Source organism: Allobosea sp. GW823-FHT02B03 (assembly GCF_058797755.1).
This window is the reverse complement of sequence record NZ_JBXAJY010000002.1, coordinates 275,507-330,396: the sequence shown is the minus strand read 5'-3', so window position 1 is coordinate 330,396 and position 54,890 is coordinate 275,507. Positions and strand designations below refer to the sequence as shown.

52 protein-coding genes (2 of these 52 running past the window's edge) are annotated in these 54,890 nt (G+C 67.9%); 19 read left to right on the top strand and 33 right to left on the bottom strand.

Annotated elements, in window-relative coordinates; translation table 11 throughout:
* Nucleotides 1-651, bottom strand: partial view of an SDR family NAD(P)-dependent oxidoreductase gene (locus AC1REK_RS06430; protein WP_492268648.1) — the 5' portion only. The gene continues 66 nt to the left of window position 1, outside the view; 651 of the gene's 717 nt are visible here — the first part of the coding sequence; the start codon lies at nt 649-651; its stop codon lies off the left edge, out of view.
* A 164-nt stretch (nt 652-815) separates the two neighbouring features.
* Entirely contained in the window at nt 816-1,580 is a 765-nt protein-coding gene (locus AC1REK_RS06425; protein WP_492268649.1) for a hypothetical protein, read from the bottom strand.
* 314 nt (nt 1,581-1,894) lie between these two features.
* Here AC1REK_RS06425 and AC1REK_RS06420 point away from each other — a divergent pair, with 314 nt between their 5' ends.
* Both AC1REK_RS06420 and AC1REK_RS06415 read left to right on the top strand, forming a co-directional pair.
* Nucleotides 1,895-3,109, top strand: a complete 1,215-nt coding sequence (locus AC1REK_RS06420; protein ID WP_492268650.1) for an NADP-dependent isocitrate dehydrogenase — start codon at nt 1,895-1,897, stop codon at nt 3,107-3,109.
* Nucleotides 3,110-3,427: 318 nt separating this feature from the next.
* Nucleotides 3,428-3,880, top strand: a complete 453-nt coding sequence (locus AC1REK_RS06415; protein ID WP_327522790.1) for a GFA family protein — start codon at nt 3,428-3,430, stop codon at nt 3,878-3,880.
* A gap of 10 nt (nt 3,881-3,890) precedes the next feature.
* On the opposite strand, the gene AC1REK_RS06410 is transcribed toward AC1REK_RS06415, so the two are convergent.
* The 6 genes from AC1REK_RS06410 to recA form a co-directional block, all read right to left on the bottom strand.
* Nucleotides 3,891-4,103, bottom strand: coding sequence for a DUF4167 domain-containing protein (locus AC1REK_RS06410; RefSeq protein WP_492268651.1), 213 nt, complete (start codon nt 4,101-4,103; stop codon nt 3,891-3,893).
* An 11-nt stretch (nt 4,104-4,114) separates the two neighbouring features.
* Nucleotides 4,115-4,273: a hypothetical protein gene (locus tag AC1REK_RS06405; RefSeq protein ID WP_157089626.1), complete on the bottom strand. Its 159-nt coding sequence runs from the start codon at nt 4,271-4,273 to the stop codon at nt 4,115-4,117.
* 262 nt (nt 4,274-4,535) lie between these two features.
* Nucleotides 4,536-5,165 carry a hypothetical protein gene (locus tag AC1REK_RS06400; protein WP_492268652.1) on the bottom strand — a complete coding sequence of 210 codons (630 nt, stop codon included), beginning with the start codon at nt 5,163-5,165 and terminating at the stop codon, nt 4,536-4,538.
* On the bottom strand, nt 5,162-6,313 hold the full coding sequence (locus tag AC1REK_RS06395; protein ID WP_492268653.1) for a cyclic nucleotide-gated ion channel: 1,152 nt from the start codon (nt 6,311-6,313) through the stop codon (nt 5,162-5,164). The genes AC1REK_RS06400 and AC1REK_RS06395 overlap by 4 nt, the downstream gene beginning before the upstream one ends.
* Nucleotides 6,314-6,321: 8 nt before the next feature.
* Nucleotides 6,322-8,964: an alanine--tRNA ligase gene (gene alaS / locus AC1REK_RS06390; RefSeq protein ID WP_492268654.1), complete on the bottom strand. Its 2,643-nt coding sequence runs from the start codon at nt 8,962-8,964 to the stop codon at nt 6,322-6,324.
* A gap of 200 nt (nt 8,965-9,164) precedes the next feature.
* Nucleotides 9,165-10,250 (bottom strand): recombinase RecA, encoded by a 1,086-nt coding sequence (recA, locus tag AC1REK_RS06385; protein WP_316021260.1) that lies wholly within the window; start codon nt 10,248-10,250, stop codon nt 9,165-9,167.
* A gap of 428 nt (nt 10,251-10,678) precedes the next feature.
* Here recA and AC1REK_RS06380 point away from each other — a divergent pair, with 428 nt between their 5' ends.
* Both AC1REK_RS06380 and AC1REK_RS06375 read left to right on the top strand, forming a co-directional pair.
* Nucleotides 10,679-11,848 (top strand): MFS transporter, encoded by a 1,170-nt coding sequence (locus tag AC1REK_RS06380; protein WP_492268655.1) that lies wholly within the window; start codon nt 10,679-10,681, stop codon nt 11,846-11,848.
* Between the two features lie 104 nt (nt 11,849-11,952).
* Complete coding sequence (locus tag AC1REK_RS06375; protein ID WP_492268656.1) at nt 11,953-12,486, top strand: hypothetical protein; 534 nt, start codon at nt 11,953-11,955, stop codon at nt 12,484-12,486.
* A 15-nt stretch (nt 12,487-12,501) separates the two neighbouring features.
* Here AC1REK_RS06375 and AC1REK_RS06370 read toward each other — a convergent pair whose 3' ends face one another.
* A complete protein-coding gene (locus AC1REK_RS06370) occupies nt 12,502-12,999 on the bottom strand; it encodes a hypothetical protein (RefSeq protein WP_492268657.1) in 498 nt (165 codons plus the stop codon).
* A gap of 133 nt (nt 13,000-13,132) precedes the next feature.
* Entirely contained in the window at nt 13,133-13,720 is a 588-nt protein-coding gene (locus AC1REK_RS06365) for a TetR/AcrR family transcriptional regulator (RefSeq protein ID WP_492268658.1), read from the bottom strand.
* Nucleotides 13,721-13,805: 85 nt separating this feature from the next.
* Here AC1REK_RS06365 and AC1REK_RS06360 point away from each other — a divergent pair, with 85 nt between their 5' ends.
* From AC1REK_RS06360 to AC1REK_RS06350, 3 genes are all read left to right on the top strand, one after another.
* The gene (locus AC1REK_RS06360) at nt 13,806-14,627 is read left to right on the top strand and encodes a crotonase/enoyl-CoA hydratase family protein (RefSeq protein WP_492268659.1); all 822 of its coding nucleotides are present in this window, start codon (nt 13,806-13,808) and stop codon (nt 14,625-14,627) included.
* A gap of 11 nt (nt 14,628-14,638) precedes the next feature.
* A complete protein-coding gene (locus tag AC1REK_RS06355) occupies nt 14,639-15,058 on the top strand; it encodes a DUF1330 domain-containing protein (protein ID WP_492268660.1) in 420 nt (139 codons plus the stop codon).
* Nucleotides 15,059-15,150: 92 nt separating this feature from the next.
* A complete protein-coding gene (locus tag AC1REK_RS06350) occupies nt 15,151-16,293 on the top strand; it encodes a Gfo/Idh/MocA family protein (RefSeq protein WP_492268661.1) in 1,143 nt (380 codons plus the stop codon).
* Here AC1REK_RS06350 and AC1REK_RS06345 read toward each other — a convergent pair.
* A complete protein-coding gene (locus tag AC1REK_RS06345) occupies nt 16,290-17,357 on the bottom strand; it encodes a Gfo/Idh/MocA family protein (protein WP_492268662.1) in 1,068 nt (355 codons plus the stop codon). The two genes, AC1REK_RS06350 and AC1REK_RS06345, sit on opposite strands and share 4 nt — an antisense overlap.
* 177 nt (nt 17,358-17,534) lie before the next feature.
* Between AC1REK_RS06345 and AC1REK_RS06340 the strand changes: the two genes are divergently transcribed.
* On the top strand, nt 17,535-18,860 hold the full coding sequence (locus AC1REK_RS06340) for an O-antigen ligase family protein (RefSeq protein ID WP_492268663.1): 1,326 nt from the start codon (nt 17,535-17,537) through the stop codon (nt 18,858-18,860).
* A 31-nt stretch (nt 18,861-18,891) separates the two neighbouring features.
* Here the strand turns inward: AC1REK_RS06340 and AC1REK_RS06335 are convergent, their stop codons facing one another.
* The 11 genes from AC1REK_RS06335 to flgB form a co-directional block, all read right to left on the bottom strand.
* Nucleotides 18,892-20,043 (bottom strand): acyltransferase family protein, encoded by a 1,152-nt coding sequence (locus AC1REK_RS06335; protein ID WP_492268664.1) that lies wholly within the window; start codon nt 20,041-20,043, stop codon nt 18,892-18,894.
* A gap of 158 nt (nt 20,044-20,201) precedes the next feature.
* On the bottom strand, nt 20,202-20,789 hold the full coding sequence (locus AC1REK_RS06330; protein WP_492268665.1) for a hypothetical protein: 588 nt from the start codon (nt 20,787-20,789) through the stop codon (nt 20,202-20,204).
* Nucleotides 20,774-21,145, bottom strand: coding sequence for a hypothetical protein (locus AC1REK_RS06325; protein ID WP_492268666.1), 372 nt, complete (start codon nt 21,143-21,145; stop codon nt 20,774-20,776). Before AC1REK_RS06325 ends, AC1REK_RS06330 begins: the two co-directional genes overlap by 16 nt.
* 178 nt (nt 21,146-21,323) lie before the next feature.
* A complete protein-coding gene (locus AC1REK_RS06320; protein WP_492268667.1) occupies nt 21,324-23,390 on the bottom strand; it encodes a caspase family protein in 2,067 nt (688 codons plus the stop codon).
* A gap of 169 nt (nt 23,391-23,559) precedes the next feature.
* The gene (gene cckA / locus AC1REK_RS06315; protein WP_316021246.1) at nt 23,560-26,064 is read right to left on the bottom strand and encodes a cell cycle histidine kinase CckA; all 2,505 of its coding nucleotides are present in this window, start codon (nt 26,062-26,064) and stop codon (nt 23,560-23,562) included.
* An 84-nt stretch (nt 26,065-26,148) separates the two neighbouring features.
* The gene (gene flhB, locus AC1REK_RS06310) at nt 26,149-27,216 is read right to left on the bottom strand and encodes a flagellar biosynthesis protein FlhB (protein WP_316021245.1); all 1,068 of its coding nucleotides are present in this window, start codon (nt 27,214-27,216) and stop codon (nt 26,149-26,151) included.
* 12 nt (nt 27,217-27,228) lie between these two features.
* Complete coding sequence (gene fliR, locus AC1REK_RS06305) at nt 27,229-27,987, bottom strand: flagellar biosynthetic protein FliR (RefSeq protein WP_492268668.1); 759 nt, start codon at nt 27,985-27,987, stop codon at nt 27,229-27,231.
* An 80-nt stretch (nt 27,988-28,067) separates the two neighbouring features.
* On the bottom strand, nt 28,068-28,334 hold the full coding sequence (fliQ, locus tag AC1REK_RS06300; RefSeq protein ID WP_316021243.1) for a flagellar biosynthesis protein FliQ: 267 nt from the start codon (nt 28,332-28,334) through the stop codon (nt 28,068-28,070).
* Nucleotides 28,335-28,377: 43 nt separating this feature from the next.
* Nucleotides 28,378-28,710 (bottom strand): flagellar hook-basal body complex protein FliE, encoded by a 333-nt coding sequence (gene fliE / locus AC1REK_RS06295; protein ID WP_066472357.1) that lies wholly within the window; start codon nt 28,708-28,710, stop codon nt 28,378-28,380.
* A gap of 28 nt (nt 28,711-28,738) precedes the next feature.
* A complete protein-coding gene (flgC, locus tag AC1REK_RS06290) occupies nt 28,739-29,149 on the bottom strand; it encodes a flagellar basal body rod protein FlgC (protein WP_066472358.1) in 411 nt (136 codons plus the stop codon).
* A 41-nt stretch (nt 29,150-29,190) separates the two neighbouring features.
* On the bottom strand, nt 29,191-29,574 hold the full coding sequence (gene flgB / locus AC1REK_RS06285; RefSeq protein WP_492268669.1) for a flagellar basal body rod protein FlgB: 384 nt from the start codon (nt 29,572-29,574) through the stop codon (nt 29,191-29,193).
* 233 nt (nt 29,575-29,807) lie between these two features.
* Here flgB and AC1REK_RS06280 point away from each other — a divergent pair, with 233 nt between their 5' ends.
* Nucleotides 29,808-31,352, top strand: coding sequence for a flagellar biosynthetic protein FliO (locus AC1REK_RS06280; RefSeq protein ID WP_492273785.1), 1,545 nt, complete (start codon nt 29,808-29,810; stop codon nt 31,350-31,352).
* Nucleotides 31,353-31,474: 122 nt separating this feature from the next.
* Nucleotides 31,475-32,260 (top strand): flagellar type III secretion system pore protein FliP, encoded by a 786-nt coding sequence (fliP, locus tag AC1REK_RS06275; protein ID WP_492270282.1) that lies wholly within the window; start codon nt 31,475-31,477, stop codon nt 32,258-32,260.
* A 183-nt stretch (nt 32,261-32,443) separates the two neighbouring features.
* Here fliP and AC1REK_RS06270 read toward each other — a convergent pair whose 3' ends face one another.
* Together AC1REK_RS06270 and AC1REK_RS06265 are read right to left on the bottom strand one after the other, a co-directional pair.
* The gene (locus AC1REK_RS06270; RefSeq protein WP_492270283.1) at nt 32,444-35,866 is read right to left on the bottom strand and encodes a hypothetical protein; all 3,423 of its coding nucleotides are present in this window, start codon (nt 35,864-35,866) and stop codon (nt 32,444-32,446) included.
* Between the two features lie 87 nt (nt 35,867-35,953).
* Nucleotides 35,954-36,883 (bottom strand): LysR family transcriptional regulator, encoded by a 930-nt coding sequence (locus tag AC1REK_RS06265; protein ID WP_327521631.1) that lies wholly within the window; start codon nt 36,881-36,883, stop codon nt 35,954-35,956.
* A gap of 149 nt (nt 36,884-37,032) precedes the next feature.
* Between AC1REK_RS06265 and cnbZ the strand changes: the two genes are divergently transcribed.
* Both cnbZ and AC1REK_RS06255 read left to right on the top strand, forming a co-directional pair.
* Nucleotides 37,033-37,794: a 2-amino-5-chloromuconate deaminase CnbZ gene (gene cnbZ / locus AC1REK_RS06260; protein WP_327521632.1), complete on the top strand. Its 762-nt coding sequence runs from the start codon at nt 37,033-37,035 to the stop codon at nt 37,792-37,794.
* 168 nt (nt 37,795-37,962) lie between these two features.
* A complete protein-coding gene (locus tag AC1REK_RS06255; RefSeq protein WP_492270284.1) occupies nt 37,963-38,928 on the top strand; it encodes a Bug family tripartite tricarboxylate transporter substrate binding protein in 966 nt (321 codons plus the stop codon).
* A gap of 39 nt (nt 38,929-38,967) precedes the next feature.
* On the opposite strand, the gene AC1REK_RS06250 is transcribed toward AC1REK_RS06255, so the two are convergent.
* From AC1REK_RS06250 to fliL, 4 genes are read right to left on the bottom strand one after another with little or no spacing between them, the layout of a single operon-like run.
* Nucleotides 38,968-39,795: a MotE family protein gene (locus AC1REK_RS06250; protein WP_327521634.1), complete on the bottom strand. Its 828-nt coding sequence runs from the start codon at nt 39,793-39,795 to the stop codon at nt 38,968-38,970.
* Complete coding sequence (locus tag AC1REK_RS06245) at nt 39,792-40,241, bottom strand: DUF6468 domain-containing protein (RefSeq protein WP_316017109.1); 450 nt, start codon at nt 40,239-40,241, stop codon at nt 39,792-39,794. The genes AC1REK_RS06250 and AC1REK_RS06245 overlap by 4 nt, the downstream gene beginning before the upstream one ends.
* A 17-nt stretch (nt 40,242-40,258) precedes the next feature.
* Complete coding sequence (fliM, locus tag AC1REK_RS06240) at nt 40,259-41,392, bottom strand: flagellar motor switch protein FliM (protein ID WP_316017108.1); 1,134 nt, start codon at nt 41,390-41,392, stop codon at nt 40,259-40,261.
* 52 nt (nt 41,393-41,444) lie between these two features.
* Nucleotides 41,445-41,957, bottom strand: a complete 513-nt coding sequence (gene fliL, locus AC1REK_RS06235; RefSeq protein WP_492270285.1) for a flagellar basal body-associated protein FliL — start codon at nt 41,955-41,957, stop codon at nt 41,445-41,447.
* 289 nt (nt 41,958-42,246) lie between these two features.
* Here fliL and flgF point away from each other — a divergent pair, with 289 nt between their 5' ends.
* From flgF to AC1REK_RS06205, 6 genes are all read left to right on the top strand, one after another.
* Nucleotides 42,247-42,990, top strand: a complete 744-nt coding sequence (flgF, locus tag AC1REK_RS06230; RefSeq protein ID WP_492270286.1) for a flagellar basal-body rod protein FlgF — start codon at nt 42,247-42,249, stop codon at nt 42,988-42,990.
* 20 nt (nt 42,991-43,010) lie between these two features.
* A complete protein-coding gene (gene flgG / locus AC1REK_RS06225; protein ID WP_492270287.1) occupies nt 43,011-43,799 on the top strand; it encodes a flagellar basal-body rod protein FlgG in 789 nt (262 codons plus the stop codon).
* Nucleotides 43,800-43,816: 17 nt separating this feature from the next.
* Entirely contained in the window at nt 43,817-44,866 is a 1,050-nt protein-coding gene (flgA, locus tag AC1REK_RS06220; RefSeq protein ID WP_492270288.1) for a flagellar basal body P-ring formation chaperone FlgA, read from the top strand.
* Nucleotides 44,867-44,896: 30 nt separating this feature from the next.
* Nucleotides 44,897-45,649 carry a flagellar basal body L-ring protein FlgH gene (flgH, locus tag AC1REK_RS06215; protein ID WP_316017104.1) on the top strand — a complete coding sequence of 251 codons (753 nt, stop codon included), beginning with the start codon at nt 44,897-44,899 and terminating at the stop codon, nt 45,647-45,649.
* Between the two features lie 332 nt (nt 45,650-45,981).
* Entirely contained in the window at nt 45,982-46,884 is a 903-nt protein-coding gene (locus AC1REK_RS06210) for a DMT family transporter (protein ID WP_492270289.1), read from the top strand.
* 138 nt (nt 46,885-47,022) lie between these two features.
* Complete coding sequence (locus AC1REK_RS06205) at nt 47,023-47,562, top strand: hypothetical protein (protein WP_492270290.1); 540 nt, start codon at nt 47,023-47,025, stop codon at nt 47,560-47,562.
* 616 nt (nt 47,563-48,178) lie between these two features.
* On the opposite strand, the gene AC1REK_RS06200 is transcribed toward AC1REK_RS06205, so the two are convergent.
* Both AC1REK_RS06200 and AC1REK_RS06195 read right to left on the bottom strand, forming a co-directional pair.
* On the bottom strand, nt 48,179-49,108 hold the full coding sequence (locus tag AC1REK_RS06200) for a lipid kinase (RefSeq protein WP_492270291.1): 930 nt from the start codon (nt 49,106-49,108) through the stop codon (nt 48,179-48,181).
* 132 nt (nt 49,109-49,240) lie between these two features.
* On the bottom strand, nt 49,241-50,185 hold the full coding sequence (locus tag AC1REK_RS06195) for a hydrogen peroxide-inducible genes activator (protein WP_492270292.1): 945 nt from the start codon (nt 50,183-50,185) through the stop codon (nt 49,241-49,243).
* A gap of 102 nt (nt 50,186-50,287) precedes the next feature.
* Between AC1REK_RS06195 and katG the strand changes: the two genes are divergently transcribed.
* Nucleotides 50,288-52,465: a catalase/peroxidase HPI gene (gene katG, locus AC1REK_RS06190; protein ID WP_492270293.1), complete on the top strand. Its 2,178-nt coding sequence runs from the start codon at nt 50,288-50,290 to the stop codon at nt 52,463-52,465.
* Nucleotides 52,466-52,596: 131 nt separating this feature from the next.
* Here katG and dksA read toward each other — a convergent pair whose 3' ends face one another.
* The 3 genes from dksA to AC1REK_RS06175 all read right to left on the bottom strand — a co-directional run.
* Nucleotides 52,597-53,019, bottom strand: a complete 423-nt coding sequence (dksA, locus tag AC1REK_RS06185; protein ID WP_316017099.1) for an RNA polymerase-binding protein DksA — start codon at nt 53,017-53,019, stop codon at nt 52,597-52,599.
* A 303-nt stretch (nt 53,020-53,322) separates the two neighbouring features.
* Entirely contained in the window at nt 53,323-54,696 is a 1,374-nt protein-coding gene (locus AC1REK_RS06180) for an MBOAT family O-acyltransferase (RefSeq protein WP_492270294.1), read from the bottom strand.
* A gap of 154 nt (nt 54,697-54,850) precedes the next feature.
* Nucleotides 54,851-54,890, bottom strand: partial view of a hypothetical protein gene (locus AC1REK_RS06175; RefSeq protein ID WP_492270295.1) — the final stretch only. The gene runs 503 nt beyond the window's last position; only the last 40 of its 543 coding nucleotides appear in the window; its start codon lies beyond the right edge, outside the window; its stop codon occupies nt 54,851-54,853.

Sequence of the window (54,890 nt, the reverse complement as noted above, 5' to 3'; positions counted from 1 at the left end):
AAGCAGGAAGACGACAGCGCCGCCCACATCGGCGGGCTCGCCCCAGCGGTTCATTGGCGTGCGCGCCAGGATCGGGGCCGAGCGCTCGGCATCCTCGACCAGAGGCCGCGTCAGCTCGGTGGCGATCCAGCCGGGGGCGACCGCGTTGACCCGGATGCCGTCCGTGGCCCAGGCGGCAGCCAGCGATTTGGTGAGCTGGCCGACGCCCCCCTTGGACGCGGCATAGCCAGGCGCGAAGGGCGAGCCGTGGAAGGTCAGCATCGATGCGGTATTGACGATGGCGCCGCTGCTCGCCGCGAGCTTGTCCCGGGCGGCTACGCACATGCGCATGGTGCCGGTGAGGTTGACCTCGACGGTGAGGCGGAAGGCCTCGATCTCGAACTCCTTGCCGCCGCGCTGGATCATCCCGGCGCAGTTGACCAGCGCGTCGATCCGCTCGCAGCCGGCGACGATGGCGGCGACCTGATCGTCCCTGGTGACGTCGAGCCGGGCGTGGCTGATCGCGGCATGGGCCGGCGTGGCGGCGACCTCCTCATCGGTGAGGCCGGTGGCGAGGACGCGGTAGCCGGCTTCGGCGAGGGCGAATGCGGCGCCGGCGCCGATGCCGCGCGTGCCGCCGGTGACGAGGGCGAATTTCTGGGTGACGGTCATGGGCGGCTGCTCTTCATGGGCTGGCGGCCCTTGGGCATGTCGGCCATGGGCTCATCGATGATGGTTCCAATCTAGACGGCAGTGCCGCTGCGGGGGAAGCAGCCGGCTCCCCCGCCTTCGCCTGATCACCTTGCGCGGAGGGTCTGGCCCGTAGCGCCGGGCGGTCACCGCGGCCCGAGTTCGAAGCGCAGCATCGCCGAGCCGCCGCCCCTGACGTCGCCGCCGCCCAGCTGCCTTTCGCGGTTCATCTTGACGTCGAGCGTCGTCTTCCAGGGCGTGCCGGGCGCGAGGCCGAGATCGGTGACCAGCTGGAGCTGCGGCGTCAGCGTCGCCTCGGGCATGGCCTGGCTGGCGAAGGCGTAATTGCTGGCGAGAGCGATCTCGGAGATCAGCGTCACATTGTCGAACAGGGAATAGCGATAGCCCAGCATGGCGTTGACGTTGTGGCTGCCGCTGCCGGCCATGCCGAAACCGCCGCCGGTTGACAGGCGCCAGAGCAGCCCGTTGCCGGCTGCGGTGGAGCGCCTTGCCAGCGACCAGTCGAGGCGCGTGTCGGAGCCTTGCCAGGTTCCGGCACCGCTCACGATCGCGGTTTCGAACGAGAGCAGCTCCGGGCCGATCTTGAAGCCGACGGCACGCTCGGTCGCGGCATAGGGGCCGCGCGAGACTGTGCCGAGCCCGCGCCGGATCGTGGCGGTTTCAACTTCGGGCCGGGCGAGGCCGGAGCGCCGCGCCCGTTCGCGATAGGCAACGCTCTTGTCGAGCGTCGGAGCGATCAGCGTCGGGATCGCGAGAACGGGATCCTGCTCCTCTTGCTCTTCTTCCCAGAAGGGTTCGTTCGGCAGGCTGGTCATCTCGTATTGCGCAAGGATCGCAATCGCGCCCGCACCGGAGGGCTGCTCGCGGGCGGCCGCGGGGGCTGCGAGCATGGAGAGGGAGGCGCAGAGAAGGCCGGCGGAGGCTGTCGAGAATATGCTGGTCAATGCATCGGATCGCGGAGCGGATGACGAAGCAAGCCATCGTGCCGGTCGATCGTGCTCATAATGCGGCAGTGCAACATGAGGCGGTTCAAGCCGGGCTTCCTGCAGCCGGCACGGCATTTCGCGGATATTCCGCCGCTCTGCCACAAAAGGCCTGCTTCCCCCTGCGGCCTTAACCGGCTAGGAAGCGCGCGAGCCTGCTGCGGCGCCAAAGCCGCAGTTCGGGACCGTTCCAGACTGGCCAGAAGCAGGGGTCGTATCACATGAGCAAGATCAAGGTCGCCAACCCGGTCGTCGACATGGACGGCGACGAGATGACCCGCATCATCTGGCAGAAGATCAAGGACACGCTGATCTTCCCCTATCTCGATCTCGAACTCGACTATTACGACCTCTCGGTCGAGAACCGCGACAAGACCGACGATCAGGTCACGATCGACGCCGCCAACGCCACCAAGAAGCACGGCGTCGCCGTGAAGTGCGCGACGATCACGCCGGACGAGGCGCGCGTGAAGGAGTTCAACCTCAAGTCGATGTGGAAGTCGCCGAACGGCACGATCCGCAACATCCTCGGCGGCGTGATCTTCCGCGAGCCGATCATCTGCAAGAACGTGCCGCGCCTGGTGCCGGGCTGGACCCAGCCGATCGTCATCGGCCGCCATGCCTTCGGCGACCAGTACCGCGCCACCGACTTCAAGTTCCCCGGCAAGGGCACGCTCTCGATCAAGTTCGTCGGCGAGGACGGCAACGTCATCGAGAAGGAGGTCTTCAAGGCTCCGGAGGCCGGCGTCGCCATGGCGATGTACAACCTCGACGAGTCGATCAAGGACTTCGCCCGCGCCTCGCTGAACTACGGCCTGATGCGCAAGTACCCGGTCTATCTCTCGACCAAGAACACCATCCTCAAGACCTATGACGGGCGCTTCAAGGACATCTTCCAGGAGATCTACGAGGCGGAGTTCAAGGCGGTGTTCGACAAGCTCGGCATCACCTATGAGCACCGCCTGATCGACGACATGGTCGCGTCCGCGATGAAGTGGTCGGGCGGCTATGTCTGGGCCTGCAAGAACTACGACGGCGACGTGCAGTCGGACACCGTCGCGCAGGGCTTCGGCTCGCTCGGCCTGATGACCTCGGTGCTGATGACGCCGGACGGCAAGACCGTCGAGGCCGAGGCCGCGCACGGCACGGTGACCCGCCACTATCGCGAGCACCAGAAGGGCAAGGAGACCTCGACCAACTCGATCGCCTCGATCTTCGCCTGGACCCGTGGCCTCGCCCACCGCGCCAAGCTCGACAACAATGCCGAGCTCGCGAAGTTCGCGGCCCTGCTCGAGAAGGTCACGGTCGACACCGTCGAGGCCGGCGACATGACCAAGGATCTCGCCCTGCTGGTCGGCCCCGACCAGAAGTTCCTCTCGACCACCGGCTTCCTCGACAAGGTCAGCGAGAACCTGCGCAAGGCGATGGCCGCGTAAGCTACGCTGGCCTCGTAGACAAGAAAGAGAAGCCCGGCCGTATGGCCGGGCTTTTTTTGTTCTGAGCCGCGCTTCGGCCTGCTTGTCTGACCGATACCTCCCTGAGCCCTCATCCCGAGGAGCGATCGCAGATCGCGTCTCGAAGGATGCTTCAGAAGGTTCCGGCGCCAGCGGGAGCGCCCTTCGAGACGGCCCTGCGAGCCACCTCAGGACGAGGGCTGGCGATCCGAGCCTGGTTGCAGGAAAGGCGATTCATGCTCTGCTGACGCGTCCTGTCGGTCAAGAATGCGCTCCTCTCGTCAGCGAAGGAGGAGAGCCATGCCGACCATCCTGACCGGCGGCTGCCAGTGTGGCGCTGTACGCTACCGTCTGAAGACGCCGCCGCACGAGGTTTCGGTCTGCTTCTGCCGGATGTGCCAGAAAGCGGCAGGCAGCTATTTCGGCGCCTTCGCCAGCTCGCGCATCGGCGAGGTCGAGTGGACGCGCGGCCGGCCGGCGATCTTCAACTCGTCGGAGGTCGCCGAGCGCGGCTTCTGCCGCGATTGCGGCACGCCGCTCACTTTCAGCTATCCGAGCCTCGGCTCGCTCTCGGTCTCGGTTGGAAGCCTCGACGATGCCGCGGCGTTCCAACCAAGCCATGCCTACAGTATCGAGGGCAGGCCGGCCTGGTTCGACGAACTCTGCCGGCTCGAAGGCTCACGCACCGAGGACGATGTCCCGCCGGGTCTGCCGGAATATCGCTCGCGCCAGCATCCCGACCACGACACCTGAACGGAGTCGCTCAGGCGGCGCGCTCCTCGGCGAGCGAGCGCAGGTAGTGCTCTGCCTGCTGGTAATGGCGTTCCGCTTCGATGCGGTCGCCCGCCAGGGCTGCGGCCTGCGCCAGGGTGACGCAACGCTCATAAGCCTGGCGCAGCGCGACCGGGCTTAAGTTGCCGCGCTGGGGCCGCGGGGCAGGGCGGGACATCAGGGTTCTCGGGCGGCGATCGTTCATCGCTGCCTCCTTTATCCGAGGATCTCGGCGACGATCTTGCGGAGTTCCTCGCGGCTGAGACCGCAGGGCTGCGGCTTCCAGTCGGGGTGGGCCCTCCGCGGTGTCATGGCGATCGTGGCGTTGTGCTGGGTCTGGTTGTTCTTGGTGTTGATCTCAGTGTGTTTTTTCATTGGAATCCATATCGGCGCCCGGCTGGGCCGGGCGTTAGTCAGGGTGGAAAAGGTCGAACGCAGGAGGAGCGGTTCGCTGCACCGGGCAGCGATCAAACTTCTGAGTTTGCCGCGGCGAAAGGGCTCGTCTCTCGATCTCAAGGACTGGAGCCAGCCGAACTCTTCTGGTCGACGCATCGTATCTAGCAACGCAATGTGGCGAATTAAGGTTCCCGGGATCGCGCGGGAAATTCGTCGGGCGTTGCCTCACTCCACGACGATCTCACTCCACGACGATTTCCTGGCGGGCGAGAATGCGCGGCCCGCTGAGGGGCGCGTTCATGACATAGCGCAGCTCGTACAAGCCCGCCTCCGCCGGCGCCTCCAGCGTGTCCTCGACATTCTCGGCCGGGTAGAAACTCGGCCCCTCGGCCTCGGCCGGCTCGCCGGGCTTGACCAGTACGACCCGGTCGCGGTCGCCATTGGGGCCGATGCCGCGAACGGGCAGGGCTTGCGAACGCCCGACGCGGCGGGGTGCGGCCAGCGTCGCCTCCGGTGCCGTCGTGGTCAGCGTCTGGCGCAGCAGGATCACCGGCTTGCCATCGGTCTCGCCGAGCAAGCGCAATTCGAAGCTGCCGGTCTCGCCTGGGGCGGGCAGGGCGAGCACAGAGGCGGAACCGAGCGGCGAGGCGACGATGGCGGCTTCCGGCGGATCGCTCGGCCGCGCGATGGCGAGCCGGGCGCCGGCGGGGGCCCGGCTGACGAAGGCGCTCGCCATCGCACCCGCCATCAGCGAGCGCGGCGCAGACAGGGCCGGGCCCTGAACCGGGCGGGCTGGCTTCGGTGGCTGGGCGAAGGCGGGCGTGGCGAGCCCGGCCAGGGCCAGCAGCAGATAGCGGCGGCGCAGGATCATGGTGCGAGGCGCTGCAGATGCGCGGCGAGATCCGGATAGCGGCTGGTCAACGCCCGGAAATCGATGGGATCGAGCACCAGGAGCTTGCTCGGCACCTTGGCGCGCGCGGCGAGCCGGGCGTGCCCGCCGGGCGTCTCGAATGGCAGTTCGCCGAAATGGCAGCCTTCTTCCAAGGTCTCGCTCGCCTCCTCGCGCATGATCTCGACCTCGCCGCTGGCGACAAAATAGAGCGCCTGCGCCGGTTCCTCGGGCCGCAGGATGACGGCGCCGCCGCGCACGCTCTGCGCCCGCAGGACCCGCATGATCTCGGCGATCTCGGCGGCATTGAGGCCGCTGAACAGCGGCACCCTGGCGATCATGCTCCAGGTCACCACGAATTCGCGCCGGTGGATCTCCTGCGCGAAGGCGGTGGCGATGATGCCGACCGGGAGCGCGAGCATGACGAGGCCCATCACCGCCGTGAACGAGGCGACGACCTTGCCGAGCGGGCTGGTCGGAAAGACGTCGCCATAGCCGACTGTCGTCAGGGTGATGATCGCCCACCACATCGCATCGGGGATGGTGGCGAATTTCTCTGGCTGGACGTCGTGCTCGGCGAAATGCATCGCGGTCGCCGCCAGCAGCATCACGCCGATCAGGATGACGAAGCAGGCGAAGAGCGCCTTGCGCTCCGCCGCCAGCGCGGCGGCGAGCGAGGCCATGCCGGGCGAGTAGCGGCCGAGCTTGAAGAAGCGCAGCAGCCTGAACAGCAGCAGGATCTTGAGGTCGTTATAGCCGAGAAGCGCGGTGTAGAGCGGTACCGTCGCCAGGAAATCGACGATGGCCGGGCCCGAGAGCGCATAGGCGCGGCGCGCGGCGCCGTCGCTGAGCCCGCGATAGCGGGCATGCTCCGGGGCGGTCCAGAGGCGCAGGCCGTATTCGAGGGTGAAGATCACGACCGAGACGAGCTCGATCCAGAAGAACAGCCGGCCATGGGAGGCCGCCAGGCTCGGTACCGACTCCAGCACCAGCGCCGCGACATTGACGATGATCAGCAGGACGAGCCCGCCATGGACGAGGCGCACCGAGAGATCGTCGCCGGCGCCCTTGTCGATGATCAGATGCGCCCACCGCCGCCAGCTCATGCCGGGCTGCGGGGCGGGCGCCATCTTGTGCCTCAGCCCATCGCGGCGGCGACGGCTTCGAGCGCCGCCTGTGCCTGGGCTCCGTCGGGGCCGCCGGCCTGGGCCATGTCGCGCCGGCCGCCGCCGCCCTTGCCGCCCAGCGCCTCGGAGGCGGAGCGGACGAGCGCGACCGCGTCGAAGCGCTCGGTCAGGTCGGGCGTGACACCGACGACGACGCCGGCCTTGCCGTCCTCGGCGACGCCGACGATGGCGACGACGCCAGAGCCGAGCTTGGTCTTGGCCTCGTCGACCAGGCTCTTCAGATCCTTCATCTCGACGCCGGTCACGGCGCGGGCGAGGAGTTTTGTGCCGGCGACCTCGCGGGCCGGGTCCTGGGCCTCGCCGCCGCCGCCCATGGCGAGCTTCTTGCGGGCCTCGGTCAGTTCGCGCTCGAGCTTGCGGCGCTCCTCGATCAGGGCGGAAAGCCGGGCTTCCGCCTCGCCGGCCGGCACCTTGAGCAGGCCGGCGAGATCGCGCAGGCGGCGGGAATCGGCATTGAGCTGGCGGCGCGCGCCGGCCCCGGTCATCGCCTCGAGACGGCGCACGCCGGCCGCGACCGCGCCCTCGCCGGTGACGCTGACGATGCCGATATCGCCGGTGCGGGCGGCATGGGTGCCGCCGCAGAGCTCGACCGAATAGGCGTTGCCGTCCTCATTGGTGCCCATCGAGACGACGCGGACCTCGTCGCCGTACTTCTCGCCGAAGAGCGCGCGGGCGCCCGAGGCGATCGCCTCGTCGACGCTCATCAGTCGCGTCGTCACCGGCTCGTTGCGCAGGACGATGGCGTTGGCGAGCTCCTCGACCCGGGCCAACTCCTCCTCGGAGATCGGCTTGGGGTGCGAGAAGTCGAAGCGCAGCCGGTCGGCCGAGACGAGCGAGCCCTTCTGGGCGACATGGTCACCGAGCACGAGGCGCAGCGCCTCGTGCAGCAGATGCGTCGCCGAATGGTTGGCGCGGATCGCGGTGCGGCGGGCATGGTCGACGGTCAGCTCGGCGGGCGTGCCGAGCTTGATCTCGCCGGAGGTGACCTTGACCGCATGGGCGAAGACTTCGCCCAGCTTTTTCTGGACGTCCGAGACCTCGGCGCTGAAGCCGGGGCCGGAGATCGTGCCGGTATCGCCGACCTGGCCGCCGGACTCGCCGTAGAACGGGGTCTGGTTCAGGACGACGAGGCCGCTCTCGCCTGCCTTCAGAACCTCGACCTCGGCATTGTCGCGGACCAGGGCGGTGACGACGCCCTCGGCGCTCTCGGTGTCGTAGCCGAGGAACTCGGTGGCGCCGATGCGCTCGCGCAGCGGGAACCAGAGCTTCTCGGTCGCGGCCTCGCCGGTGCCGGCCCAGGCCGCGCGGGCCTTGGCCTTCTGCTGCTGCATCGCGGCGTCGAAGCCCTCGATATCGACGCCGACGCCGCGGGCGCGCAGCGCGTCCTGCGTCAGGTCGAGCGGGAAGCCATAGGTGTCGTAGAGGGTGAAGGCGACGTCGCCGCGCAGCTTGTCGCCGGAGCCGAGTCCCTGCGATTCCTGGTCGAGGATCGAGAGGCCGCGCGCCAGCGTGGTGCGGAAACGGGTCTCCTCGAGCTTCAGCGTCTCGGTGATCAGCGCCTCGGCGCGGACTAGCTCGGGATAGGCCCGGCCCATCTCGCGGGTCAGCACCGGCACCAGCTTGTGCAGCAGCGGATCCTTGGCGCCGAGCAGCTGCGCATGGCGCATGCCGCGGCGCATGATCCGGCGCAGCACGTAGCCGCGACCTTCGTTCGAAGGCAGCACGCCATCGGCGATCAGGAAGGCCGAGCAGCGCAGATGGTCGGCGATGACGCGGTGGCTCGCGGCCATCGGCCCATCGGACGGAACATTGGTCAGATCGGCGACGGCGCGGATCAGCGCGGCGAACAGGTCGATCGAGTAGTTGTCATGCGTGCCCTGGAGCACGGCGGCGATGCGCTCGAGCCCCATGCCGGTATCGATCGAGGGCCGAGGCAGGTTGGTCCTGATGCCACCCGCGGCTTCCTCGTACTGCATAAAGACGAGGTTCCAGATCTCGATGAAGCGGTCGCCATCCTCATCGGGCGAGCCCGGAGGGCCGCCGGGGATGTGGTCGCCATGGTCGTAGAAGATCTCGGAGCAGGGGCCGCAGGGGCCGGTATCGCCCATGCGCCAGAAATTGTCGGAGGTCGAGATCCGGATGATCCGGGATTCGGGCAGGCCGGCGATCTTCTTCCAGAGGCCGTGCGCCTCGTCGTCCTCGGAGTAGACGGTGACCGTCAGTTTCTCCTTGGGCAGGCCGAATTCACGCGTGACCAGGGTCCAGGCGTGGTTGATCGCCTGTTCCTTGAAATAGTCGCCGAAGGAGAAGTTCCCCAGCATCTCGAAGAAGGTGTGATGGCGGGCGGTGTAGCCGACATTGTCGAGGTCGTTGTGCTTGCCGCCGGCGCGCACGCATTTCTGCGCCGTGGTGGCGCGGACATAGGGACGCTTCTCCTGGCCGGTGAAGACGTTCTTGAACTGCACCATGCCGGAATTGGCGAACATCAGCGTCGGGTCGTTGCGCGGTACGAGCGGGCTCGACGGCACGACTTCGTGGCCCTGGCCCTTGAAGTAGTCGAGGAAGGTAGACCGGATCTCGTTGACGCCGCTCATCGCAATCTTGGCTCTGGTTCTCTGGCAAGGGACCGGCGCAGCCGGAAAGGGTGAAAAGGTTCTAGTCAGCACGGTTGCGGCTGTCCAGAAACGCCGTCGCCGGCAATGCCCCCGATAAGGGGTTGGAGTCAAAAAGAAACGGACGGCTCGCGCCGCCCGTCTCGTATCGCCCTGCCGAACGGGTCGGAGGAGGGAGCCTCTCAGGCCTCGCCCTCGTCGAGATCCTCGGCGGTCGGATCGGCCTGATCGAGGATGCGGTCGGCGACAAGGCCGGAATTCTGGCGGATGGTCGCCTCGATCCGCGCCGCGACGTCGGGGTTGGCCTTGAGGAAGGCCTTGGCGTTCTCGCGGCCCTGGCCGAGGCGCTGGCTGTCGAAGGAGAACCAGGAGCCCGACTTCTCGACCATGCCGGCCTTGACGCCGAGATCGATGAGTTCACCGACCTTCGAGATGCCCTCGCCGAACATGATGTCGAATTCGACCTGCTTGAAGGGCGGCGCGACCTTGTTCTTGACGACCTTGACGCGGACCTGGTTGCCGGTCGCCTCGTCGCGCTCCTTCAGCGTCGAGACGCGGCGGATATCGAGACGGACCGAGGCATAGAACTTCAGGGCGTTGCCGCCGGTGGTGGTCTCGGGCGAGCCGTACATCACGCCGATCTTCATGCGGATCTGGTTGATGAAGATGACCATGCAGTTCGAGCGCGAGATCGAGGCCGTCAGCTTGCGCAGCGCCTGGCTCATCAGGCGGGCCTGCAGGCCGGGCTGCACGTCGCCCATCTCGCCCTCGATTTCGGCGCGCGGGGTCAGCGCGGCGACCGAGTCGACCACGAGCACGTCGATGGCGCCGGAGCGGACGAGCGTGTCGGTGATCTCGAGCGCCTGCTCGCCGGTGTCCGGCTGGGAGATCAGGAGATCGTCGAGATTGACGCCGAGCTTGCGGGCATAGACCGGGTCGAGCGCGTGCTCGGCATCGACGAAGGCGCAGACGCCACCCTTCTTCTGGGCTTCGGCGATGGTGTGCAGAGCGAGCGTGGTCTTGCCGGAGGATTCCGGCCCGTAGATCTCGACGACGCGGCCCTTGGGCAGGCCGCCGACGCCGAGCGCGATGTCGAGGCCGAGCGAGCCGGTCGAAACCGTCTCGATCTCGATCGCCTGCTGGTTCTTGCCCAGGCGCATGATCGAGCCCTTGCCGAAGGCCCGTTCGATCTGCGAGAGCGCCGCGTCGAGCGCCTTAGCCTTGTCCATCGAAGAGCCTTCCACGAGCTTGAGATTCGCCTGATTCACGACGTGCGCTCCTTATGGCAGGGGCGCGAGGACATCTCAATCGCGCCGATCAGTGACTATGGTCACTGTTTGTTCTCGTGCGCAAGTTCTTTTTTTGTTCTCTGTATAGCAGGGCTTTCCGATAGCCAGCGGGGCCGGGCTCGACGCCGGCCTCCGGCCGCGACAGGCTCGTGCGCGGGCAGCGTCGGAGGCGGGTGGCGAGGCCCTGCCGGCCGGTTCCAGGCCGCGCATGCGCCCGGCGCAGGGCCGTCCGCACATGGCCGGCCTCGACCGTGAAGGCGCGTTGCAGGAAGACCGGGACAACGCCGCCACGCGCATATCGGCCCGGCCTCGATGCCGGACAGCATGAGGTCCGGCGGCGGCGAGGCCCGGGGGGAACTGGTGTGAAGCTGCCATTGTGGGGAAGCGCGCTCAGCGCGACTCTCCTCGTGCAAGTTGCAAGCTCGTTCGCCGCTGCCGCGATTCCGCTTCTGGGGCCGATCCTGACGCTGCGCTGGGGGCTGGCGCCCGAGGATATCGGCTATGTCTCGGCCGTGGTCTCGGTCGGGATATGCTGGTTCCTGGCCTGTGGCGGGCCGATGCTCGATCATTACGGACCGATCCGCACCTTGCAGCTCGGCCTGGTCCTCGTTGCCGCGGGCCTCGCGCTGCTGGCGCAGCCGCTCGGCGCGCTCGGCCTCGTCGGGGCGCTGCTCGTCGGCCTGGGGTTGGCGCCGAACACACCCGCCGGCAGCCAGGTGCTGATGCGTGCCTCACCGCCGGAACACCGCACGCTGATCTTTTCGGTCAAGCAGGCGGGCGTGCCGCTCGGAGGCGCGATCGCCGGCATCGTAGTCGCGCCACTGGTGCTGGCATTCGGCTTCACCGGCGCGGTCGTGGCGCTGGTCGCCATCGTGCTCGCCTGCGCCCTGCTGGCCCAGCTCTTCCAGCGGCGGCTCGACGCCGAGAAGGGGCCGCGGAATCCGGGCTGGCCGCGCCTGTTCCTGTCGCCATCCTCCCTGACCAGGGCGGCGCGGGTTCTCAATTCCCATCCGGCCTTGCCGATGCTGACCGCGATGGGGGTGGCGTTCTCGATCACGCAGTCCTGCATCACTGCCTTCACCGCGACCTATATGGTCACCGAGCGTGGGCAGAGCCTGGCGCAGGCCGGGCTCTACATGTCGATGCTGCTGGCGGCGAGCACGGTGGCCCGCATCTTCTTCGGCTGGCTGGCCGACAGGCTGGGCAACGGCCTGACGCTCCTGTCGGTCCTGGCTCTCGGAGCGGGCGGGACGGTGCTGCTGCTGGTCTGGTCCGCGCCCGCCAGTCCCTGGCTGATCTATGGCTGCATGGTGCTGGTCGGCGCGACCTCGATGGGCTGGAACGGCGTCCACATGGCCGAGCTGGCGCGGGCTTCGCCGGTCGCGCTGATCGGCGAGGTGACCTCCGGCGCCAGCCTGTTCGGCTTCATCGGCTCGATCTGCGGGCCGCTGATGTTCGCCGTCGTCGCCGGGAGGACCGGAAGCTTCACCTGGCCGTTCGTGCTCGTCGCCGGCCAGTTGATCGGCTTCGGCGTGTTCGCCCTCTGCCGCCGGCCGGATCGCACGCCGCCGGCCTAGGCGGGAGCCGGACGGGCGAAAGGAGCGGCCCTCGCACTGCGGCACAGCGATCGAAGCGGCGACGTGCTATGCCGTCCGGGCTTCCCCCGCAGATCGGGCCCTTCATGCGCACCCGGCTTCTTCGTCTCCTGCTCATCCCGGTCGATCTCGTCGTCGGCCTGATCATCGTGCTCGACGAGCTGGCGCGGCCGCTCTACCGGCCGCTGCTTGCCTGGTTCGGCTCGTTCCGGATCGTGGCGAGGATCGAGGCGGCGATCGGGCGCCTGCCGCCCTATGGCGTTCTCGCCCTGCTGGCGGTGCCTTTCGCCGTCGCCGAGCCGCTGAAGCTGCTCTCGCTGCTTCTGCTGGCGCGCGGCGCCTGGTTCGGCGGCATCGCGCTGATGGCGGTCGGCCATCTCACCAGCTTCCTTTTGGTCGAGCGGGTCTACCATGCCGGGCGCACGCAATTGCTGACGATCGGCTGGTTCGCGCGCTGCATGGCCTGGCTCGACCGGATCAGGGAGATCGTGGTCGAGCGGGTCAAGGCGTCCGCCGCCTGGCAGCGCGCCGTGGTGCTGGGCCGGGCAGTACGGGAGCGCGCGCGCTCCTGGCTCGGGCGGCTGCGGGCCCGGCGGCAAAGAAGAGGGAATTCGGGCTGAGGCGAGGGGAGATGCCTAGCTCGCCGGTTCCTCGGGCCGCTCCGGGCCAGCTGGCTCCGGGGCCTTCTGCCAGGCCGCGCCGAGGCGCTCCAGCTCCAGCGTGTAGCAGTAGATCGCGAACAGCATGGCAAAGACCAAAAGGCAGCGCCAGAGCAGCCCGGAGTCGAGACTGAGCTGCTGGATCGCCGGCAGCTGGCGCAGGAAATAGATCGAGAAGAGCGCCCCGCCGAAGATCGAGGAAAGGCGGCCGGCAAAGGCGAGGAGGTGGCCGAGCACCGGGCTGTAGATGCCGTCCGGCACCGGCACATGACCCAGGCGCGTCCAGTAGCAGCTCTGGCCGATCAGGATCGCGATGACGACCTGGAGCAGGATCGAAGCCGGCAGGCTGTGCAGCTCGCCGGGCTTCTCGGTGACGATCCGGAAGGCCATGTGGATGTAGAAGAGCAGCAGCGCGGCGCAGATGGTCTGCAGCAGGAGCAGGATGCCATAGGCGAGGCGCGGGCGTGCGGTCATGGCGGCAAACTAGAGCATTTTCGAGCGAAGCGGGTACCGGTTCGCGTGAAGAAAATGCGATGAAACAAAGAGATAGAGCATTTCCGCGATTCTCTGCATCGCGGAAATGCTCTAGTCGCTGGCCGGGAGGCGATCAAACGGCGGGTTCGCGCAGGGCGGCGACCGCGAGGGCCGCGGCGGCGCGCCCGGCGGCCTCGACATAAGCCGGATCGCGGTGGATCAGCATGATCGCGAAGGCGCCGTCCATCAGCAGCACGATCTGGCGCGCCAGCTCCTGGGGGGCAGCAATGCGGTGCGCCGCGCATGCGCCGGAAAGCCAGCTTTCGAAGCCGGCCTTGTGGCGGGCGCCGATCCTGATCGCGGGATGGCCGGGCAGGGCGGCGAGCTCGGCCGCGGTCCGCAGGAAGCCGCAGCCCTTCCAGCGCGGATTGCGCGCGGCACGCGCGAGATTCCGGAAGATCGCCTCGACCTTCTCCGGCAGTCCGCCCTTGGCGGCGTCGAACCAGCCGGCCATCAGCTTGAGATTGGGCTGGTCGCGCGCTTCGAGATAGGCGGCGACGAGCTCGTCCTTGCTCTCGAAATGGTAGTAGAGCGTGCGCTTGGTCAGGCCCGCCTTCTCGGCGACGGCATCGACGCTGACCGCGCGGATACCCTCGGCATAGAAGAGCTTGCTCGCGGCGTCGACGATGCGCTTGCGCGTCGGGCTTTCGGGTTCGGTCATGCCGTTATGTATACCGTATAGATAGTATACGTAAACGGCGCGGCGAGGCAGCGTGGCGGCATCCCAAACCGCTGGAGCCCATGCCATGTCCGAGATCGACACCGTCCTCATGCAATGCCGGGAGGGTATCGCGACGCTGACCCTCAACCGCCCCGCCAAGCTGAATGCGCTGAACTACGCGCTGATCGACCGCCTGCTCCTGCTGCTCGACCGGATCGAGACCGATCCTGCCATCCGCGCGGTGATCCTGACCGGGGCGGGCGAGCGCGCCTTCTCGGCCGGCGGCGACATCGCCGAATTCTCGCGCAGCGTCGCGGCCGGGCCGGACTATGCGGTGCGGGATTTCGTCCGCCGCGGGCAGGCCCTGACGGCGCGGCTCGAGGCCTTCCCGAAGCCGGTGATCGCCGCCGTCAACGGGCTCGCCTATGGCGGCGGCTGCGAGATCACCGAAGCGGCCCATCTCGCCATCGCCAGCGAACGCGCGATCTTCGCCAAGCCGGAGATCAATCTCGGCATGCCGCCGACCTTCGGCGGCACGCAGCGCCTGCCGCGGCTGGCGGGGCGCAAGCGGGCGCTGGAGCTGCTGCTGACCGGCGACCCGTTCACACCGGAGCGGGCGCTCGAGATGGGGCTGATCAACCAGGTCGTGCCGCATGATGAGCTGCTGCCGGCGGCAAGGGCGCTGGCGCAGCGGATACTCCGGCATTCGCCGCTGGCGGCGGCCAGCATCCTGACGGCGGTGACGCGCGGGATCAATGGCAGCATCGGCGAGGGCCTGCTGATCGAGAGCGAGCAGTTCGCCCGGATGGCGCCGACCTTCGACCTGCGCGAGGGGCTCGATGCGTGGCTGGCGCGACGGGCGCCGAACTATGCCGGCGCCTGGTCGCGCGCTGCGGCGGCGGAATGAGGGCAAGGCCAATGCAAGCCTTCACCAGCTTCACCCGCGAAGCCTTCGCGGCGTTCTGCGCTGCCGCTCGCCCTGGCCCGGTGCAAATGCTCAACCTGGTCCGCCTGCATGAGCGAGCGCGGTATCCCGACGAGCGGGAGGCGAGCGGCGCCGACGCCTTCGCAGCCTATGGCCGGATCAGCGCGCCGGTGCTGGCCGGGCTCGGCGGCCGCATCCTCTGGCGTGGCGATTTCGAACAGTTGCTGATCGGTCCCGGCGGCCAGCGCTGGGATGTCTGCTTCATCGCGGAATATCCGAGCGTCGAGGCGTTCGCCGCCCTGTTCCGCGATCCGACCTACCGCGAGGCGATGGCGCATCGGCAGGCGGCCGTGCGCGATTGCCGGCTGCTGCGCTTCGGGGCGGCCGAGGCCGGTGCGGGCTTTGCCGGATAGGCGAGGCCGGGGGCGCCAGCGAGACCATCAACGAATTAGTCGGCATTCTCCGCGATAACGCCTCGGGCAAGCTAGAAGCCCGAGGGCCTGTCATGAAGATCGCGATCGTCGGCACCGGTTTTGTCGCCGACTATTATATGACGACCCTCGCCAATCACCCGGAATTGGTGCTCGCTGGAGCGTGGGATCGCGATGCCGCGCGGCTCCAGGCCTTCTGCGCCTTTCATGGCGTGTCGACTTACGTCGGTCTCGATGCGCTGCTCGCCGACCCCGCGGTCGGCATCGTCGTCAATCTGACGACGCCGGAAAGCCATTACGAGATTTCCCGCCGCGCGCTTGGCGCCGGCAAGCATGTCTATAGCGAAAAGCCGCTAGCGATGGATTTTGCGCAGGCGCGGGAGCTGGTCTCGCTGGCGCGGCAGCGCGGGCTGACGCTCGCCGCCGCGCCGGCCAACGGGCTCAGTGATGCGCACCGGCTGGTGGCTCAAGCCCTGCGCGATGACAGGATCGGCAGGCCGCGGCTGGTCTATGCGGCGATGGAGGACGGGCCGGTCTTTCGCGACAAATGGGCGACATGGCGCTCGCGCTCCGGCGCTGCCTGGCCGGGGCTGCACGAATTCGAGGTCGGCTGCACGCTCGAACATGCTGGATATGCCCTGTCCTGGCTGGTTTCGCTGTTCGGCCCGGTCGAGAGCGTCACCGCCTTCGCTGCGCTGACCTTCCCGGACAAGGGGCCGGGAACCGAAGCGCTGGCGATGGCTCCGGATTTCTCGGTCGGCTGCCTGCAGTTCCGCTCGGGTGTGGTGGCGCGGCTGAGCTCCGGCCTGGCGGCACCGCGGGATCGCTCCTTGCAGGTCTTCGGCGATGGCGGCTCGCTCACCGTTCGCGATCTCTGGGACAACCGCTCGGCCGTGCATCTCGAGCAGGTCGGCGCCCCGCGTCCGCTGCTCGGGCGGCTCCTCGGCCAACTCGAGGCCCGGATCGGCAGCGCGCTGCCCTGGAAGCCAACCCCGGGCCGGCGTCTTGCCTACCCCAGCGCAAGCAAGGCCTCGCTGCCGGCGTTTCCCTCGCAGATCGATTTCGCTGGCGGGATCGCGGCCCAGGCCGAGGCGGTCGCGGCGGGGCGGGAGCCGGTCTTCTCAGGCGAGCTTGCGCTGCACATCACCGAGCTGGCGCTGGCGCTGAATGGAGCGGGCGCGCTGGCGCAACCCTATCGGATGCAAAGCTCGTTTTAGCGGGCTGCTGCTGCCGCAGGCTGCGCCCGCACCATCTCGATCATGCCTAGCACCGCCGCGCTTTCGGCTAGCGGCATGGTTTCGCAGCTCGTGGCGCCGGTCCGGATCGCGGCCATCACCGCCTGGGCCTGGAACTGCAGGCCGTTGCCGGGGAAGGGGAAGGTCTCGCGCCGCACGCCCGGCAAGGGCAGCCGGTCCAGCACCTTGCGGAGGAAGGCAGGGTCGTTCCTCTCACGCCAGGGCGTGGCGAGGGCGCCGGGCGCGAAATGCATCAGGCGTTGGGCCTTGAGGAAAGGCGCCTCGATCCGCAGCGAGCCTTCGCTGCCCTCGACGAGCAGCAGATTGGCTCCGTCGCGATCGAAACCGCAGGAGAGTTCGGCGGTCGCCTCGGGATAGTGCAGGGCGAATTCGCTGCTAAGATCGACGCCGCTCGCCGAAGAGAACCAGCGCCCTTCGACGCGCTGGGGCTGGCCGAGCAGGTGCAAGGTCAGCGAGAGCGGATAGACCCCGAGATCGAGCGCGGCGCCGCCTCCTAGCGCTGGCTCGAAAAAGCGGCTTCCGGGCTGCTGCGGATGGAAATAGGAGAGATCGGCACGCAGTCGCCTGATCCGGCCGATCCGCCCGGCTGCCAGATGCTGGCGCAGGGCGACGATCGCCGGCAGGAAACGCGTCCACATCGCCTCCATGGCGAAGACGCCGCGTTCGGCGGCAGCCTTGGCGATCGCCTCGACATCCCCCGAAGAGAGCGCGATCGGCTTCTCGATCAGGACCGGCTTTCCCGCGGCGATGGCGGCGAGGGCCTGAAGCGCGTGGAGATTGTTCGGGGTGGCGATATAGACCGCCTCGATTGCCGGATCGGCGAGGAAGGCGTCGAGGTCGTCATAGGCGGTGGTTCCGCCGGAACGGGCTGCGAAGTCCTGCGCCTTATCGAGGCTGCGCGAATGCACTGCGCCGAGCCGGGCTCCGGGGATCAGGTGCAGATCCCCAGCAAAGAGACCGGCGATTGCGCCGGTGCCGACGATGCCCCAGACGAAGGGGGCTGACTGCGCCGCTGCCGGGTCCATTCTGGCCTCGTCCTGTCGTCGGGCGCGCCGGGCGGAAGAACCGCGCGATCCGGCGACGCCGCGAGCCCCCGAGCGGCGAGAACGCAGTCTTTGGCTACAGGCCCTTAAGGTTGTGTGTCCAATACTGGCCCGCCGGCGCGGCTCGGGCTGCCGCACGGCGGGAGCCTCGGGGACAGGATGACGGTCGGCATCGGCGAGAAGGGGAGCGGCGCGGCCGCCGTGGCGCCAGGCGTCCCGGTCGACGGCGCGCGCATCGCCGCCGCCCTGCTGAGTGGCTTCGGCCTGTTGCTGATGATCCTGACCTTCCAGCCTTTCGCCGGCGTGCCGGACATACCCGACGAGGGCGGCTCGACCGGCAACGTCATCAACCAGATCGGCTATGTCAGCCTCGCGCTGATTTACCTTGCGGCGATGCTGCGCCTGTCAGAGCGCTCCGTATTGGCGCAGCTGCGCTCGAGCAGCCTGATTATCGTCCTGCTGGTCGCGGCCTTCTCGGCCCGGCAGGCGCCGGATCCGGAGGCGTCGCTGCGGGCGCTGCTGCTGAGCACGTTTGCGCTGGTCATGGTCGTCGGTGTGCTCGTGCTGCCGCGCAGCGAGCGCGACTTCGCCGGCGCTGCTGCAACCGCCGCGCTCACGGTGCTGCTGCTGGTCTATGCCGCGATCCTGCTGGCGCCGCAGCTGGCGATCCATGGATCGGAGGGCGTCGAGGGCGGCCATGCCGGCGATTGGCGCGGGCACCTGACGCACAAGAACTTCGCCGCGCCGGTGTTCTCGATCCTCACCATGATCGGGATCTATTGCTGGCGCAGCGGGATCAGGCTGCGGGGACTGGCGATCATCGGCCTCGGCACGCTCTTCGTGCTGAACAGCGGCTCCAAGACGACGATGGGTTTCCTGCCGATCGCGGTGGGGCTCGTGCTGTTCGCGCGCCTGACGGGAAGGCCGCGCCTCGTGCTCGCGATCCATGTCGCGTTGGTGCTGCTGGTTGCGGGGCTGACGGTCGGCACCGTGCTGTCACCGGCGCTGCTTCAAGTCTCGGCCTCGCTGAGCTCCGACCCGACTTTCACGGGGCGCGATGAAATCTGGCGCTTCGCCATGACCTATATCGGCGAGAAGCCCTGGCTGGGGCACGGGATCTTCGGGTTCTGGCAGACGCCGGTCGTCACCAGGCTCGAGGAGAATTTCGAGGCCAGCTGGGACATTCGCGGTATCGGCTCGGCGCACAACAGCTATCTCGACGCGATGCTGATGTTCGGCATTCCCGGCGCGGTCGTGGTGATCTTCTGCCTGATGGTCCTGCCGCTGCGGAATTATCTGCGCGCCGTGCAGGACCCGGCGCGGCAAAGGCTGGCGGATCTGTTCGCGATGATCGTGATCCTGATGACCTATGTCGGCATGCTCGAATCGTTTTTCCTCAACCGCGCTGATCCGCTCTGGGTCCTCTTCGCGTTCGCCGTGCTGGGGATGGAGTTCGTCAGCCGCATGCGGACCCGGCGAGCCTGAGCCGCCGGGCTGGGAGCGAAGGCCCGCGCCCTCAGCGCGTTGCCGGCGCGATGCCTTGCACGCCCTTGCCGCTGCCGGCTTCGGGCGCTGCCGGCGAGCTGGTTTCGGGCGGCCGGTCGCCGAGGACATAGCGCTTCACCTTGAGGAACGGCTTCTCGACATAGAGCCAGGAGAACAGCGCGAAGGCGGTCACGATCGGGGCGGACACCAGGAACAGGATCACGCCGTCGCCATGGACGAAGTCGAACTTCGCAACCAGCGCCTGCTGGATCGGGAAGCCGTAGAGGTAGATGCCGTAGGAGACGTCGAGCTTGCGCAGCAGTTCGGGCAGGCGCAGCGGCAGCAGGCCGATATAGATGACGCAATAGGTCAGGAAGGGCGTGACGAGGAAGGCGAGTTCGCGCGGAGCGGACATCAGCACGAGCGAAGCCGCCAGCGCCGCGAGGAAGAGCAGCCAATGGATCTTCAGATGGTCGCGCCACTGGAAGTAGACGCAGCCGACGAAGAAATAGAAGACCACCACGGTCCAGTGGTAGTTCGCCTCGCTGACGCCGAAGCCGTAGGCGTAGGCCGCCACGGTGGCGGCGGCCGAGAGCACGACCACGAACGAGGTGAAGGTTCGGCGGCTCCTGACGATGCCGAAATAGATCATCAACGCCATCAGGATATAGCAGTAGAATTCGGGTTTCAGCGTCCAGAGGTTCTGGTTGACCGTGTTCGGCAACGGGTTCGTCTCGAACACGCCGGGCAGCTCGAAGCGGATGCGGCCGACGATGTTGCCGAAGTATTCCAGGAAGCGGATGTCGCGGAAGTAGTCCGCCAGCAGGAAGGTCGTGAAGATCGGCCCGAGCACCAGCGCAGAAAGCGTCACCTCGACGAAAAGTGCCGGGAAGATGCGGATGAGGCGCAGCGTGATGAAGGGCTTGACCGCCCCCGTGCGCAGGGCGCTGCCGGTGATGAGGAAGCCGCTGAGCGCGAAGAAGGCCGGCACCAGGCTGAGCCGGAACAGGCCCTGAAGCCCTTCCCAGTCCTGGCTCGTATCGGCGCCCGCAACCCAGCCCGAATGCACGGCGAGGATCAAGACCGAGAGGGCGAGCCGCAAGGCGTTGAAGCCGGGTCCTTCGCCATTGTTCGCCCTGAGAATGTCTCCGGCGCTCGGTGCGGATCGATAGAAGCTTGGCATGCGCGTCCTGAGCATTCCCGACGGCAGCCCGGTAGGCACGCCAGCGTCAGGGTCATGCTCTCGCGCCGATTGCCTTTCAATGGTCGAGCGAATTTAACCTTACTGCGAATGCTCCGAATTATGCGATTCCCGGCCCGTAAATCCGGGTCGGCGCGCGATCACAGCACTTCGCAAGTCGCCTCCTGCACGCGCGGCTGTGTGTAGATCCTCGGTTCCCTGTCCCGCCGCGAGCGGCCTTCGAAGGCGGTGAAGCCCGGCTTCAGGCGCCATTCCAGTGAAACGGTGCAGGAGCGGCTGCCATCGGTGCGCAGCCAGATCGCGAAAGTGTGGGAGGGCCGGGCTGCCACCCGCACCAGAGTGCTCTCGTTGAGGACCCGCCATTGGGCGCCGGAGCGGCCGCCGAGCTCGTCCCCGAGATCAGCTTCCCGCGCCTGAAAGCTGGATTGCCGCCGGCGGCCTGAAGTCCGGGAGACTGTCTCGGTCACCTTCCCTTTGTCCGCGAGGGTCACCATGAAGCTCGCCTGAACCAAGCGGTCGCCAGGCCTCGGCTCGATCACAGGTGTCACCCAGGCCAGGAAGAGGCGGAAGCGCACTTCCGCATGCGCGGCCGAGCTGAACAGTACGGGAAGGAATAGCGCCCCGACGACCAGGAGGCAGGCAAACCATCCACAGTCCCGGTAGCGGAGAATCGGCCGCAGGCGCCCGGAAGCGTCGGAAAGCGAGGCAGGGTTCACAGCACTTCGCATGTCGCCCTCGGCCAGGCCGGCTCGGTGAACTTGCGATACTGGCCACGTATCGACGACCAGCTTTCGTAGATGGTGAAGCCCGGTTTCAGGCGCCATTCGAGTGAGGCGGTGCATGATCGGTCGCCCTGGGTGCGCAGCCAGATCGCAAATGTATGAGATGGCCAGCCGGTCAGTCGTACCAGCGTGGACTCGTTGACGACTTTCCATTGCGTGAGCGCCCTGCCACCGGCGGTCTCGCCGAGCTGGGATTCACGGGACTGGTCGGCGGGGCCGGCGCGCCGCCTCTCCATGCGCATTTGGCTGGTCTCACGCACCTTCTTGTCGTTTCCGAGCGTGACCAGATAGGTGAAGTGCATGTTTCTCGCTCGCTCTTCGGGCTCGATCTGGTTCTCGACCCAGGATGCCGTGACGCGAAACCTGGCCTCCGCATCGGCTGCGGACGGGAGCAACAGAGCCGAGAGCAGCGATGTCGGAAGAAGCGAGCTAGCAAGGCGCATAGTGCTGTGCTCCGAATGTCGCTGATCTATGTAACACTCACTCGCAGAAGGACTGGCCGTTGAAGGTGAAGCAGCGCCCGCCCCGAGGCGCCGCGGGAGCCGGGCGCGGTTTCTGCCGTGGTTCGGCGGCGGGCTGGGCGACCCGCTTCGGTTTCGGTGCGACGCAATCGCCATCGGCATCGAGCCGCTGGCCGCTCGGGCAGGACTTGGCGACGCAGGCGCCGTCGCGCTCGATCTGCCGGGCCGAGCATTGCAGCGGACAGATCCGCCCGCTCTGGCGTTTCAGGAGGTCGAGGAATTCGGTGCTTGGAGCGTCCGGCGGGGTGATCCGGGCGAGCCGCGCGAACTCCTGCACGGCGCGGCTGGTCGGCCGGCTCGACCATTCGCCCTCGGGCCTGCCGCGGTAGCAGCCGATTCGGCCGAGTTCGACGTTGATCGTCTTGGTCAGGCCCGCGAGGTCGAGCTGGATAGCTGGGGAGGCGGTCGGCGCGGAGGCGCCATCCTGCGGCAGGTTGGCGACGCGCACCGACGCAGCAGGGGGCGAGGCCGCTTCCCGTGCTGCGGCGTTGGCGGCCTCGCGCTGGACGCGCTGCAATTCCTCCGCCGCACGCCGCCGCTCGGTTTCGAGCTCCCCGACGAGCCGTGCCCGGTCGCGCTCGACGGCCTGACGGATTGCCGCTTCGGCCTTGAAGCGCTCCGCAAGGTCGGCGGAGGCGCGGAGGTTCTCCTCCTCCAGCTTCGCCAGCCTTTCGGCGATGCGGCGTTCCTCCTCCTGCTTTTGGCGGTTTGCCTCGGCTTCGGCCGTCTTCAGCCGGTCGGTCTGCGCCGCCGACAGGCGCTCACGCTCGCGGGCCTGGCTTTCGCGCTCCTTGTCGTCGCGGGTGCGGCGGGCCTGTTCCTCGGCACGTGAGGCGAGTTCGGCCTGGACCTTGCGGTTCTCGGCTTCGAGTTCGGCGAGCCGCTGGTCGAGGCGGCGGCGCTGCTCAGCCTGCTGCCGGGCCGCTTCCTCCTCGGCCTTGCGCCTTGTTTCGGCCTGGGCGGCGGACAAGCGGTCGCGCTCCGTCCTTTCGGCTGCCAGACGCTGTGCCTCGGCCTGCCGGGCCGTCTCGGCCGCCTGCGCCGCCCGGCGCCGCTCCTCCTCATAGCCGGCGAGTTGCCGGCGCAGCGTGTCCTCGCGCTGGGCGCGCTCGACCGCATCGATCCGGGCCCTTGCCGCATCGGCGAGATAGCTCTTCGGAAAGCGCTCGATGAAGCCGCGCAGGGCCGGCGCCTCGTTGCTGTCGCGTACCTTGGACCAGGCCTGGAGATCGGTCTCGGCCCGGTTGAAGTAGAAATCCCCGAGCAGGGACAGCGAGAGTTCCGGCGTCTGCCGTCCCTTGGTGCGCTGATTGACGCTGACCGCGACGCGCCGGAACATCTGGCCGATCTCGAGGCCGGGCTCGCTGAGATGCTCGAGCATAGCCGCGCTGAACGGGCTGTTGCGGCCGGTTCCGTCCGCGGCCACGTCGTTGGCCTGCGTGGCATAGGCGACGACCATGCCCGAGCTCTGGGCCATGCGTGCCAGGCCACGCCCGATCGCGCTGTCGCGGCTGCGCCCGGAACTGGCGATCCGGTCCGCCAGCGGATTGTTGCGGCAGGCGTCGAGGATGAGGATGCGGATGCCCTTGGCGTTCTGCAGGGCATCGACGACGTCGGCGACACGGGTCGTCTCGTAGGGGATGGCGAACTCGTCGCTCGGAGCGGCGTCGACGGGCAGCAGGAAATTCTCGCCGCGAAACTGCAGGCCGTGGCCGGCGTAGAAGACCAGGGCGGCATCGGCGCCGTTGGCGGCGCGGGCGAAGCGGCCGAGCGCCTCGCCCATGCCGCGCCGGTCAAGGTCATTTCCGTCTATCACCTCGAAGCCGAGGGCCTTGAGAGCCGCGGCCATGTCCTGCGCATCGTTGCCGGGGTTCGGCAATGCGGGCGCGGCACGATAGGCGGCGTTGCCGATGACGAGCGCGACGCGGCGCTCCTTCGGCTCGTTGGCCGCAGCTATCCCGAGCGCACCGGTGAAGACCAGCGCGAGCGCAAGCAGACGAAGCAGGAAGCACGAAGAAATCCGCACTTTCGGCATCCAGTCCAGGCCGGGTGGAGTGCCAGTATACGGGCTTCGCTAACGCTCGCCAGTGTCAATTTCGACTACCTCGCTTGGGCGGTTCCCAGAACAGCCTCAGTAGCCGCAGGCTTGCGCAGCGTCCCGCTGGCGCGACAGGTCGCCGGTTGCGGCGACCGGCTCAGCCCATGGTCGCCTTCACCGTCTCGACGAGCTGCTTCATCGTGAAAGGCTTGGGCAGGAAGTGGAATTCCTCGCCCTCGGGCAGGTTCTTGCGGAAGGCTTCCTCTGCGTAGCCGGAGACGAAGACGACCTTCGTCTCGGGATTGCGCTGGCGCAACTCGCCGAGCAGGGTCGGGCCATCCATTTCCGGCATGACGACGTCGGAGATGACGAGATCGATCTTCCCCTCATGGCGCAGGAAGATGTCGAGCGCTTCGACGCCCGAAGCCGCCTCGTGGACGGTGTAGCCGCGCGAGACCAGCATGCGGGCGTTGAGCGCGCGCACTGCGTCCTCGTCCTCGACCAGCAGGATGACGCCGGCGCCGGTGTGGTCGGCGGCCGCCTTCTTCGGGGCTTCCTTCGCGGCGGCCTCGGCAGCGAGGTCCTCCTCGCTCGGAATGTAGCGCGGCAGGAAGATCTTGAAGTTCGTGCCGCGGCCCATGACGGAGTCGCAGAAGACGAAGCCGCCCGTCTGCTTGACGATGCCGTAGACCATGGAGAGGCCAAGACCGGTGCCCTTGCCGACCTCCTTGGTGGTGAAGAAGGGCTCGAAGATCTTCTCCAGATGCTCCTGCGGGATGCCGGTTCCGCTGTCCTCGACCTCGAGCAGGACGTAGTCGGCGGCGGGCAGGGCGGCGTGGCCGAGCCCGGGAATCTCCTCGGCCGCGACATTGCGGGTGCGGACCTGGAGCTTGCCGCCATCCTGCATGGCGTCGCGGGCATTGACCGCGAGGTTGACGACGACCTGCTCCAGCTGGCCGAGATCGGCCTTGACCGGCCAGAGATCGCGCCCCTGGCGGACGTCGAGCGCGATCTTGTCGGCGACGACGCGCTTCAGCATCAGCGAGAGGTCGGAGAGCACGTCGCCGAGCGCCAGCACCTGCGGGCGCAGCGTCTGCCGGCGCGAGAAGGCGAGCAGCTGCCGGACAAGCGCAGCCGCCCGGTAGGCGTTCTGCTTGATCTGCATGATGTCCGGGAAGGACGGATCGGTCGGCTTGTGGCTGGCGAGCAGGAACTCGGAGGCGTTGATGATGACCTGCAGCACGTTGTTGAAATCGTGCGCGATGCCGCCGGCGAGCTGGCCGACCGCCTGCATCTTGCCGGCCTGGTCCATATTGTCCTTGAGCTTGCGCTCGGCCGTCGTCTCCAGAGCATAGACGATGGCCCGCTCGCCATCGGCGTCCTCGGTCGCCGGGACGGGCGAGAGATAGAGCCGCGCGGAGCGGCCTTCCTCGCCCGTGAGCGTCAGGTCGAGCGGGGCGATCTCGCCCTTGCCGGCGAGCGCCGCCTCGAAGGCCTCGCCCAATGTGCCATTGCCGTTGACGAGTTCCTGGATCGTGGCCGGCTGGACGCCCTGCGGCGTCAGACGCGTGAAGGCGGCATTGGAGCGCAGGATCGCGCCGGTGCGGTCGACGGTGGCGATCGCCATCGGCGTCGAGTGGAAGAAGCGGGCGAAACGCGCCTCGGCATCGCTGCGCGCATCGGCACCAGCCTCGCCGGCGGCGCGGTTGAGCACCAAAGTGCGGGAGGCGCCGGCCCGTCCGTCCTGGCCGAAGGCCACCTGGTGATGCAGCCGGACCGGCAGCGACTGGCCGTTGCGGCGGCGCAGGTCGACGTCGAGTACCTCGATGCGGACATCGCCGGGCTGGCCGCGAATGGCCTGGATCAGGGCGGCGGCGTTGGGCGAGGCGATGTCCTCGAGGTGCAGGCCGCCCGAGCCGAAGCGGGCGAGGTCGTAGTCGAGCCAGCCGGACAGGGTGGCGTTGAGATAGGGCACCTCGCCATCGGCGTTCATCGAGAGGAAGCCGGCCGGGGCGTGGTCGAGGTAATCGATGGCGTGCTGGAGCTCCTGGAAGGCGTTCTCCTGGCGCTCGCGCTCCGGCGTGACGTCCGACACCGTCCAGAGCGATGCGGGCCGCCCGGCGCGGGTGATCGGCGTGACGCGGACGCGGTACCAGCCGACCGCCGCGCGTTCGTTCAGGGCGGGCTCGAGCCGGATCTCCTCGGAGAGCCGCCGCCCGGCGCGCGCTGCGGTCGCCAGCCGGTAGATCGCTTCCGACACTTCGGCGCGGCCCTTGAACAGCCGTTCGACCGGGGCGATCTCGCTGGCGTTGCGGGCCCCGGCGAGCGTCAGATAGGTCTCGTTGGCATAGACGATGCGGTCGTCGCCCTCGGTGACGACGACACCATCCTCGGCTCCGTCGACGATGATCTTGGTCAAATCGTTGCGGGCCGCCCGGCCGGAGAACTGCAGCAGCCCGATCGCGAAGGCGAAGAGGCAGAATACGCCGACGACCGAGAGGAGGGCGAGCAGCCCGAGGATCAGCGGCTGGGCCCATTCATTGGCGATGAAGCCGAGCGCGATCGCGGCGCCGACGAGCAGCCCCGCCACCAGGAGAATGATGCCGACATGGCCCGGCCTGTCGGAACGATCGATCGCGGTCGTCGCCGTGCTTGCGGTCATTGCGGCAGGTCCATTTCCTTCAATCCGCCCACGCCATGCGGGCAGCGGGCACGGTGGTCTTGCGATCGCGCGCCAGCCCGCGAGTTAGGCGCGGCGGCGCTTCAGGCGCAAGACGTAACCGACGACTTCGGCCACCGCCTGGTAGTGTTCGACAGGAATTTCTTCGTCGATCTCCACCGTGGCGTAAAGCGCGCGCGCCAGTGGCGGGTTCTCGACGATCGGAATGTCGTGCGCGCCGGCGACCTCGCGGATCTTCAGCGCGATGGCATCGACACCCTTGGCGAGACAGACCGGCGCGCCCTGACCGTTCTCATATTGCAGCGCGACGGCGAAGTGGGTCGGGTTGGTGATGATCACCGTCGCCTTCGGCACCTGCGCCATCATGCGCGAGCGGGCGCGCTGGGCCCGGAGCTGGCGCAGCTTGGCCTTTACCTCGGGATTGCCTTCGCTGTTCTTGTACTCGTCCTTGAGTTCCTGCCGGGTCATGCGCTGGCGCTGGTACCAGCTGAAGCGCTGGTAGCCGAAATCGCCGATGGCGATGACCGCGAAGATCGCGAGCACCCCGGCCATCAGCTTGATGGTCAGCACCAGCACGGCCGGCAGCAAGGCGCTGACATCCATCTGGGCGAAGCTCTGCAGCCGGTCGCGCTCGCCCCAGAGCACCATCCAGACGCCGACGCCGACCAGCATGATCTTGGCCAGGCCCTTGGCGAAATTGACCCAGGCCTCCTTGCCGAAGATCCGCTTGGCGCCGGCCATGGGCGAGATCCGGTTGAACTTCGGCATCAGCGGCTCGGTGGTCCAGAGCGGCTTGTGCTGGATCAGCGCACCGGCGAGAGCCGCCACGAGGATGAAGCCGAGGGGCAAGGCCAGCGCCGCGAAGCCGGTCATCACGCCCTTGGCGGTGACGTGGAAGAGCGCGTCGCCGCCGGAGGGCACCTGGTGGGCGTTCATCAGGAAGGAACGCAATTGCAGCGTCGCCTCGCGGGCGGACGAGCCGGCGGCGATCAGCAGCGCGAGCGTGAATCCGCAGAGCACGAAGAAGGTGCCGATCTCCTGCGAACGGGCGACGTCGCCCTTCTCGACCGCCTGTTCGAGCTTTCGCTGGGTCGGCTCCTCTGTGCGATCGTCCTTGTCCGGTTCGTCAGACATGCACGCCTCCGCTCAGATGCCGGTGAGCTGGCGCAGGAAGGCGCCGAGATCTTCGAGGAAGACGCCCATCATCACGCCGATCGCGGCGAGCAAGACCAGCATGCCGCCGAGGATCGAGGCCGGGATCGCCAGGAAGAAGACCTGCATCTGCGGCATCAGGCGCGCGAGCACGCCGAGGCCGAGATTGAACAGCAGGCCGAAGACGATGAACGGAGCCGAGATCTGCACGGCGAGCGCGAAGCCGCGCGACATCGCCTTGACTGCAAGCCCGAGCACGTCGCCGACATCCGGGAAGCCGCCGGGCGGCAGCAGGCGATAGCTCTCATGGATCGCGACCAAAGCGACATGGTGCAGGTCGGAGGCGAGGATCAGCGTGATGCCGAGCATCGAGAGAAAGTTGCCGATCGAGGGGTTCTGCATACCGCCGGACGGGTCGACGGTCATGGCGAAGCCGAGGCCCATGGTCTGGGCGACGATCAGGCCAGCGGTCTGCAGGGCGCCCATCAGCAGGCGCACGCAGGAGCCGAGAGCAAGGCCGATCAGGATCTCGCTGATCAGGAGGCCGCCGACCGCGGCCGGTTCGCTCGGCAGGGTGATCGTGCCGCGGGCCATGGGCAGCATGACGAGGGCGACGAAGAAGGCCAGAGAAAGCCGCGCGCGGGAGAGGATGAAGCGCTCGCCGATGCCGGGCATCAGCATCACCAGCGTGCCGACACGCGCGAAGACCAGCACGAACAGGGCGCTGATCTCCGGCAGGATCGCGATCTGCATCTGGCGGCCCGGATTCCTGCGCCAGGAGATGTGCCTGCCCTGGCCGGGCCCGAGGAGGGCGCGGCAGGCAGGCGCGAGAATCATTCGCCCGTGGCGATTCGGACGGCGACCCTGCCCATATAGCCTGCCAGCGCGTCCCCCATGAACGGCAAAAACAGCAGCAGGGCGGCGAAGACCGCGAGGATCTTCGGGACATAGACCAGGGTCTGCTCCTGGATCTGCGTCAGCGCCTGGAAGAGCGAGACGACGAGGCCGACGCCGAGCGCGATCAGCATCAGCGGTGCGCCGGCCTTGAGGAAGACGACGATGCCGTCGCGGGCGACGTCGAGGATGGCTCCGGAGGTCATGAGGCAGGTTCCGCAGGTGCTTTCGGGGATGGGGATGCCGCGGTCAGACCGGCATCCGCATGATTTCCTCATAGGCGGCGATGACCCGGTCGCGGACGGCGACCAGCGTCTCGATCGCCGCCTCGCTCTCGGCAACCGCGGTTACGACATCGACGATGTCGGAGCGGCCGGCCGCGACGCTGGCGGTCTGCACGTCGGCGGCACGGGCCGCCTGCGTGGTCGAATCGAGCGCCTTGCCGAGCAGCGAGGAGAAGTCCGGCATACCGGTTGCGGCGCCGCCGGCAAGACCGGCGCTGGCGGGCTTCTTCAGCAATCCGCCTCCGCCGATGCCCTGCATCGAGGCGTAGGCTCCGGCGGCGAAGCTGGACGTGGTCATGGCTGGCGTTCCGTTTCGAATGCAGGTTCTAGGCGCGCAGGATGTCGATGGTGCGCTGGAGCATGCGGCGCGTCGACGAGATCACGTTGAGGTTGGCCTCGTAGCTGCGCTGGGCCTCGCGCATATCCATGCTCTCGATCAGCGAATTGACGTTCGGCATCCGGACCTGGCCCGCGGCGTCGGCGGCCGGATGGCCGGGGTCGAGCTTGGTGCGGAAGGCGCCGCGATCGCGCTCGACCCGGCCGAGCTCGACCACCTGGGCGTCGAGCTCGCGGTCGAGGCGGCCCTGGAAGGTGACGATCTTGCGGCGATACGGATCGACGCCGGCGCGGTCCGGCGTCGAATCGGCGTTGGCGAGGTTCTCGGCAATGACGCGCATGCGCCCGGCCTGGCCACGCAGGCCCGAGGCCGCCACCGCGATGCTCTTGAGCAGATCCATAGTGTTTCTCCTGAGCAGCCGAGGTCTCAGCGGCGCAATTTTCAGCGGCCCTTGCCGATGGCGATCTTCATCAGCCCGAGACCCTTGCTGTAGAGCGAGGCTGCGAGCTGATAGTCGGACTGATTCTGGGCGACCTTCAGCATCTCGTCCTCGAGATTGACGCTGTTGCCGCTCGGTGTGGTCTCGAAGCGCTTGGGATCGCGCGGGTCGAAGCCGTTGACGCTCCCGGCAGGGCCGAGATGGAGCGGCGAGGTCTGCGCCAGTACGAGTCCGCCGCCGGCAGGCGAGGGCGCCTTGAGATCGTGCGGCTTGAAGCGCGGCGTATCGGCATTGGAAACGTTCTCGGCGAGCAGCTTCTGGCGGCTCTGGTGCCAGTGCATGCGCGTCTTGAGGGCGCCCATCAGGCTGAGGCCGGTGTTCGACATGGCTCCGATCTCCGGCTCCCGGGCGCGCCGCAACTGCGCGGAACTGGGCAATTATTGCCGGGCGCATGGTTAACGGCGCGTTAAGATCGGCGAATGGTGACAATCCGGTTAACCATCCGGTAACCATGTCTCCCGAATTCGCGGGCGTTATGGTATAGCCAGCAGGTTCATCCCCGGGCAGCCTTTAAAAGTGAGGCTGCGCGTGGCTGTCGCGTCGCTTCATGAGGCAAACCTTGCAGACTTTGTTTGGCTTCGAACTCTCGACCGGCCTGCGCTGGATCATCGCCTTCGCGATCGTCCTGTTGCTGGTCGCGCTTTTCGCCTTCTTCCTGCGGCGGATCTCTGGGGGTCGGCTCAAGTTCAAGGGTCAGGGCAGCGGCAGGACCCGCCAGCCGCGGCTTGGCGTGGTCGATATCCACGACCTCGACCGGCAGCGTCAGCTCATCCTGGTGCGGCGCGACAATGTCGAGCATCTCGTGATGATCGGCGGTGCTTCCGACGTCGTGATCGAGACCAACATCATGCGCAGCGGGGCTCGCGTCGCGGCGCCGCTGCCGAGCGAGGGCGCGCCCGAACGGCCGCTGGCCCTGGAGCCGACGGCGCTGCCCGATCTGCCGCTGCGCCCCGAACCCGCCGACGAGCCGCGTCGCGCGCCACCGTTGCCCGAGCCCGCGCCGGTGCCCGTCTCCGCGCCCATGCCCGTGCCGCCGGCACCGGCGCCTTCCATGCCGGCGCCGCCGCCGCGTCAGCAGCCGCTCGCGCCGCCGCCGCGCCCGACGGGGCAGCCGCTGCCTCCGATCCCGCCGGTGCGTCCTGCGCCGCAGCCCGTGGTGCCTCCGGTCGCCGCTGCCGCCGTGGCCGCCTCGGCCGCGGTCGCCCAGAGCGCGCGCGATGCCGCTGCGGCCGGCCAGGCCGAGCTGGGCGACATGGCCCGCCAGCTCGAGGAGGCGCTGAAGCGCCCGTTCTCCGCCGTGCGTCCGTCATCGGTCGGTGCCCGCACCGAGCCGGAGGTCGTGAAGCCGCCGGTCCCGCCGCTGGCGCCCGCCGCCAGGGTCGCGCCGCCCGTCCCGGCCAACGAGCCCAAGCCCGTGGCGCCGGCTCCCGGCATCCCGGCCTCGGCGCTGCCCGCGCTGGACATGGAGGCCGAGCTTGAAATGGCGCTGGGCCTGAAGCCCGGCCCGGCTCGCCCGGCCGAGACGCCGATGGTGGTGCCGCCGGTCTTCGCCGCGCCGGAGCGCAAGCCCCAGCCCGTCGCCGACGCAAAGCCGGAGCCCGTCAAGCCGGAGCCGGCGAGGATGGAGATGCCGAAGCCGGCCTCCGACAACCAGCCGGGCGGCAAGCCGGAGCCGAAGCCCGAGTCGGCTGCCAAGCCGCAGGAGATCGCCGTGCCGAGCTTCGAGGCGGTGCTGGGCGGCGAGATGAAGGGTGGAGCAGGGGTCTCGGCAGCGAAGCCGGCCGAAGCCAAAGCCCCCGAGGCCAAGCCCGCGGAAGCCAAGGACACTGGGCCCAAGGCTCCTGAAGCGAAGGCCGAATCCGCCAAGGCCGAGGAGCCTGGTGCCGCCGAGGCTAAAGCTGGCGAGCCCAAGCCAGCTGAACTCAAGCCAGCCGAGGACAAGGGCGCGGAAGCCAAGTCGAGCGAGGCCAAGTCGAACGAGGCCAAGGCCAACGAGACCAAGCCGGCTGAACCGAAGCCGGAGGAGGCCGATCCGTTCTCCGTCGATGCGATCGAGGCCGAATTCGCGCGCCTGCTCGGGCGCGATCCGAAGCCGAAGGGCTGACCGGTCGGCCGGCGAGAGCCGGCCAAACCGCAGGGGATGACGGGGCGAAAGCCCTTCGCAGCGCCCCGGAGCATGCACTAGCGTTTTCCCGGCCCGCGCCTTGATTCGGGCAGGGAAGGCGTATGGGCGAGACACACTCCAAGAGGTCGAGGGTATGGCGGCGGGCCGGCCTGGCCGCGCTGGTTCCGGCACTGCTCGGTACCGTGTTGCTCGGCCTGGGCCTGTCCGCTCCGGCGCTGGCGCAGTCGCTCTCGCTCGATCTGGGCCAGGGCGGCGGTACGACCGAGCGGGCCCTGCAGCTGATCGCGGTGATCACGGTGCTCTCGCTGGCGCCGTCGATCCTGATCATGGTGACCTCGTTCACGCGCATCGCCGTGGTGCTGTCGCTGCTGCGGTCGGCGATCGGTACGCAGACCGCACCGCCCAATGCGGTGATCATCGGTCTCGCGCTGTTCCTGACCGGCTTCGTGATGACGCCGACGCTGAAGGAGGCCTATCGCGTCGCGGGCGCGCCGCTCATCGCCGGGGAGATCCAGCCGCAGGAAGCCTTCAACCGCGGCATCGTGCCGTTCCGCGAGTTCATGCTGAAGCATGTCCGCGAGAAGGACCTGACGCTGTTCCTCGAAATGTCGCGCGAGCCGCGGCCGGAGCGGGCCGAGGACATCCAGATTCAGGTTCTGGTCCCGGCCTTCATGATCTCCGAGCTACGGCGCGCCTTCGAGATCGGCTTCCTGCTGTTCGTGCCGTTCCTGATCATCGACCTCGTGGTCGCCTCGGTGCTGATGTCGGTCGGCATGATGATGCTGCCGCCGGTGACGGTGGCGTTGCCCTTCAAGCTGATCTTCTTCGTCCTCGTCGATGGCTGGGGGCTGGTCGCCGGCTCGCTGGTGAAGAGTTACGGGAGCTGACCGGTTCGGGTCGGATTCTACTTCTCTGGAGCGGTCGCCAGCAGCAGCGCCGTCATTCCGGCCGCAGCGAAGCCGCGGCGCCTGAAGCCATCGTCGAGCGCGTGGGCCCTTGCGACAGATTCCGGAGCGGCGCCGCTAAACGGCACGCCCGGAATCACGGCGGCGCCTGTTGTGCCGTGAAGGCTAGCCCTGGCCCGGCAGAGGCGGCGGCAGCGCGTCCGGGTCATCCGCCTGCGGCTTTTCGCGGACGGCGCTGGAATAGGCCGGGTAGCGCTTGCGATAAGCGTTGAGGAAGTCCTGCATCGTGTCGGAGCCGGCGGCCGTGCGCGCGACCTCGCGGATATCGGCGGCGCTGGCCCGGCTCGCGCCGGTGACGAAGGCGAACAGGCGAGCATCCGGGCTCTGCGCCATCTTGCCGGCAAACTTGGTGCGGAGCCGGTCGAGCGAGAGCGCTTCGTCCGACATCGCATAGGCGATCGCGGTACGCATCGCGTCGCTGCGCTCGCCGTCGCGCAGCGGTGACTCGCCGCGCCAGCTTTCGCCCAGGATGCGTTCGAGCGCTTCGCCGGCCTCGCGCCAGCGGCGGCCGTTCCAGAGAATGTCGGCATGCAGCCGGTCGACCTCCGGCCCGCTCTCGCCTTCGAGGAGGTCGAGCGCCTGGTCGGTGCGCGAGAGGTCGGAGAGCGCCTTGGCTTCCAGCAGCAGCCGGGCCCGCTTGACGTCCCCCGGCAGCTCGGCGAGCCGTGTCGAGACCAGCGCCTGCAGCGCCTCGGCCGGTTTGCGGTTCATCAGCCTGATCATGGCGAGACGGGCAGCGACGGTGGAGCGGGCGGCGCCGGTCAGGCGCTTCTCCATCTGATAGCGCAGGATGTCGCCGGCCTGGTCGAGCAGATCGAGCTCGACCAGCCGGTCGGCGAGGAGACGGGTGATCTCGTCGCCGCGTCGGCCAACCGGCAGGAACTCCTTGAAGTCGTAGAACACCGCCAGCGCCTCGAGGCGCGGCAGCTTCTCGAGATCGGGATCGCTGAACAGCGCCTCGAAGCGCTGGGCGGTCTCGTCATGCAGCAGGCGCGTCGCCGGGTGATCGGGAAAGTTCTCGTTGGCGCGCCGCGCGGTCTGGAAGGCGTCGCGCCAGCGCTGCTGCTGCGCATAGATGCGCCCGAGCTCGGCCAGCGCCTCGATCTCGACCTCGCCGCCACGCCAGATCGCCGAGACGGTTTCCAGCCGGGCGGCAGCCTCGTCGATCGAAAGTTCGGGGCGCTTCTCGTTGCGGGCGAGCTTGACCGCGCGCAGCTGCGCTTCGGCGGCGACAGGTCGGCTTGGAGCGTCGAACAGCGCGCGATAGCCGTTGAGCGCCACTTCCGGCCGCCCGCTGGCGTCGTCGAGCATGGCGCGGAGCAGCGCGAGATCCTCGGCGGGGACGAGGTCCGCCGGCAGTTCGGCGAGATGGGCGATCTGGCGTTCGGCCACCAGCGTGTCCTGCATGGCGAGCGCGGCGCGGGCCATGGCCGGCCGGAACTGAGCCTGGAGGTCTAGCGGGTAGCCGTCGAGCACGGCCTCGGCTCGTCGAAAGCCGGCGAGGGCCGGGGCGTTGCGGCCGAGTCGCTGCTCGGCCAGCGCCCGCCAGAGACCGATCTCGGCCTCCTCCTTGATCGGGCCGGCCTCGAACGCCTTCAGCGCCTCGGCATGGCGGTGCATCTGGGCGGCGATCACGCCCTTGAGGAACAGCGCCTCGCGGTTGCCGCGCATGGCAGGGTCGTCGGCGAGGAGGGCGTTGAGCGGCCCGGCCGCCTCGGGCAGCATCGCATTGGCGATCAGGAAACGGGCGAGCGCCAGCCGCGCTTCGGATTTGCGGCCCCGCGAGGCATCGGCGACGTCGCGCAGCAGTTCCTGCGTCCGTTCGCGCACGGCGTCTGTGCGCAGGCTCGACCAGCGCTGCGCGTCGAGCAGCGGCGCGGCGGCGCTCTCGCCGGCCTTCTTTTCCGGCTCGTTCGGCTTGCCGGCGTCGAGGCTGACGACCAGCCCGCCACTGCGGCCGATCAGGGTCTCGTCGGTGCCGGCACGCACGATGATATCGTCGGCGAGGGCGGTGACGGCGACGCCATGGGCGGTCTGGGGCAGGCCGAATTCGACGAAGCGATAGGGCTTGGAGACGGCGCGGGTCGGGCCGAGCGCGGTCGCGACCGCGATCGGGGCGCCGCCATCGCGGTTCTCCAGCCAATGCACGCCGGTCATGCCGGGAACGGGTACGGCGACCACGGTCTGGCCGCGCTCGTCGGCATCGCGGCGTGGAGCCAGTGCGACGGCCGGCTTGCCGAGCTTCTCGCCGAAGGAGAGCGACCAGGTGGTGCCATCGTCGGAAAGGCGCGTGATCTGCCGCCGGCCGGTCTTCAGGCGCAGCACGGTGACCTTTGTCTCGCGGATGACGGTGACGTCCTGGACGAGCCCGGGCAGCACGCCCTTCAGCTTGTCGGGATCGAGCGTGTCGCGGGTGTCGAAGACCAGCGTGACGAGGCCGGGCTCGGCGAAGGCGGCGGCGCCGGTCGGGCGCGGGAAACGAAAGTCGATGCGGCCGCCGTCGCCCTCGGCGGCGGAGCTGACCTGAATGTCCTTCGGCGTGGGATCCACCACGGCCGGCGCTACGACAGGTGCCGGCGTAGCCTGCGTGGTCGAGCCTACTGCCTGCGGAACGGTGGCTGCCGGCTTGCTGGCGGAATCGGGCTTCTGCGCCGCCACTGCGGGCTGCGGCTCGGCCGGCTTCGCCGCTGGCTGCGGCGACCCGGCTTCCAGCCCGGCCAGCGTCAGTGCGCCGGCTTTCGCGGCGTTGGCGAGATCGACGGTCCAGCCGGAATCGTCGCGGAAGCTGCGCAGCTCGCGGTCCTTCGGCACGGTGAAGACGAACTCGGTGCGATCGCCCTCGCTCTTGGCGCTTTCGAGGGTGAAGTCGGCCGGCAGCAGCGCACGGATCTTGCCCGCCTCGATCTGCAGCGGCTGGTCGAAGGCGAGCGTCAGGCGGCCGTCTTCGAGGCGTGGGCTCAGTTGAGCCTCGGCCGGCGCCGTGAACATCAGCCGGTCGAGCGTCGGCAGGCGCACGGTGCGGAAGCCGAGAGGCTTCGGCTCGGGGGCCGGGGCGCGGGCGATGTCGCGAGCCCGCGACTCGGCCAGGCGCAGGCGCTTGGTCAGCTCGGCGAGGACTTCGGGCGGCAGACCCGGCAATTGCCCGACCCAGTTTTCGGGCAGGAGATCGACGAAGGCGCGGTCGCCCGCTTCGAGCAGATTGGCGCGATAGGTCCGGGCGAGCGCGAAGCGCAGTCCCCGGCCATCGGGATCGATCCGCGCCAGCGAGATATAGGCCGGCAGCTCCCGGGAGATGCGGCTCGGATCGATTTTCACCGGCTGGCTGAAGCCGACGACCAGCACGCCATTGGAAACGCGCACCCGCGTCGTCACCGGCTCGTCGAAGGTGAAGGCAAGGCGACCAAAGCCCGCCTGCATCGCCTCGCCGCGCAGCTCGGCATTCGCGGCCAGGGCCGGCGGGGCATAGCCCAGTGCCAGGCTCATCGCCGCCAGGCCGATGCCGAAGCTGAGGGATCGCAGGATACGCAAGGCGCTACTCAATCCGACGCGACAGGACAGGCGGCACGGTGCCGCTTCCATCCGTGTGGACGCTAGCCCGTCAAGGATAACAGCAGGTTAAGAGGGGCCGGTGGCGGCCTTGAAGCGGGCATAGCCATATTTGCGCGCGCTGCGGGCGAGATGCTGGGCGAGGGCGCCGGCCGCCGGCGACAGGCGCCGGTCCTTGCGCACGCAGATCTTGACGCAGGCCTTCTGCAGGTTGCGGCCGAGCATCGGCACCGCGACCAGATGTCCTTCCGCGATATCGCGTCGGCTCGCAAAGGTCGTCAGCACGCTGACGCCCATGCCGGCTCGCGCGAAGGAGCGCAGCGAGGCGATCGAGTTGGTGACCACGGCCGGCTTGAGCGCGACCCCTGTCGTCGCCGCAACATCGTCGATGAGGCGCCGCAGGCCGAAGGTCCGGTCGGGCAGGGCAAGCTGCATCTCCGCGAGCTCGGCGATGGTCGCCGATTGCCGTGTCGCGAAGCCATGGCCGGGATGCGCGACGACGACCAGCGGGTCGGGCACCTCGGCCAGCGACAGGATGTTGCGGTGGAGGATCGGATTGAACGCCACCGCGACATCCGCCTCGTCGTCGAGCAGGCGCTGCACGAGCTGGTCGGAGCTTGCGATCATCACCTCGAAGCTCACCGCGGGATGGGCGGCCGAGAAGCCGGCGAGCGCGGGGTAGAGGAAGTCGTCGATCGCGCCTTCGACGGTCCAGGCGCGGACATGCCCGCGCTTCACGCCCTGCAGCTCTTCGATGGTGGAGCGTGCATGCTGGACGCAGTCGAGGATGGTGCGCGCGGTCTCGAGCACTGCGGCCCCGGCCGTGGTCAACCGCATGCCGCGCGCTCGGCGCTCGAACAGGGCCGTGCCGTACTCCTCTTCGAGCCCGGCGATCTGGCGGCTGATCGCGGAGGGCGCGACACGCAGCGCGTCCGCGGCCTCGCGCACCGAGCCCTGATCGGCGACCGCGGCAAAGTACCTGTAGCGGGTGAGCGACATCGGAAAGCGCCTCGTGGCCTGACCGCCGGCCGCTCCGAAAGCTAGTCCAGCGTTGCCGAAGCGGCAACATTCGTTCTGCGATTCCGATCTGGCTGCTCGGCCGAACCGCCTTCAAAAATATCGACAGAACGTGGCTAGGAGCCGATCCGATGTATTCAACCCAACTCAGCCAAGACGGCAGCTTCCGGTTCATTCCGGCGGTGTTCCAGTATTCCGGCGGCGTCGTGGCCGAGCCGGGCTTCCAGATCGAGCGGGCGCGCCTGTCTGCACCTGTTCCGCTGGAGCAGGGCCTCGCGGCGATCGAGGCCCATCTGAAGCGGATCGGCAGGCCGCTGACGGCGTTCTGCTCCTGTGAGTTGCGCTCGCCCGAGCCGTTCTCCGAGGCGGGCTTTGCGGCGCTGAACAAGGTCTATGCTTCGCGGCTCGAGCAGTGGGGCCTGCTCCAGGGCAAGGTCAATCCGGTTGCCCGGACGAATATCTGCCCCGAGCTCGGCAAGCCGGCGACCGTATCGCTGCACGCCTTCAGCTACACCGTCGCCGATGCCTCGGCGCGCCCGAGCTTCATCGTCGCCGGCAGCGGCGAGGCGCCGGAAGGGGCGGCGAGCTATGCGGAAGGGACGATCCGGCTGGGCGACGTCTCCGACGAGGGCGTCCGCGCCAAGGCTGAATGGGTGATGGGCGAGATGGGGCGGCGGCTCGCCGGCCTGGGGCGCGACTGGCGCGATGCCACGGCGGTGAACGTCTACACCGTCCAGAACATTCATCCGCTGCTGGCGGACGTGCTGGCGCCGGTCACCGGCAACGGGGCCGATCTGGTCTGGCATTTCTCGCGGCCGCCCGTCGCGGTGCTCGACTACGAGATGGATGTGCGCGGCCTGTCGCGGGACGTGGTGATCGATACGCAAGCCTGAAGACCCGGTCCGGCCCTATGCGTTGCCGGATCAGGAACGCATCAGCCGGAGCGGTTGCTGTGATGGCGAGGCGACCGCGCCTTGCCATCGCAGGATCAAATGCCCTGCGCGACCGAAAGGGAGGTCGCAGGGGCGCATCCCTGGTGAGGCTCAGCCCGGAGAAAACCGATGTTGCTTGATCGACGTGCGCTTCTTCTGGCGGGGCTGGCCCTGCCGACCATCGCCAGGGCCCAATCCGACTGGAAGCCGACGAAACCGGTGCGGCTGATCCTGCCGTTTACGGCCGGGACATCGATGGACCCGGTCGCGCGGCTGGCCCAGGAGGGTCTCAAGGACGCGCTCGGCCAGACCGTCGTTGTCGAGAACATCGCCGGCGCGGCCACCGTGATTGCCGGCGCCGAGACGCTGAAGTCCCCGCCGGACGGGCACACCATGCTGATGATCGCCAACAGCTTCGCGGCGAACATCACCCTGCGGACGCGCACCGCCGACTGGCAGCGCGCCTTCGCCCCGCTCCTCCAGGCGACGGTGGTGCCGCATGTGCTGACGGTGGCGCCTTCGATGAAGGTCGACTGGCAAGGCTTCGCCAGGCGTCTGCGCGACGGCGGGACCCCGGTGACCTATGGCTCGCCGGGTATCGGGACCTCGCCGCATCTCGGCGCGGAGCATTTGCTGCGGCTCGCCGGCGGCAAGGCCGCCCATGTTCCCTATAACGGCACCTCGCAGCTCTTCGTCGACCTCTATGCCGGCCGGATCGACTTCGCGCTCAGCAATCTGCCGGATGTCGTCCAGCCGATTGCTGAAGGAAAGCTCACGGCGCTCGCGGTCACCGCCGACAAGCGCGTCCCCGAGCTTCCCGATGTCCCGACCTTCACGGAACTCGGCCTGCCCGATCTTCTCTCGGATAGCTGGTTTGGAATCGTGGTGCGCCGTGACACCCCGGCGCCGGCGCGCGCGGCTCTGGAGCGCGCCTGGCTCGCCACGCTCGCACGGCCGGACGTCAAGGAGCGGCTGCAGGCCCTGAGCTTCACCGTGCTGGGCCGGCCGGGCGCCGAGTTCGAGACCGTGATCGACCGCTACGTCACGACCTATGCGACGATCATCAAGGAAAACGGCATCACCGTTCAGCAGTAGACGGCAGGATCGAGGGCTGCCCTCGGCAAGGCGAGGCGCTCAGCGGCGTCGCGCTGGTTCGATCGCCGGCAATTCGTTGCCGGCCGGGCCGGCGGGCGCTGCTGCCGCCGTGCGCTCGGCGCCGGCGACGCGGCCGCGCAGGGAGAGGGCGACGGTCAGACGCTCGGCGGCCTCCGGCGACATCGCCGCGAGCACGTCGGACATCTTGCGCGGGTTCATCTGCTGAACCACAGGGACCAGCACTTCGAGCGACAGCCTGTCGAAGACGCGGGCGGCGTCCTTCGGCTTCATCGTCTCGTACATGATCACCAGGTTCTTGACTGCCTGGTTCTCCTCGGCGTCCTTCTTCTTCGGACCTTCGACTTTCTCCTCGAGTGCCTTGAGGTCGTCGACGCGGCCACCGAGCTTCTTCTCGGCGTTGTCGAGCAGCTTCTCGCGCATGTCGAGCTCGCGCATCCGCGCCTCGATCTCCTCGCGGCGCTGGCCGAGGCGCTCCAGCAGGGCGCGTTCCGCCGGCGAGACGGGCTGCGCCGTGCCGTTCATCACGCCGGCCTTGTTGCTGGGGTTGGCGGCGGCGGCGGCGTCACGCTTGGCCTGTTCCTCCGGGGAGAGCTTGGGCGTCGGCGGGTCGATCGTGCCGGTGACCATCGGGTCGAGGAAAGTGTCGGGCGCATGCGCGCGCGCGATGACCTTGGCCAGGCCCCAGACCTCCTTCTCCGCGGGCGCCTGGGGCGTTTGCGCGAAAGCCGGGGCGCTGGCCGGAATGTGACCGGGAGAAGGCTCCGCCGTCCAGGCGAGCACCTTCAGCGCCAGGAGACCCATGGCGCCGAGGATGACCGCTGGAATGAGGCGGGGCGACTGGATCACGCAGCTTGGCCTTCGAGCCTGCGTGCGGCGCGGGCGCGGATCGCGGCGGCGGCGTCGGCGGCGCTCGCCATGCGCGAGATGGCCGGCTTCTCGGCGGGCTGCGGCTCGGCTTTCGGCGCGACCAGGGTGGCGGCGCCGACGATCTGGGTGATGCGGTCCATCACGCCCTGGCCGGCCTCGATCTGGGCGGCGAGGTCGGCGGCATAGCGCTCGGCCGTGCGCAGGCGCTCGGCAAGCGTGCGGTCGCAATCGCCGAGCGTGAGCTTCAGCCCCGCAATGGCGCGCTCGGCGGTGTCGGTGGCGGCGATCAGCGCGCCGATGGTCTGTCGCATCGAGCTTTCATCAGCCTTCAGACGTTCGATTCTCTTGGCGAGGACGTAGCAGGTGATGATGGTGGCGACGAGCAGGCAGGCGACCAGTGCGTCGGCGATCAGGGTGAGGGTCATGGCGACTGGCTCCCGGCTCAGGCTGTCGGGGTGAGATGGCTGGTGTCGAAGGCCGCCATCGTGGTCTTGGAACGGCGCAGCGGGCTGACGACCTGGACGGCGATCTTGTCGTCGACACGACCGATCCGGCCCTCGCTAACGATGAACTCGCCGCAGCGCAGCGAAGCCACCGATTCCGGGCGCGCGTCGAACATCAGCGTGTCGCCGATCTCGAGCTTCATCACCCGCTTCAGCGGCATGGTGCATTCGTGCAGCACGCATTTGACCGCGACGTCCGCCTGCCAGACCTCGGTGGCGAGATGGTTCTCCCAGATCGGGTCGCGCCCGAGCTTCTCACCCATGAAGCTCTCGAGGAGCAGTTCACGGATCGGCTCGATCGTGGCGTAGGGCAGGAGCACATGCAGCGAGCCGCCGCGCCCTTCCATGTCGAAGCGCAGCTCGACCCGGATCGCGGCGTTTGCCGGGCGCGAGATCGAGACGAAGCGCGGATTGGACTCGATGCGGTCGACCTTGAAGGTCACCGGCGAGAGCGGGCGGAAGGCGGCCTCGGCATCGCCGAGGACCACGCCGATCACGCGCCGCAGCAGGCTCATCTCGATCGAGGTGAAGGGCCGGCCGTCGACCCGCGCCGCCGCCTGGCCGCGCTTGCCGCCGAGCATGGTGTCGAGCACCGAATAGGTGAGGGCGGACTCGATGGTGACGAGGCCGAAATTGTCCCACTCCTCGGCCTTGAAGACGGCGAGCATCGCCGGCAGCGAGATCGAATTGATGTAGTCGCCGAAGCGCACCGAGCGGATGCCTTCGAGCGTGACCTCGACATTGTCGCTGAACAGGTTGCGCAGGCTGGTGGAGAGCAGGCGGACCAGACGCTCGAAGATGATTTCGAGCATCGGCAGGCGTTCATAGGTTACCGAGCCGGAATCGACGATCGCCTGGATGCCGTTGCGGCCGCCCTTGCCGTCCTCCCCGGCCGAGAAGCCGAGCATCGTATCGATCTCGTCCTGAGTCATCAGGCGGTCGATATGGGCCTCCGGCTCGCTCTCGTCGGGCGCGATGTCGGGCATGGCCGCCCACTCCGCCGCCATGCCTTCCGGGGTCAGCGGCAGGTTTTCCTTGGCGGCGTTTTCGAGGTCGAGATCTTCGGAGGCCATGTACGGGGTCGCTTTGCGGGGGGCTTGGCGGAGTGGGTTGCGCGGCGGCGGGCTACTGGATCAGCAGTTCCTTGAAGAGCACGGCGTCGATCTTGGCCGGGTGGACCGTGACGTTGACGCGCCGCAGCAGCTCTTCCTTGAGACGGTACATGCCGGCCGAACCTTCGAGGTCGGAGGGCCTGAGCTCGCGCATGAAGACCTGGAAGGCGTCTTCGACCCGCGGCAGCAGCGGCTTGATCTGCTCGGAGGCCTTGGCGTCGGCGATTTCGAGCACGACCTTGATCTTGACGATGGGCTGGCGATCCTGCTGGCCGCCGGCCGAGATGCCGATCATCATGTCCTTCATCTCGACGAAGGCGACGGGCTTCTTGGCGGCTGCCGCGGCCTCGGCCGCCGCGATCTGATCGGCCGAAGGCTTCTTCAGGAAGAAGAACCAGCCGCCGCCGCCGAGCGCCAGCAGCGCGACGGCGCCGACGATCATGAAGAGCTTCTTCTTGCCGGGCTTCGGGGCGCCTCCGGCGCCGGCCTCGCCTTCCTCTTCGCCCTTTTTCGGCTTCTTCGACATTGCGGCCCGCCTGCTTGGAAGGTGGCGCGCGCAGCGGCCGATCCCTTCCGAGCAACCTGACGAATTACGGTTAACGCCTCGTTAAGACAGGCAAAATCTGCCGGGTCGTTTCTGCCGCGCGGGCCGTTTCATGCCGCCGCCCGGGGGTCCGCTGGCTTTCTGTTGTTCGAATTATATCAATGACTTGCCGAGATTAACCATGTTGGCACGGCGGTTGCTGACCTCTTGGCTGCGATTGCCGCGCTGGGGAGCGTCGAGGCGATCGCGGGAAAGATCGGGAGCAGGGGCCGTGGAAAACGCGCTTCTCGTCGGCCTGTCGCGCCAGATGGCTCTGGCGCGGGAGCTCGATGTCATCGCCAACAACGTGGCGAATGTCGGAACGAACGGCTTCAAGGCCCGTTCGGCGCGCTTTGCCGAGTTCATCTCGCCCGGCGCCCGCGCGGACACTTTCCCGTCTGCGGATCGCCGCCTCTCCTATGTGATCGACCGCGGCTCGCCGATCGATCTTTCCACCGGCGCGCTCGAGCGTACCGGAAACCCGCTCGACATCGCGCTCCAAGCCGACAACTACCTCGTCGTGCAGACGACGCAGGGCGAGCGCTACACCCGCGCCGGCTCGCTCGACATCAACGCCCGCGGCCAGCTCGTCACCCAGTCCGGCCAGCCGGTGCTCGGCGATGGCGGCCCGATCGTCTTCGGCGAGAGCGAGAGCAATCCACGCATCGCCGCCGACGGCACCGTCTCCTCCGACCAGGGCCAGCGCGGCAGGATCCGCCAGGTGCGCTTCGACAATCCCCGCGCGCTGCAGAGCGAAGGCGACAACGTCTTCTCCTCGACCGCAGCGGCGCAGCCGGCCGGGCCGCTGGCCCGGCTCGAAACCGGGGCGTTCGAGCGCTCCAACGTCAAGGCGGTCGCCGAGATGACCCGCCTGGTCGAGGTCCAGCGCGCCTATCAGAACATGTCGGCCCTGCTCGCCAAGACCGATGAACTGCGTGGCAAGGCGATCTCGCGCCTCGCCGACCAGCAAGCCTGACGCGGAACGGAGACAAGCCCATGCGCGCCCTTCACACCGCCGCCACCGGCATGATGGCCCAGGAACTCAACGTCCAGGTCATCTCCAACAACATCGCGAACGTGCGCACCACCGGCTACAAGCGCCAGCGCGTGCACTTCCAGGACCTGCTCTACGAGCACCACCGCCGCGCCGGCTCGGCGACCTCCGAGCAGAACACCATGGTTCCCGCCGGCATCTCGATCGGCTCGGGCGTCAAGACGGTCTCGACCGGCCGGGTGATGACCCAAGGCAACATGACGCCGACCGAGAAGCAGTACGATGTCGCGATCCGCGGCGAGGGCTTCTTCCGCATCCGCATGCCGGACGGCCGCACCGCCTATTCGCGCGACGGCTCCTTCGACCTCGATGCGCAGGGCCAGCTCGTCACCCGCGACGGGTACCAGGTCGAGCCCGGCATCACCATTCCGAACAACACGACCAGCGTCAGCATCAACGCCCAGGGCACGGTCGAGGCGACGATGCCCGGCCAGACGGCGCCGCAGCAGCTCGGCCAGCTCCAGCTCGCCCGCTTCGTCAACAAGGTCGGCCTGGAATCGCTGGGCGACAACCTGTTCATCGAGACCGCCGGTTCCGGCCCGGCGATCGACGGTGTCGGCGGTGGCGAAGGCTTCGGCACGCTGCAGCAGAACTATCTCGAGGAAGGCAACGTCCAGGCGGTGACCGAGCTTTCCTCGCTGATCGCGGCGCAGCGCGCCTACGAAATGAACTCCAAGATTATCTCGGCGGCGGACCAGATGATGCAGTCCACCACCCAGATCATCCGCTAGAGCGAGGGACTGCCGCCATGATGCGCTCCATTCTCCTTGTCGCGGCCTTCGGATTCGGCGCCGGATCGGCGCAAGCCGAGCCTGCCGCCCAGAGGAGTACGGCCGAGGCCTCCGCTGCCGCGCCCTCTGCCGCCCCGCAGGCCGTCGCCGGCAAGCCGCGCCTGCGGCCCGACCTGACCCTGACCCGCGACATCGTCAGCTTCGGCGACCTGATCGCCGGCCTGTCGCCGCAGGACGGCGCTCTGCCGGCCTTCCGCGCCCCGGCTCTGGGCGAGACCGGCACGATCCAGGTCGCCCGCATTCTCGATGCGGCGCTCAAGAACGGCATCCTGCGGGAGGCGCTCGACCTCGACAGCCAGGGCCTCGCGCAGGTCGTGGTGACCCGCGCGGCGCGGCGGATCACCGGGCAGGACATCGAGTCTGCGGTGAAGACGGCGCTGCTCGAGCGCTTCGGCTTCGATGCGCGCGCCTTCGCGCTGGTCTTCGACGGCGGCGCGCCTTCGGTCGCGGTCGAGCCCGAGCTCTCGGGCGAGATGGTGGCGCTCGACCTGACCTATGATGCCCGCGCCCGGCGGGTGATCGGGCGCCTTGCGGTGCCCGGCAGCGCCGCGACCCGGCTGAAGCCGGTCAGGGTCTCCGGGCTGCTGGTCGAGACCGTGGACGTCGTGGTGCCGATGCGCCCGATCGCGCGCGGCGAGACGCTCACGGCCGGCGACGTCATGGTCGAGCGGCGCCCGCGGGATGCCGGCACGAACGACCAGCTCAGCGAGATGCGGGCAGCCATCGGCAAGGTGGCGAAGCGCTCGCTGCTCGCCGGCGTCGCGCTGCGCGGTAGTGACGTGCAGCGCGAGGAGATCGTCAGCCGCGGCGAGATGGTGACGCTGGTCTACGAGGCGCGCGGCGTGCTGATCAGCATGCGCGGCCGTGCCAACGAGGCCGGCGCGATGGGCGACGTCATCTCCGTCACCAATCCCAATTCGAAGCGGGTGCTGCAGGGCACCGTGAGCGGTCCCGGCCGCATCAATGTCAGCCCTCCCGGCGGCGGCCATGTCGCCGCGGCGCGCTGAACCCTGAATTTCAAAGTGCGGATCAACATCATGACCCGGAACAACCCGATCGCCTTCCCCGCCGTCCTCGGCCTCGGTCTTCTGCTCGGCGCCTGCGGCGCCGCCGACCGGCTCGCCAATGTCGGCCAGGCTCCCGCGCTCTCGCCGATCGAGGACCCGACCGCGAGCAAGGGCTACAAGCCGGTGCAGATGCCGATGCCGGCGATGGAGCACGCCTCCTATGCGCCGAACTCGCTGTGGCGGACCGGCTCGCGCGCCTTCTTCAAGGACCAGCGCGCCCGGCAGGTCGGCGATCTCGTCACCGTCAAGGTCAAGGTCACCGACCGGGCCCAGCTCGACAACACCACCAAGCGAAGCCGCAAGAACGGCGAGGATTTCGGCGCCGCCCGGCTCATGGGCTTCGAGAACAAGCTCGACAAGTTCCTGCCGAACGGCTCCAGCGCCGGCGAACTGCTGAGCCTGGACTCGGAAGGGTCGAGCGAGGGCTCGGGCTCGGTGCGCCGGGCCGAACAGCTCGCCACCAATGTCGCCGCCGTCGTCACCCAGACGTTGCCGAACGGCAATCTCGTGGTCGAGGGCAAGCAGGAGATCCGGGTCAATTTCGAGGTACGCGAGCTGATCGTCGCCGGCGTGATCCGGCCCGAGGACATCGAATCCGACAACACCATCGAGTCGACCAAGATCGCCCAGGCCCGCATCGCCTATGGCGGCCGCGGCCAGATCACCGATGTGCAGCAGCCGCGCTACGGCCAGCAGGTCATGGACATCCTGCTGCCCTTCTGAGGACCCCGTCACGGACGAGTGGCAACCGGCCTTCCGAGAAGGAGCCTGCGAAAAGCACGACCACCCGAGTTCCCGGCGCGACGGCGACGCTCCCCACGTCCACGCCCCGCGCCGGCCGGCGGTCTCTCCCGAGCCGCCGATCCTCCCGGCCGCCCGCCACGCTCCCCAAGCTATCCAAGGCTGGCGGCCAGAAGCCCCGCGCCCTCCCGCGCGGGGCTTTCGTGTGTGTGAAAGTGATGGCGGAATGCCGAGGTCGGGCCGCGAGCTGACACGCAGGTTGTCGAGCCAGCGCGCGTAATCTAAGGCTCGCCGCTGCTCATCATGGCGGCGCAATGACCCAAACTGCTGGACCGAATGGCGTTTCCGTCGGGAACTTTGCCGCTGCATTGTTTCTTGCGGTGATGTGGGGCGTTTCGATCCCCGTCACCAAGCTCGGCTTGCTGACGATCCCGCCTCTCACCTTGACCGGACTGCGCTTCCTGATCGCCGTTCCGCTGATGTTTCTGCTTGTCGCGGGCAGGCAAGGCCTTCCGCTCAGGGCTTTCCCGCGGGTCGCCGCGCTTGGCGTCCTCGGTATCGGCATCGGGCAGGTTGCCCAGAGCTTCGGCGTGGCCGGGACCTCCGCCTCGATCGGGACGACGATCTCGGCTGCGATTCCCGCCTTCGTCGTCGTCTTCGCCGCCATACGCCTGCGCCAGCCCGTCACGCTGATCCAGGGCATCGGCATCGTGGCGGCGTTTGGAGGCATTGCACTCGTCGCCGCCGGTCGCGGCGACGGTAGTTCGGCTGCAACCCAAACCAGCCTGGCTGGCGCAGGCCTGGTGTTGCTCTCGACCCTGACGATCGCCTTCTACTATGTCTGGAGCGTCGAGCTTTCCGAGCGCTATGGGACCGTCGTCGTCGCGGCATGGAGCACCTTGTTCGGCTTCCTGGCGCTGGTGCCATTCGCCGTTTGGGAGGCACTGAACACCCCGTTCGCCCTGACGGCGGTCGGCATCGGCTCGGCCCTCTACCTCGGCGTGATGGTGACCGTGGCCGGCCTGTTTCTCTGGCTTTATCTGCTGCGAACGCTTCCCGCCCGAGTGGCTGCGAGCGTCCAGTATCTCCAGCCGATCGTCGGCGTTGCGGTCTCCGCGCTGATGTTCGGTGATCAGCTCGGCCCGCTCTTCATCTTCGGCGTCGGTCTCGTGCTGACGGGCCTCACGCTCACGGTCGTCAACAAGCGCACTGCGTGACCGCGCCCGCAACGGGTCGGAAGCGGACGCGAGCGATTGTGCTACCTTGTAAGGCGATAAGCTTGGTCGCCAAGGAGCATTGAGTTGGGCTGCTACCACAGACTGCGCAGAACCCTTCTATGCGCCATTGGAGCTATGATGGTTTCTACTGCTGCCGAAAGCTTGGCGATCGTTCAAGAGATCGACAAGCCGCTGCCCTTGGAGTTTCGAGAACGAGCCACAGATCTTCTAAAGGAGCTTCGTCCAGCGGACGCCGCTGAGGCTATCCAGAATACGAAATCGCTTTGGTGGCCGGGCGACGTTGTCGGTGAAACCATCATCATTTTGAGAGTTGAGGCGGATTGCCCCACGGCCGGTAACTGCATGACCATCATCGGACGCATGACAGACCGGGCCATCAAACCCGAGCTGACATTGGAGGTCCGACCGAAAGTTCTGGCAATGGACGTTAGCTACGGTCTGTGGGGCTCGCATAGCTCAGCGCCATTGATATTCGACGCGGGCGGCGGCGTCGGCTTAGTGGCAGTATTTCGTGAGCAAGGGTGGGTAGTCTCAGCTTGTGGCGACTGCACGAACTTGGGCAGCCGGTCATCCCAGCGAGCTCGGGATGAACCAGAGGTAGTGCTGCGGCAAAGCTTCGAAGACTTCCAACGAGCTCTCAATTGCCATCGCAACTGAAGTCTGCAACGGGTCGGAACCGGTCTCTGCGCGGCTTTTGAGCCTGCTTGATTTATAGGGCTGTGCGCCGCCTCCGCACGATCCATATCGGCAATCGGGTCAGAGCAACTCCAATCAGACAGGCAGCGGCATTGGCTAAGCCGCCAGCTATCCATCCCCCAAGCGCTTCCCGCCACATACCTGTTGTCAAGAACACGAGAGCGATGCTGCTTAGGATGCGGGTCCCCATGGGAAGGCGACCCAGCACCAAGCCTCCAATGAACGGCAGAACCCAAAACGAGTGCAGCCCGGCAGCGTGAAGGGAAAGCGTCAGCGCGAAATAGACGGGAAGACCGACTGCAAGGCAGATCAACACCACCGCGAAGCCGAACGATCTGCGCATCCCCGTAGTCTCACTCGTGATCAACAGCCTCGGAGGACTAGCGAATTATGTCCTCGCCCGCTTGATGATTACCCGGCGTTGCGAGAGGTCCGCAACGGGCCGAAAGCCGAACCTCGGCGGCACAATCCCGTTCATGCCGACGCCTGCCGATCGCTGACATCGACGCACTGCCCGACGGCCGACCCTGCGGGTCAGATGGCCACGCCTTTCGCGGTCAGCTCGCTTTGGCCGGGCTCATCTGTGGAACAGGGGCATCGGAATTGGCCCCGCGCGAGGATCGGGCTCGGGCGCGAAGATTGCGACGGCCTGGGGATGGACCTTGAAATGGGCGGGCGTCGCGGTGACGATCTCGCCATCGGTGTTCACTGGCATCGGCCGCTTGGTCAGGATGTCGAACTCGACGCAGCGCGCGGTGCGTACTTCCTGCCAGGCTCCGTGCGTGCCTGATCTGAATGACCGCAGCATCAGCGCCAGCTTCCAGAGGTTCTTGAGTTCGAGGCTGTAGAGATCGAGATGGCCGTCATCGATCTCGGCATCGTCCCGGACGATGTTTCCGCCGCCATAATGCCTGCCGTTGCCGATCGCGATCTGGAAGGTGTCGACCTCGGTCGTCCGGCCCTTCTCGGTGATCGTGGCGTGAAAGCGCGAGGCCTTCGTCAGCACCTTGGAGGCGGCGAGCGCATAGCCCAGGCGCCCGAAGCGCTTCTTCAGCGTCGGATCGAGTCCCTGCGCGAGCTCGCTGCTCAGGCCGATGCTGGCGACGTTGAAGAAGGCGTGGCCGTTGACCGTGCCCATGTCGATGCGGCGCGTCTGCCCCGCGGCGATCACCCGGGCCGCGGCGGTCAGATCCATCGGGATCGCGAGTGTCCGGGCGAGGTCGTTCGCCGTCCCCATCGGCATGATGCCGAGCGGCAGGCCGCTTTCCATCACGGCCATCGCGCCGGAGGAGATCGAGCCGTCGCCGCCGCAGATGACGATCAGGTCGGCGATGCTGCGCAGCCGCACGATGTCGCGTGCGATCTCCGGCAGGGCCTCGAAGGTCTCGATCGTGACGTCGATCCCGGCGTGCTCCAGTTGCCGAAAGGGACCGTCGAGCGATTCCTGCCCGCGCCGCGCCTTCGGGTTGCGCAGAACAAGGGCGCGTTTGCGATCAGGCTGCTTCATCGGGACCGTTCTCGTGGCGGGATAGCCGGGCTCACTTGGGAGCGCAGGCGCGTGGATTCAATCGCCAAGGGGAGCGTGTGCGTGGCTGCTTGCGCCGGCGGTCGCAGGTCCAGGGTCCGGCGAGGCGTCGCCTCACGCCTCGATGCCGGTGTTGGAAGCAGAAGTTCCGCGCGCTTGCCGTAAGGCCCCCGCCGACTGGCGAACCATATCCGAGATCTCGATGAGCTGCCGGGCCAGCGGGCTGGTCTTGCGCCAGACCATGCCGATGGTCCGCGACGGTTCCTGCGTCGTGAAATGGGTGACCGAGACCGAGGCCGAGCGCGTCTCGACCGCAACCGCCATTTCCGGGATCAGCGTGATCCCGAGGCCGGCATCGACCATCTGCACCAGCGTCGACAATGAGCTGGCATCCAGAAGGTCGCGCGATGCGACCGCACGTGGCTTCGCATTGCAGAAGGAAAGCGCCTGCTCGCGAAAGCAATGTCCCTCTTCCAGCAAGAGCAGCCGCATCTCGCTCAGGGCCTCGCGATCCGGGGCGGGTTTGCCTTCGTCCTCGCGCGGCCGCACCAGGACGAAGCGCTCGGTGAACAGCGCGACCTCGGTCAGCGAGGGCTCGGAGACGGGCAGGGCGAGGATCGCCATGTCCAGCCGGCCCTCGTTCAGCTCCTGGACCAGTTTCGGCGTCAGCGTCTCGCGCACATTGAGGTCGAGCCCGCCATGCAGCCTGGTGAGGTCGCCGATCAGGCTCGGCAGCAGATAGGGCGCCACCGTCGGGATCACCCCGATGCGCAGGCGCGTGACCTGCCCATCCCGCGAGGCATGCGCATAGCCTTCGAGCTCGTCGAGCGCGCGCAGGATATCCCTGGCCCGGGTCGCGATCTCCTCGCCGAAGCTGGTCAGCCGCACCTGGCGCCTGTCCCTCTCGAACAGATCGGCGCCCAGCTCCTGCTCCAGCGCCTTGATCTGCTGCGACAAGGCCGGCTGCGAGATCGCGCAGGCCTCCGCAGCCCGGCCGAAATGGCTGTGACGCGCCAGGGCTTCGAGATAGCGGAGCTGCTTGAAAGTCAGATTTGTCATAATTGCAACTTATCGTCGCAATCAGAAAATCGAAATTAAAATAATGAAATGGCTTTGCTAAGACGCAATCCAGCAGCCAGCCCTGCAAGCTCGGAGAGAGAGATGAACGCGAAGACTGAGGACAGCACGGGCAAGTGCCCCGTCGCCCACGGTGGCGGCGCCCGTCAGAACCGCGACTGGTGGCCGAGCCAGCTGCCTGTCGATCTCCTGAACCAGCATTCGGCCAAGTCCGACCCGCTGGACCAGGCCTTCAATTACCGCGAGGCGTTCAAGAAGCTCGACTATGAGGCGCTGAAGAACGACCTGCGCAAGCTGATGACCGACTCGCAGGACTGGTGGCCTGCGGATTTCGGGCATTACGGCCCGCAATTCGTGCGCATGTCCTGGCATGCGGCCGGCACCTACCGCCTCGCCGACGGCCGTGGCGGCGGCGGCCGTGGCCAGCAGCGCTTCGCCCCGCTCAACAGCTGGCCGGACAATGTCAACATCGACAAGTCGCGCCGCCTGCTCTGGCCGATCAAGCAGAAGTACGGCCAGCAGATCTCCTGGGCCGACCTGATGATCCTGACCGGCAACGTCGCGCTGGAGGTCATGGGCTTCCGCACCTTCGGCTTTGCCGGCGGCCGCGAGGACACCTGGGAGCCCGATCACGACGTCAACTGGGGCGCCGAGACCGCCTGGCTGACCCATCGTCCGCTCGACAAGTTCGACGCACCGCTGAGCGCGACGGAAATGGGCCTGATCTACGTCAATCCGGAAGGGCCGGGCGCCAATGGCGATCCGATCTCGGCGGCGCATTTCATCCGCGAGACCTTCGCCCGCATGGCGATGAACGACGAGGAGACCGTCGCGCTGATCGGCGGCGGCCACACCTTCGGCAAGACCCATGGCGCGGCGCCGGAATCGCATAAGGGTCCGGATCCGGAAGACGCCGAGCTCGAGGCGCAGGGCCTCGGCTGGGCCAGCAATTTCGGCAGCGGCCATGGCGCCGACGCGGTCGGCAGCGGCATCGAGGTCACCTGGACGCAGACCCCGGCGCAGTGGAGCAACTTCTTCTTCGAGAACCTGTTCAAGTACGAATGGGTCCAGACCCGCAGTCCCGGCGGCGCGATCCAGTGGGAGGCGAAGGACGCCGAGGCCGTCATCCCCGACGCCCACGACCCGTCGAAGAAGCACAAGCCGACCATGCTGACGACCGACCTGTCGCTGCGCCTGGACCCGGCCTATGAGAAGATCTCGCGCCGCTTCCTGGAAAATCCGCAGGCCTTCGCCGAGGCCTTCGCCCGCGCCTGGTTCAAGCTGACCCATCGCGATCTCGGGCCGCGCTCGCGCTATCTCGGCCCGGAAGTGCCGAAGGAAGAGCTGATCTGGCAGGACGTGCTGCCGGCCGCCGACCACCCGCTGGTCAACGCCGCCGACGTCGCCACGCTCAAGGACAAGATCAAGGCTTCCGGCCTTTCCGTCTCCGAGCTGGTCGGCACCGCCTGGGCCTCGGCCGCGACCTTCCGCAGCGGCGACAAGCGCGGCGGCGCCAATGGCGCCCGTGTCCGCCTCGCGCCCCAGAAGGACTGGGAGGTCAACCAGCCGGCCCAGCTCGCCAGGGTGATCGAGGTGCTCGACGGCATCCGCCGCCAGTTCAACAAGGAGGCCGATGGCGACCAGAAGGTCTCGCTGGCCGACCTGATCGTGCTGGCGGGCAATGTCGGCGTCGAGCAGGCGGCCAAGGCCGCTGGGCATGAGGTGAGCGTGCCGTTCACCGCGGGCCGGACCGACGCGAAGCAGGAGCAGACCGAGGTCCATTCCTTCGCGGTGATGGAGCCGGTGCTGGACGGTTTCCGCAACTACCAGAAGGCCGGGGCCAAGGTGCCGGCCGAGGTGGCGCTGATCGACCGCGCCCAGCTGCTGACCCTGACCGCGCCGGAGCTGACGGTGCTGATCGGCGGCCTGCGCGCCATCGACATCAATGCCGATGGCAGCAAGCACGGTGTGCTGACCAACCGGCCGGGCGCGCTGACAAACGACTTCTTCGTCAACCTGCTCGACATGGGCACGCAGTGGAAGGCGATCTCCGAGGCCAAGGATGTCTTCGAGGGCACCGATCGCAAGACCGGCGCCGCCAAATGGACCGGCACCCGCGTCGACCTCGTCTTCGGCTCGAACTCGATCCTGCGCGCGCTCGCCGAGGTCTATGCCAGCGCCGACGCCAAGGAGAAGTTCGTGAAGGACTTCGTCGCCGCCTGGACCAAGGTGATGAACCTCGACCGCTTCGACGTCGCCTGATCGAGAAGCCAGGCCCGGCCGCCGCGCTCAGCGGTGGCCGCGGGCCGGAAGGGCCTCGTGCCGAATGCAAAAAAGGCCCCGCAGCGCAACTGCGGGGCCTTCTTATTGGAGAGTGGTGCTGCTGCCGCGTCTCAATCGTCGCGGAAGACGCGTTCGTTGCGCTCGTGGCGTTCCTGGGCTTCGAGCGAAAGCGTCGCGATTGGCCGGGCTTCCAGACGCTTCAACGAGATCGGCTCGCCGGTATCCTCGCAGAAGCCATAGGTGCCATCGTCGATGCGCGCGATGGCGGACTCAATCTTGGAGATCAGCTTGCGCTGGCGGTCGCGGGCCCGGAGCTCGATGGCGCGGTCCGTTTCGGACGAGGCGCGATCGGCGATGTCGGGGTGGTTCTCGCTCTCGCTCTGCAGGGTGACCAGGGTTTCCTTGGCCTCCTTCAGGATCTCCTCTTTCCAGGCCAGCAGCTTGCTGCGGAAATATTCACGCTGCCGTTCGTTCATGAACGGTTCTTTTTCTGACGGCTTGTAGTCGGGATCGAGGGTGGTCTGCTTCGACATGTGCAGGCTTTCTCAATTCACGCTGCTCGATGACCCCCGCCGGCATTGCCGTGGGGGCCGCCGATTTGGCGCCCTTATAGCGATTGGTCCCCGCCGTAACAATCTGCTTTCGCGTAGCCGTGATCTCTCGCCCAAGTAACGGTAATTTCAGCGAAAATAAGCGGATTCGGCCGTGATCTCGGCCCCGGACGGCCGCGCTATCCCCAGTCTGTGGTGGCCGGGGCGGGTTCGTTGCCCGGCTCGCGATTCTCCTTGCGGGCAGCGCGGCAATCGATCGGAGCGGGGAGGCGGTGCCGGTTCGCCTCAGAACTGGAAGTAGATGAACTCGAAATTCGCGTCGTCGCCGATCTTGAACAGAACGAGCACGAACAGGATCGCGGTCACGACTGCGAGCCAGCGGGCCGGCGGCAGCTTCCAGGCCATGGCCCAGGCTGTCGGCCCGATAATCGCGACGGCGGCGGCCGGCAGCAGCGCCCGCCACTTGAAGCCGGCTCCGGCGGGGTTCAGGCCGAGCAGCCCCTTGTAGATGGCGAGCGCGGCATCGAAGGAGGTGGCGCGAAACAGCACCCAGGAGAAGGCGACGAAGAGGAAGGTGAGGGCCCAGCCGAGGAGCTGCGGCATCGGCAGCCCGGCACGGCGCCAGAGGACGCCGATGGCGAGCACCACGCCATGGGCCGCGCCCCAGGCGACGAAGTTGAGGCCGGCGCCATGCCAGAGACCGCCGAGCGCCATGGTGGCGAACAGCGCCCAGAGCTGCAGGGGCAGGCCATGGCGGGAGCCGCCGAGCGGAATGTAGAGATAGTCGCGCAGGAAACGCGACAGCGTCATGTGCCAACGACGCCAGAAGTCCTGCAGGCTGATGGAGCGGTAAGGCGTGTCGAAGTTCTGCGGCAGCACGATTCCGAAGAGCAGCGCGAGGCCGAGCGCCATGTCGGTGTAGCCGGAGAAATCGAAATAGATCTGGAAGGTGAAGGCGAGCGTCGCCTGCCAGGCCTCGCCGGCGGCGATCGTCTGGCCCTGCGCCGCCGCCGCGAAGACCGGGTTGACGTACTCGGCGAGGGGATCGCCAAGCAGGACCTTCTTGGCGAGGCCGATAGTGAGCAGGATCAGGCCGCGGGCGATGCGCTCGGCGGCGTCGGAGCGCAGATAGGGGCGCTCGTCGAACTGGTGCATGATTTCGCGCCAGCGCACGAGCGGGCCGGCCAGCACCTGCGGGAAGAAGGCGATGTAGAGCGCATAGCGCACCAGATCATAGCGCGGAGCTTCGCCACGGCGCAGATCGGTCAGGTACATCACATGATGGAAGGTGAAGAAGGAGATGCCGAGCGGCAGTGCGAGGTCGAGCTTCGGCGCCGGCAGTCCCGGGATCAAGCCGGCGAGATCCGCGAAGAAGTTGAAGTATTTGAACAGCGCCAGGACGGCGAGGTTGAGGACGATCGCGAGCGTGATCAGGCCGCCGGCCCTGGTCTTCTGGAAGGCTTCGGCGATCAGCCAGTTGAGCAGGATCGAGAAGCCGAGCAGGGGAACGAAGCGCCAGTCCCAATAGCCGTAGAAGACGAAGGACAACCCGGCCAGGACCGGCAGCCGCCAGGTCGGTGCAAAGCGCTCGACCAGCCCGTGCAGGGCGAGGGCGAGCGGCAGGAAGCCGAGCAGGAAGACGAAGGAGTTGAACAGCATCGGCCGGGGAAGGGGCGGTGGGAGAGGGCCGCCTTAGACGATTATGGCGCCGATGTCATGGCCGGCGCGGCGTCGACGACTTTCCCGTGCGGTTCGGTCGCGGCCTTTCAGGTCGCTGGACCCGTCTCGGGCGAGCGATGGCCGCGGTCCGGATTCACTGGACGCCGGCCAGCAGCAATCCGGCCATCGCGCCG

What these genes read in the sequence shown, in the direction of transcription:
- AC1REK_RS06425 (WP_492268649.1), bottom strand. Translation starts at nt 1,580, where the DNA reads ATGCTCGCAGCCCCCGCGGCCGCCCGCGAGCAGCCCTCCGGTGCGGGC.
- AC1REK_RS06420 (WP_492268650.1), top strand. Translation starts at nt 1,895, where the DNA reads ATGAGCAAGATCAAGGTCGCCAACCCGGTCGTCGACATGGACGGCGAC.
- AC1REK_RS06415 (WP_327522790.1), top strand. Translation starts at nt 3,428, where the DNA reads ATGCCGACCATCCTGACCGGCGGCTGCCAGTGTGGCGCTGTACGCTAC.
- AC1REK_RS06410 (WP_492268651.1), bottom strand. Translation starts at nt 4,103, where the DNA reads ATGAACGATCGCCGCCCGAGAACCCTGATGTCCCGCCCTGCCCCGCGG.
- AC1REK_RS06405 (WP_157089626.1), bottom strand. Translation starts at nt 4,273, where the DNA reads ATGAAAAAACACACTGAGATCAACACCAAGAACAACCAGACCCAGCAC.
- AC1REK_RS06400 (WP_492268652.1), bottom strand. Translation starts at nt 5,165, where the DNA reads ATGATCCTGCGCCGCCGCTATCTGCTGCTGGCCCTGGCCGGGCTCGCC.
- AC1REK_RS06395 (WP_492268653.1), bottom strand. Translation starts at nt 6,313, where the DNA reads ATGGCGCCCGCCCCGCAGCCCGGCATGAGCTGGCGGCGGTGGGCGCAT.
- alaS (WP_492268654.1), bottom strand. Translation starts at nt 8,964, where the DNA reads ATGAGCGGCGTCAACGAGATCCGGTCTACCTTCCTCGACTACTTCAAG.
- AC1REK_RS06375 (WP_492268656.1), top strand. Translation starts at nt 11,953, where the DNA reads ATGCGCACCCGGCTTCTTCGTCTCCTGCTCATCCCGGTCGATCTCGTC.
- AC1REK_RS06370 (WP_492268657.1), bottom strand. Translation starts at nt 12,999, where the DNA reads ATGACCGCACGCCCGCGCCTCGCCTATGGCATCCTGCTCCTGCTGCAG.
- AC1REK_RS06365 (WP_492268658.1), bottom strand. Translation starts at nt 13,720, where the DNA reads ATGACCGAACCCGAAAGCCCGACGCGCAAGCGCATCGTCGACGCCGCG.
- AC1REK_RS06360 (WP_492268659.1), top strand. Translation starts at nt 13,806, where the DNA reads ATGTCCGAGATCGACACCGTCCTCATGCAATGCCGGGAGGGTATCGCG.
- AC1REK_RS06355 (WP_492268660.1), top strand. Translation starts at nt 14,639, where the DNA reads ATGCAAGCCTTCACCAGCTTCACCCGCGAAGCCTTCGCGGCGTTCTGC.
- AC1REK_RS06350 (WP_492268661.1), top strand. Translation starts at nt 15,151, where the DNA reads ATGAAGATCGCGATCGTCGGCACCGGTTTTGTCGCCGACTATTATATG.
- AC1REK_RS06345 (WP_492268662.1), bottom strand. Translation starts at nt 17,357, where the DNA reads ATGGACCCGGCAGCGGCGCAGTCAGCCCCCTTCGTCTGGGGCATCGTC.
- AC1REK_RS06340 (WP_492268663.1), top strand. Translation starts at nt 17,535, where the DNA reads ATGACGGTCGGCATCGGCGAGAAGGGGAGCGGCGCGGCCGCCGTGGCG.
- AC1REK_RS06335 (WP_492268664.1), bottom strand. Translation starts at nt 20,043, where the DNA reads ATGCCAAGCTTCTATCGATCCGCACCGAGCGCCGGAGACATTCTCAGG.
- AC1REK_RS06330 (WP_492268665.1), bottom strand. Translation starts at nt 20,789, where the DNA reads ATGCGAAGTGCTGTGAACCCTGCCTCGCTTTCCGACGCTTCCGGGCGC.
- AC1REK_RS06325 (WP_492268666.1), bottom strand. Translation starts at nt 21,145, where the DNA reads ATGCACTTCACCTATCTGGTCACGCTCGGAAACGACAAGAAGGTGCGT.
- cckA (WP_316021246.1), bottom strand. Translation starts at nt 26,064, where the DNA reads ATGACCGCAAGCACGGCGACGACCGCGATCGATCGTTCCGACAGGCCG.
- flhB (WP_316021245.1), bottom strand. Translation starts at nt 27,216, where the DNA reads ATGTCTGACGAACCGGACAAGGACGATCGCACAGAGGAGCCGACCCAG.
- fliR (WP_492268668.1), bottom strand. Translation starts at nt 27,987, where the DNA reads ATGCAGATCGCGATCCTGCCGGAGATCAGCGCCCTGTTCGTGCTGGTC.
- fliQ (WP_316021243.1), bottom strand. Translation starts at nt 28,334, where the DNA reads ATGACCTCCGGAGCCATCCTCGACGTCGCCCGCGACGGCATCGTCGTC.
- fliE (WP_066472357.1), bottom strand. Translation starts at nt 28,710, where the DNA reads ATGACCACGTCCAGCTTCGCCGCCGGAGCCTACGCCTCGATGCAGGGC.
- flgC (WP_066472358.1), bottom strand. Translation starts at nt 29,149, where the DNA reads ATGGATCTGCTCAAGAGCATCGCGGTGGCGGCCTCGGGCCTGCGTGGC.
- flgB (WP_492268669.1), bottom strand. Translation starts at nt 29,574, where the DNA reads ATGTCGAACACCGGCCTCAGCCTGATGGGCGCCCTCAAGACGCGCATG.
- fliP (WP_492270282.1), top strand. Translation starts at nt 31,475, where the DNA reads ATGGGCGAGACACACTCCAAGAGGTCGAGGGTATGGCGGCGGGCCGGC.
- AC1REK_RS06265 (WP_327521631.1), bottom strand. Translation starts at nt 36,883, where the DNA reads ATGTCGCTCACCCGCTACAGGTACTTTGCCGCGGTCGCCGATCAGGGC.
- cnbZ (WP_327521632.1), top strand. Translation starts at nt 37,033, where the DNA reads ATGTATTCAACCCAACTCAGCCAAGACGGCAGCTTCCGGTTCATTCCG.
- AC1REK_RS06255 (WP_492270284.1), top strand. Translation starts at nt 37,963, where the DNA reads ATGTTGCTTGATCGACGTGCGCTTCTTCTGGCGGGGCTGGCCCTGCCG.
- AC1REK_RS06245 (WP_316017109.1), bottom strand. Translation starts at nt 40,241, where the DNA reads ATGACCCTCACCCTGATCGCCGACGCACTGGTCGCCTGCCTGCTCGTC.
- fliM (WP_316017108.1), bottom strand. Translation starts at nt 41,392, where the DNA reads ATGGCCTCCGAAGATCTCGACCTCGAAAACGCCGCCAAGGAAAACCTG.
- fliL (WP_492270285.1), bottom strand. Translation starts at nt 41,957, where the DNA reads ATGTCGAAGAAGCCGAAAAAGGGCGAAGAGGAAGGCGAGGCCGGCGCC.
- flgG (WP_492270287.1), top strand. Translation starts at nt 43,011, where the DNA reads ATGCGCGCCCTTCACACCGCCGCCACCGGCATGATGGCCCAGGAACTC.
- flgA (WP_492270288.1), top strand. Translation starts at nt 43,817, where the DNA reads ATGATGCGCTCCATTCTCCTTGTCGCGGCCTTCGGATTCGGCGCCGGA.
- flgH (WP_316017104.1), top strand. Translation starts at nt 44,897, where the DNA reads ATGACCCGGAACAACCCGATCGCCTTCCCCGCCGTCCTCGGCCTCGGT.
- AC1REK_RS06210 (WP_492270289.1), top strand. Translation starts at nt 45,982, where the DNA reads ATGACCCAAACTGCTGGACCGAATGGCGTTTCCGTCGGGAACTTTGCC.
- AC1REK_RS06205 (WP_492270290.1), top strand. Translation starts at nt 47,023, where the DNA reads ATGGTTTCTACTGCTGCCGAAAGCTTGGCGATCGTTCAAGAGATCGAC.
- AC1REK_RS06200 (WP_492270291.1), bottom strand. Translation starts at nt 49,108, where the DNA reads ATGAAGCAGCCTGATCGCAAACGCGCCCTTGTTCTGCGCAACCCGAAG.
- AC1REK_RS06195 (WP_492270292.1), bottom strand. Translation starts at nt 50,185, where the DNA reads ATGACAAATCTGACTTTCAAGCAGCTCCGCTATCTCGAAGCCCTGGCG.
- katG (WP_492270293.1), top strand. Translation starts at nt 50,288, where the DNA reads ATGAACGCGAAGACTGAGGACAGCACGGGCAAGTGCCCCGTCGCCCAC.
- dksA (WP_316017099.1), bottom strand. Translation starts at nt 53,019, where the DNA reads ATGTCGAAGCAGACCACCCTCGATCCCGACTACAAGCCGTCAGAAAAA.
- AC1REK_RS06180 (WP_492270294.1), bottom strand. Translation starts at nt 54,696, where the DNA reads ATGCTGTTCAACTCCTTCGTCTTCCTGCTCGGCTTCCTGCCGCTCGCC.